Source organism: Vibrio hepatarius, from assembly GCF_043642085.1.
Lineage (GTDB): Bacteria > Pseudomonadota > Gammaproteobacteria > Enterobacterales > Vibrionaceae > Vibrio > Vibrio hepatarius_C.
Map to the genome: position 1 here is coordinate 57,672 of NZ_JBHZSA010000008.1, position 57,671 is coordinate 115,342.

Here is a 57,671-nt window from a genome sequence, read left to right on the forward strand (position 1 = left end):
GAGCTGGAAAGCAACCTTAAACTTATTCAAAAGCAAAATGATGAGTTACAACTGGCCAACAAGCTGAAAGATGAGTTCTTAGCGACCACCTCTCACGAGTTACGTACCCCTTTGCACGGTATGGTGGGTATCGCCGAAGCTTTGGCCTCTGGCGCAAATGGACCAATTACTTCAGAGCATAAATATCAGCTCGATATCATTATCAGCAGCGGACAGCGACTTGCAACCTTGGTTGATGACCTGCTTGATTACCACAAGATGCGCTATGGCAACTTAGACATTGAGACCAGTGCGGTTGATCTTGCTGGTTCAACCCGCCTTGTACTTGAGCTCTCTTCACACTTATTGGGCAATAAACCGATTCGCATCATTAACCAAGTGCCGAATGAGCCGGTTTGGGTTAGCGCAGATCCTCAGCGCCTAGAACAGGTGCTGTATAACCTAGTTGGCAATGCGATCAAGTATACCAGTGAAGGTAAGATCGTTATTTCAGCAAATGTGGTTGATGACAATATTCGTGTACAAGTGGTCGATACTGGTCAAGGTATCCCAGCCGACCAGCTTGAGCATATCTTTGAACCGCTAATTCAGGCAGGCAGTGACTCTAGCCGTTACCGCCAAGGTGCGGGCCTAGGTCTATCCATTAGTCGTCAGTTGATTGAGCTGATGAACGGCTCGTTGTATGTCAGCAGCCAACCGATGGTAGGAACAACCTTTAGCTTTACCCTACCAATCGCGTCACTTGAACAAATTGAAGTCGCCAACCAGTACGAAGCGCCGCACTTTAAAGCGCCAGAAACTGGCAATATTGAGTTAGCAGAGCCTGTGAGTCTTCCTGAAAACCCTGATGGCCCATTGCTACTCGTTGTGGATGATGAACCAGTTAACTTAAGAGTGTTAGACAGTTTCTTACGCCTTGAAGGCTATCGCGTTCGTACCGCAAAAGATGGTCATGAAGCACTTGCAGCAGTCGAAAAAGAGAAACCAGAGCTGTTACTGCTCGATATTATGATGCCAGGTATGAGCGGCTACCAAGTTTGTGAATCACTGCGTGAAACCTACGATCATGCTGCGCTCCCTATCATCATGCTGACAGCATTAAATCAAACCGATGATAGAGTTCGAGGTTTTAGCGTCGGTGCCAATGACTATTTGTCGAAGCCATTTAATAAGCAAGAGTTGGCGGCACGTATCGTTGCACACTTAACGGCAAGCAAAGCAGAGCAACGTCGATTAGAAAACCAAGCGCTACAATTGGAGCTAAAACAACGTGCGATGGTAGAAGCAAGTCTGTTAGAGACACAGGGGCGCCTACTTGAGCAGCTTGAAACCGCGCCTGAAGCGATTGTCTGTGTCCGTGATGACAACAAGATTCGCTTTGCTAATGAAGCAGCTTCGCGACTTTTCAAACGTTCAACGGAGCAACTGAAACGCTCTAATGCTGACGAATTGATTGCGCCTAAGTTCCTAAATGTCGTGCAGGAACATTACTGTGGCATTATTGATATCTACGTAGAAGATGTTAGACAACACCTCTCTGCCGATATTCTAAAACTGCCAGAAGGTGCAGGTTTGAAGTCAATGTACATCTTTAATGTTGGCGGCAGTATTAATGCATCTCGCATCAATAATTTAGAGACAGCGATTGAGGCGCTTTCTAGCTTTGCCTTTGAAGGCGACAAAGCTAAGCTGCAAGAGCTAAAAGAGCTAGGTGGCGAATTTACCCGCCTTGCAGACCGCGTTGCTAGTGATAGCAAGTCTAAGCAAGATATCATGCGCGAAGTGTTGGTTGATGCAATGACAAGTGCGATTTCATATTGGGAGTCCGTCACAGGGCAAACCAAGTTCGCTTTCGCCGAGCAGAGCGGGTTATGGCGTGTCTACCTTGACCGCAGTACCTTACAGACTCGTACACTGGATAAGTACCTACGTCCAGAGACCTTACCAAAAACACCTCGCTGGAGAACGGTATTAAGCTCACTGGATTACATCTTAGAGCACTGTAATGAGCAGAGCCCTGAACGTAGCCATATCGAAGCGCTACGCGATAAGCTGCAGCATTTACTCACCAGCTAAGAAAACCTCAATAATAAACAAAGCCTGCTATACGCAGGCTTTTTTATTGGCTAAAAATCGATGGTATAGCCTTCACTTGTAGTTAATACGCTGCGTAAAACAACACTATTTCACGTCAATGTATCGCTGCATAAAAGCGCTCACTGAGCATCTAAAATTGCCTAAAACCTCGCTCATTGGATAAAAAGAGTTCATATTGCGAAGGCAATCACAACAAGACGGCAGTTTTTATTTAGGCACGTAAATTAACACTAACCAACACCAGTGACCAAGATCTCAAGATTATCCACAGCACCAAAAATCCATACAAATAAAAACACAACAAGTAAGTGACCACTTACATTCAAAGTTCAAGGTAGGATGTTATGCGACTCAGTTCAAAGTGCAAATTGCGAACAAAAAAACAGCAAACGCAAACTTTTCAACGGAATTGACGATGACGAGTGAGGTTTTAACGGTTTTAACGGGAATAGCAATTGCGAAAATTAACGTTAAGGTGTTTTCTTACTGTGCCTAAGGCCTACAGGCCACTCTCGAACCTCGACCTCCTCCGGAAGATGTTCAGACAGAGAGGTAGGCCTTAGTGAGTGTTTATCAATTGATGACATTCCATCCATATAAGTGAAATGAAAGCAAATAGTAAGGAACAGCTATGCTTGCCAACATTAAAAAAACAGCACTAGCAACAGCAATTATTGCAACAGCAGCAACCGGATTCACATCTGTTGCAGCAGCCGCTGAGCGCAGTGAACTAACGATCCACCCTAAAGAGTTTACAACTTTTGTACGTAACTTTAACCCGTACCTAGGTGCTACTAACCTACACACTACAACTGACTTCTTATACGAGCCACTAGTAGTATTCAACGAAATGCAAGGTAACACTCCTGTATTCCGTCTAGCAGAGAACTACACAATTGCTGACGATCTAATGAGTGTTGTATTTGACTTACGTAAAGGTGTTAAGTGGTCTGACGGTGAAACATTCAACGCAGACGACGTAATTTTCTCTTTCAACCTAGTTAAAGAGAAGCCAGAGCTAGATCAAAGCGGCATCAACTCTTGGGTTTCTAGCGTTGAGAAATTGAACGACTACCAAGTTAAGTTCAACATCAAAGAAGCTAACTCAAACGCTCCTTACGAAATCGTGAAAGTGCCTGTAGTACCACAGCACGTATGGAGCAAGATTAAAGATCCTTCAACATTCACTAACGAAAACCCTGTAGGTTCTGGTCCATTTACTGAAATCGCAACGTTTACTCCACAGCTTTACATTCAGTGTGAAAACCCTAACTACTGGGATGCAGACAACCTAGACGTTGACTGTCTACGTGTTCCACAAATTGCGAACAACGACCAATTCCTTGGTAAAGTTGTAAACGGCGAAATGGACTGGACTTCATCATTCATTCCAGATATCGACCGTACTTACGCGGCTGCAAGTCCTAACCACCAATACTGGTACCCGCCAGCAGGTACACAGGCATTCGTAGTTAACTTCAAGCACCCTGATGCTGCGAAGAACGAAGCGCTAACTAACGTAGACTTCCGTCGCGCGTTCTCTATGGCTCTTGACCGTCAAACTATCATTGATATCGCATTCTACGGTGGCGGTACGGTAAATGACTTCGCATCTGGCCTAGGTTACGCGTTTAAGACTTGGTCTGATGAGGGAACTCATAAGAAATACCAAGGCTACAACACATACAACGTAGAAGGTGCTAAAGAGCTACTTAAGAAAGCAGGCTTTAAAGACGTAAACAAAGATGGTTTCGTTGACACTCCATCTGGTAAGTCTTTCGAGCTTCTAATTCAATCTCCTAACGGTTGGACAGACTTTAACAACACTGTTCAGCTAGCAGTTGAGCAATTAGCAGAAATTGGTATCAAAGCGAAAGCTCGTACTCCAGATTTCTCTGTGTACAACCAAGCTATGCTTGAAGCAACGTACGACGTAGCTTACACCAACTACTTCCACGGTGCGGATCCACACCTATACTGGAACAGTGCTTACAACTCAGAGCTACAGTCTGGTGACGGTATGCCTCGCTTTGCAATGCACTACTACAAGAACGACAAGCTAGATGGTCTTCTAAACAGCTTCTACAAAACAGCTGATAAGAACGAACAGCTAGACATCGCTCATGGTATCCAAAAAATCATCGCTGCAGACCAAGTAACGATTCCTGTTCTATCTGGTGCTTACATGTTCCAATACAACACAACTCGCTTTACTGGTTGGTGGAACGAAGAAAATCCAAAAGGCCGTCCAAACATTTGGGCTGGTATCCCAGAGCGTCTACTACACGTACTGGACCTAAAACCAGTTAAATAAGTAGTTGTTCTATCTTGTGGCGCACTTCCTGTGCGCCACTCAATCCCCCACTCTATGAGTTATTTACAATATGGCGCCTGTCGTCAGGGGATTATTCGCTCTAAATTTGAGTTTTCGCTAGGAGCGACCTGAAACCAGAAACAGGGAAAATCTGGGTGAGTAAGGTGTGAGTTATGGGTTATTTTTTAAGACGTTTGTCGTTTTACTTTGTCGCGTTATTAGTTGCTGCGACACTAAACTTTATTATTCCTCGTGCGATGCCGGGCGATCCGGTCACCATGATGTTTGCTAACGCTTCGGTACAGGTAACGCCGGAACGTATTGCCGCAATGAAAGAGCTACTAGGCTTTGTTGATGGCGGTCTATTTACACAATATGTTGCCTACATGAAAAACATTTTGAGCTGGGAGCTAGGTACTTCTATCCAGTTCTACCCGCTTTCAGTAAATAAACTACTAGGTGGCGCTTTTGGCTGGTCTCTATTCTTAGCTGGCTCTGCGGTAATTCTGTCTTTCTCGCTAGGTTCAATCCTAGGTATTTTTGCAGCATGGAAACGCGGCAGTAAATACGATGCATTCGTGACTCCAGGCATGCTGATTATCCAAGCCGTACCTCAGGTTGTAATCGCAATGATGGCGCTCTTTATCTTTGCTATCGGCTTAAAATGGTTCCCTACTGGTTATGCCTACACAGCAGGTGTAAGTCCCGATTGGACAAGCTGGGAGTTCTATAAAGACGTTGCTTATCACGCCGTATTGCCGCTTTTCTGTGCGTCTATTATCCAAATCGGCGGCTTCTTGGTAAACATGCGTAATAACATGATCAACCTACTGGCTGAAGACTACATCACCATGGCGAAAGGTAAGGGCCTAAGTGAAAACCGCGTTGTCTTCAACTACGCAGCTCGTAACGCATTACTACCAAGTGTTACCGCTCTATCTATGTCGTTAGGTATGGCAATCGGTGGTCAGCTAATTATCGAAATCATCTTCAACTACCCAGGTCTTGGTACTGTACTACTGAATGCAATCCACGCTCGTGACTACCAGGTTCTTCAGGGCCAGTTAATCATCATGACGCTATTCATGCTGTCGTTTAACCTTATCGCCGACATGCTTTACGTTGTTCTCGATCCTCGCCTTCGTAAGGGAGGGAAATAATTATGAAAGACCTATTCAAACTTATTCTTGGCAACGCATACGCATGTGCAGGCCTAGTGATTGTTTCACTGTTTATCTTTATGGCTCTTGCCGCGCCGCTTATCACTAAGCATGCTCCAGATAAACGTACGGGTAACCCACATGAATACCCAAGCTATATCGTAAAATCGGCTCAAGCTAACCCAGACGGTTGGATCGCTGAAAACCTAGCAACTGACCGCCGCACTATGATCATGTCAAAGAAAGCGGACCACGTTTTAGGTACAAGCCGTATGGGCCGTGACATTTGGTCACAGCTAGTACACGGTGCGCGTATCTCTCTAGGTGTCGGCTTTGGTGCAGGTCTAACTGTATGTTTCTTAGCAACAGTCATCGGTATTTCAGCGGGTTACTTCGGCGGTCGCGTCGATGACGTACTCACTGCTGCGATGAACATCATGCTGGTAATTCCGCAATATCCACTGCTGTTCGTTCTTGCTGCTTTCATCGGTGAAGCAGGCCCACTAACCATTGCCATCATCATTGGCTGTACCTCCTGGGCTTGGGGTGCGAGGGTAATACGCTCTCAGACTCTAGCGCTACGTGAGAAAGAGTTCGTAAAAGCCGCTGAAGTATTAGGCGAGTCTTCATTCCGAATCATCTTCGTTGAGATTCTACCGAACCTAATCCCAATCGTGGGCGCAAGCTTCATTGGTTCAGTAATGTACGCAATTGGTATGGAGTCTATTATTTCATTCCTAGGTCTAGGCGATCCAAGCACTATCAGTTGGGGCATCATGCTGTACAACGTACAAACATCATCTGCAATGCTGATTGGTGCATGGTGGGAAGTTGTTGCACCTTGTATTGCACTAACCATTCTAGTCACTGGCCTAGCACTCCTTAACTTCGCAGTTGATGAAATTGCTAACCCACAACTTCGCTCACACAAAGGTATGAAGCGTTGGAAGAAGCTAGCAGCACAAGACCAAAAAGAGCGTGAGCCAGAACTACCACCTCAAAATGCACTTTGGAGCGGAGATAAATAATCATGACAGCACCACTCATTTCTATCCGCAACTTATGCGTTGACTATATTACAGAAGCGGGCGACGTCCGTGCCTGTAATAATGTGAGCTTTGATATTGCACCAGGCGAAGTTTTCGGCCTAGCAGGCGAGTCAGGCTGTGGTAAATCTACCGTCGCATTCTCACTAATGCGCCTTCACAAGCCGCCAGCATTTATTACTGGTGGCGAGGTAATCTTCAACGGTGAAGATATTCTGAAATACAGCGATGATCGTATGCAGGCGTTCCGCTGGAGTGAGATGTCTATGGTGTTCCAAAGTGCGATGAACGCGCTGAATCCAGTACTGACAATGGAAGACCAATTCTGCGACGTAATCATGCGTCATACCAACATGACTCGCGAGCAAGCTCGTAAGCGCGCTGAAGGTCTATTGGAAATCGTTGATATTCACCCTAGCCGTCTGAATGACTACCCTCACCAGTTCTCTGGTGGTATGCGTCAACGTCTAGTGATTGCGATTGCACTCGCGCTAAACCCGAAAATGATCATCATGGATGAGCCAACTACCGCGCTAGATGTGGTTGTACAACGCGAAATCCTACAAAAGATTTATGCGCTAAAAGAAGAGTTTGGTTTCTCTATCCTATTCATTACTCACGACCTTTCATTGATGGTCGAATTCTCAGACCGCATCGGCATCATGTACTCCGGTGAACTGATTGAAGTCGCTCCATCGAAAGAGATCTTGGAAAGTCCTTTCCACCCATACACTAAAGGTTTGGGTAGTTCTTTCCCTCCATTAACAGGCCCTAAAACTAAGCTAACGGGTATTCCTGGCAACCCTCTAAACCTTTTAGAGGTACCTCAAGGCTGCCGTTTCCAAGCTCGCTGTGACCGCGTTCATGAAGCTTGTACTCGCATCCCAACCCAGCTAAGACAAATTGAGCCAAATCGTTTCTCAAACTGCCACCTATATGGTGAGCCAATCGCTCAAGCGAAGCTCTAGAAAGCGATTGAGAAATAATAATAAAGATTACTGGAGACAATCATGAGCAAAGAATTTGGTGAATTACTAGTCGAGGGAAAAAACCTAATTAAGGATTTTCCAATCAATAGTAATTCCTTACAACAACCTATGATGCGTGCAATTAATGACGTGTCTTTCAAAATGTATAAAAGCCGCGGCCTTGCTGTAGTAGGTGAATCAGGTTCAGGTAAATCGACCACCGCGAAGATGATTGCCAAAATGTACGCACCGACGTCTGGCGCAATCGAATACAAAGGGCGTGATATTCAAAAAATCACCTCGCGTTCTGATGTCATGAACTACCGTGAAGGTGTGCAGATGGTATGGCAGGACCCATTTGGTTCTCTTAACCCAACTCATAACATCTTTCACCATATTTTGCGTCCATTGCTGATCCACAAGAAAGTCGATCCACGCAATAAAAAAGAGCAGGAAGAGCGCGTTTACGATCTACTAGAACAAGTAGGTTTGATCCCGCCAAAAGAGACTGCGCAGAAGTTCCCTCACCAGCTATCTGGTGGTCAGCGTCAGCGTGTCAACCTTGCTCGCAACATCGCTGTTGGCGCAGAAGTGGTATTGGCCGATGAACCGACATCGATGCTTGATGTATCAATCCGTGCAGGTGTTTTAAACCTGATGGAAGAGATGAAGTTTGAAAAGCAGATGTCTCTACTTTACATCACGCACGATATCGCAACCGCACGTTACATCGCTGAAGATCTTTCGGTTATGTATGTGGGTCATATGGTGGAGTGGGGTGACACTGATGAGATCATTCATAACCCTCAACACCCGTACACCCAACTGCTGGTTTCCGCAGTACCGGATCCAAGCAAATCGATCCATGAAAAGCTGAAGGGCAACAAAGGGGAAATCCCTCTTTGGACTCCAGCTTCTGCAGGCTGTCCATTTGCTGGACGCTGCCAACATGCTTCAGACAAGTGTCGTGAACAATTACCAGCAGTCACTCAACTGTCTGATAACCACTTTGTCCGTTGTTACCTATACGAAAATTAATGACCTACGCCAAGAGCTCCGGCTCTTGGCGCTTCTACTAGACCTATAACATATTAATTTCGGAGATTTTGATGCTGCTACTTACTAACCATATTGGTTATGAAGCCCTTGGGCCTAAGCAGGCCGTTTTGATGACGCGTAAGCCACGACTTTCTTCTACCACTGCGCTGTTAGTCTGTGCTGATAGTCATCAAACTGTAGCGTCTTTTAGTATCAATAAGGGTACTAAGGTCGCCAACTGGCACCAAGGGAATTTTTTTCGCATCGAATTCTCCCACTTTGAACAAGTTGGACGTTACTACCTAAGAGTCGACAATTTACGCTCTGAAATCTTTCAGGTAGCTGAAGGCTTACTATTGAAAAATACCTTCTCTGACGTTCTACATTACTTTAAGTCTCAGCGCTGTGGTGGCCGTTTTGACCAACAAGACCGTCAAGCTCCACTGCTTGGCTCAGACAAAACCGCTGACGTACATGGCGGTTGGTATGATGCCTCAGGTGACGTGAGTAAATACCTAAGCCACCTTTCTTACGCGAACTACCTTAACCCGCAACAAATTCCAATGGTTGTATGGAATATGTTTAAAGGTGCCGAGCTCATTAGCGACAATGATAACGTCCCGCTATTTTCTAAAGTTCGCCTGACCGAAGAAGCACTCTTCGGTGCCGACTTCTTAGTCCGCATGCAAGATGAAGCAGGCTTCTTCTATATGACGGTATTCGACAAATGGTCGAAAGACATCAAGCAACGCGAAATCTGTGCCTATGCGACCCAAGAAGGCATTAAGTCGGAAGATTATCAAGCGGCATACCGACAAGGCGGTGGCGTTGCAATTGCAGCTTTAGCCGCTGCAGCACGCCAAGATGAACATGGTGAATACCAGTCTAGTGATTACTTAGATGCCGCAACTCGCGGTTACTGGCACTTAAAAGAGCACAACCATCAGTACTTAAACGACAGTGAAGAGAACATTATCGATGAGTACTGCGCTTTACTCGCTGCCATCGAATTATACAAAAGCACTAACAATGCTGAGTTTTTAACTGAATCTCGCCAATGGAGTGAAAAACTTCAGCAACGCCAACGTAGCGATGAGCAGTTTAACCATTTCTGGTCAGCCAATAGTGATGGCAGTCGTCCATACTATCACGCGGCTGAAGCTGGCTTACCTGTCATAGCCCTATGTGAATACCTCGCGATTGAATCTGATGAGGCGCTTTACGCTGCCGCTCTCAACACAGTCACTCAAGCGCTGCAATTTGAGCTGGCGATAACTTCCCACGTCGCTAACCCATTTGGTTACCCGCGCCAATATGTGAAAGCGGTTGATAGTGATAAGCGTGATGCCTTCTTCGTCGCACACAACAACGAAACTGGTTACTGGTGGCAAGGTGAAAATGCGCGTTTAGGGTCTTTGAGCAGCATGGTTTTCTTTGCCTTGCCATACCTAAAAGATCCGTCGCTGAAACAGCAACTGATGACTTTCTCGCAAGATTGCCTCAACTGGATCTTAGGCTTGAATCCTTACGACATGTGCATGCTTGATGGTCACGGTCATAACAACCCAGATTACTTACCTGATCTAGGCTTCTTTAATGCCAAAGGCGGGGTTTGTAACGGAATCACTGGTGGATTTGAGGATGAAGAAGATATCGCCTTTAACCCGCCTAAACAGAAAGATGACATGCTGCAGAACTGGCGCTGGGGCGAGCAATGGATCCCTCATGGTGCTTGGTATCTGCTGGCAATTCTTAACCACTCTACTTACTTCATTGCTCAAGGAGACAAGTCATGACGCTTTATTATGTAGGCATTGATGGCGGTGGCACTTCTTGTCGCGCACGTATTCGCACTGAAAATGGCGAGTTTATCGGTGAAGCTAAAAGTGGTAGCGCTAATATTTTATTAGGTGTCGATGTCGCTATGGCTTCAATTGTCGACGCTATTACTCAAGCGGCGAAACAGGGTGACCTAAGCGAGTCTGATTTTGGCTCCATGCACGTAGGCCTTGCTTTGGCAGGTGCAGAGCAAAAGTCGGCTTGGCAGCAATTTATGGCTCTGCCTCATCCATTTGCCTCTATGGTTCTTAATACCGACGCTTACGGTGCATGTGTTGGTGCACATAACGGTGACGATGGCGCGATCATGATTGCGGGCACTGGTTCGTGTGGTATTTACCTAGCCAGTGGCACTCAGCACGTTGTCGGCGGCCGAGAGTTCCCAATTTCCGATCAAGGTGGCGGCGCGGTGATGGGCCTTCACCTAATCCAGCAAGTTCTACTCGCACAAGACGATATCATTGAGAAAACACCTCTTTCTCAACATGTAATGGCTCACTTTAACCACGATGTCGACCAAATCGTAGCGTGGTCTAAGAGTGCTCTACCACGCGATTACGGTCAGTTTTCACCAGCGATCTTCCAACATGCCCATCAAGGTGATCCATTAGCGATCAAAATGCTGCAACAAACTGCTGCTGATATAGAAATGTTTCTTGTTGCACTAAACCACAAAGGAGCAACGCGTATCTGTTTGATGGGCAGTATCGCTGAACGAATCAAAGCGTGGTTATCTCCACCCGTACAAGCTTGGGTTGTTGAACCTCAGTTTGATGCGATTGAAGGCGCACTTATGTTTGCAGGCAAGCCTGAACATAACTTGTATTAAGGACGAGAACGATGAGCTACCGCGTTGAACTTGCAGTACTTTCCGAGCAAAAACAATTTTGCCGCTTCGGCCTGACTATTCATAACCTAAGTGACAAGGATTTAACCGACTGGCGCCTGCAATTCATCATTGATCGCTTTATTTTGCCTGACAGTTTTACTCACGGTGAAGTGGTGCAAATTGGTAGTTTCTGCACTGTGCAACCCGATGTTGATTGCCTAGCCGCAAACCAGCATTACTACTGCGAATTTAGCATTAATACCGCACCACTGCGTTTTTACACTGATGGCTTTAAAGATGCTCTGATTCTGGCTGACGGTGGCGAAAATAAATACCCTGTTACCCTAACCCCGATTGCTTTAGCCTCACCTTTCCGTGAACGCAGCGAACTCGCACAGGCTAAACCAAGTGAGTTAGCCTTGATTCCAAAGCCTAATCACATCGAAGTTCAAGATGGCCACTTTCCCCTTACTCACTCAAGCCAGATCACTCTGCAAACATCGCTAGCTGAAAAAGCAGCAACTTGGCTACAACAAGAGCTGACGCAACTTTATGGTTTTACAGCGCCTGCGATTGGTCAAAGTGATATTGTTTATCGCAACAACCCAACACTAGATGAAGGGGAATACCAATTAACGGTCAATAGCTCAGGGGCTCGACTAGAGTCAGGCTCTCGCTCAGGCTTTGTCCATGCAAGCGCGACTCTGATTCAATTAATTCAAGTCGATGAGCAGAACAACCTCTCTATCCCTTATCTTAAAATCGTCGACCGCCCGCGTTTTAAATACCGTGGCATGATGCTGGACTGTGCTCGTCACTTCCATTCACTTGAGATGGTTAAGCGACTGATCAACCAACTGGCTCACTACAAATTTAATACCTTTCACTGGCACCTTACTGATGATGAAGGTTGGCGCATTGAAATCAAATCACTACCAGAACTGACGTCTATCGGCGCTTACCGCGGTACTCAAACAGTACTCGAACCGCAATACAGTCATTTAGCGGATGTGTACGGAGGCTATTACAGCCAGGAAGAGATCAAAGAAGTGATCGCCTATGCGGAAGAGCGAGGCATTAACGTCATCCCAGAGATCGATATCCCCGGCCACTGCCGCGCAGCGATCAAATCACTACCTGAGCTACTCGCGGATCTAGAAGATCGCTCTCAATACCGCAGTATTCAGCACTACAACGACAATGTGCTCTCTCCAGCACTACCAGGTACTTACCTGTTCTTAGATAAAGTATTGGAAGAAGTGGCTGAATTATTCCCTTCTACTTGGATTCATATCGGCGCAGATGAAGTGCCTGATGGAGTTTGGCTAGAAAGCCCGGCCTGCCAAGCCTTGATGAAGCAAGAAGGCTACCAAAGTGCCAAAGAGCTTCAGGGCCACCTCCTTCGCTATGCAGAGAAAAAACTTCGTTCACTGGGCAAGCGTATGGTCGGCTGGGAAGAAGCGCAACATGGCGACAAGGTCAGTAAAGATACGGTGATTTATTCATGGCTTAGCGAAGAAGCGGCACTTAACTGTGCAAAACAAGGCTTTGATGTGATCTTGCAGCCAGGTCAGTCAACGTATCTAGATATGACTCAAGACTATAGTCCGGAAGAGCCTGGGGTCGATTGGGCCGCGGTGATTCCGTTAGAAAACGCATATCGCTATGAACCACTGGCTCAGGTTCCTGAACATGACCCAATTCGTAAACGTATTTTAGGCATTCAATGTGCCTTATGGAGTGAGATTGTCACTAACCAATCTCGCATGGATTACATGATTTTCCCAAGATTGACCGCCATGGCAGAAGCCTGTTGGACCGAAAAGCCAGCGCGGGATTGGGAAGATTATCTATCACGGTTGAAGAGTCATTTAGCTCTACTTGATAAACAAGAGATTGAATACCGCCAACCGTGGAAATAACAACTGAGCGAATGGTGTTCATTCGCAGTTTTCACTAGCTTAAAGTTTTGGCTACCCCACTGGTAGCTTGGTAAAAAGGAAATTAACATGAAATACGGCTATTTCGATAACGACAATCGCGAATACGTCATTACTCGCCCTGACGTCCCTGCGCCATGGACTAACTACTTAGGCACAGAAAAGTTCTGTACCGTTATCTCACACAACGCTGGGGGTTACTCTTTCTACAACTCTCCAGAGTATAACCGTGTTACTAAGTTCCGTCCGAACGCAACGTTTGACCGCCCTGGACACTATGTCTACCTACGTGATGATGAAACTGGTGATTACTGGTCAATCTCTTGGCAGCCAGTTGCAAAGAGCTTAGACGAGGCAAGCTACGAAGTTCGTCACGGTCTTTCTTACTCAAAATTCAAATGCGACTACAGTGGTATCTCGGCAACGAAAACACTGTTCGTGCCTAAAGGTGAAGACGCAGAAGTATGGGATGTAGTGATTAAGAACACGTCCGACAAGCCACGTACAATCAGTGCGTTCTCATTTGTAGAGTTCTCATTTAGCCACATTCAATCTGATAACCAAAACCATCAGATGTCTCTTTACTCTGCGGGGACTGAGTACCGTGAAGGCGTGATCGAATACGACCTTTACTACAACACCAATGACTTTGAAGGTTTCTACTACCTAGCTTCAACATTTAGCCCAGACTCATACGACGGCCAGCGCGATAGCTTCTTAGGTCTATACCGCGATGAAGCAAACCCGATCGCAGTAGAGCAAGGTAAGTGTTCAAACACAGCGCAAACTTGTTACAACCATTGTGGTTCACTACACAAGCAGTTCACTATCCAGCCAGGTGAAGAAGTACGCTTTGCTTACATTCTAGGTATCGGTAAAGGCAATGGTGAGCGCCTACGCGAGAAGTACCAAGATCTTGCTAATGTTGATGCTGCATTTGCTGGCATTAAGCAGCACTGGAACGAGCGTTGTGAGAAATTCCAAGTGAAATCTCCAAACGAAGGTCTAGATACCATGATCAATGCTTGGACTCTTTACCAAGCCGAAACTTGTGTCGTGTGGTCTCGTTTTGCATCATTCATCGAAGTCGGCGGTCGTACTGGTCTTGGCTACCGCGATACGGCGCAAGATGCAATCTCAGTGCCTCATGCGAACCCAGCAATGACTCGCAAGCGTATCGTTGACCTACTACGTGGCCAGGTGAAAGCGGGTTACGGTCTACACCTATTTGATCCAGACTGGTTCGATCCAGAGAAAGCGGATGTCGAACCCTCTAAATCTCCAACCGTTGTTCCTACGCCATCTGACGATGACAAGATCCACGGTATTGAAGACACCTGTTCTGATGACCATCTATGGTTAGTTCCAACGATCTGTAAGTACGTGATGGAAACAGGCGAACACAGCTTCTTTGATGAAGTCATTCCATACGCAGACGGCGGCGATGCCTCTGTCTATGAACATATGAAAGCAGCGCTAGATTTCTCAGCTGAGTACGTAGGCCAAACCGGTATCTGTAAAGGTCTTCGCGCAGACTGGAATGACTGTCTAAACCTAGGTGGTGGTGAATCATCAATGGTTTCATTCCTACATTTCTGGGCTCTACAAGAGTTTATCGACCTAGCTAAGTTCCTTGGTAAAGACCAAGATGTCGCTAAGTACACTGAAATGGCAGCGAACGTTCGTGAAGCGTGTGAAAGTCACCTTTGGGATGACGAAGGCGGCTGGTACATCCGTGGTCTGACTAAAGATGGCGATAAGATCGGTACTGCGCAGCAAGCGGAAGGTCGTGTACACCTAGAGTCAAACACTCTAGCAGTTCTTTCTGGTGCAGTTTCTCAAGAGCGTGGCGAGAAAGCGATGGATGCAGTAGACGAGAACCTATTCTCTGAATATGGCCTACACCTAAACTCTCCATCATTTGCAACACCAAACGATGATATTGGTTTTGTAACTCGCGTATACCAAGGCGTAAAAGAGAACGGCGCGATCTTCTCACACCCTAACCCATGGGCATGGGTTGCTGAGGCGAAGCTTGGTCGTGGTGACCGTGCAATGAAGTTCTACGATGCACTTAACCCATACAACCAAAATGACATCATCGAAAAACGTATCGCAGAACCATACTCATACGTTCAGTTCATCATGGGTCGCGATCACCAAGACCATGGTCGTGCAAACCACCCTTGGCTAACGGGTACATCTGGCTGGGCATACTTTGCGGTAACCAACTTTATTCTTGGTGTACGTACAGGCTTCGATGGTCTGACGATTGACCCATGTATCCCAACGGATTGGCCTGGTTTCGAGGTAACTCGTCAATGGCTAGGCGCGACTTACAACATCAAGGTTGAGAACCCAAGTTCAGTGAGCAAAGGCGTTAAATCAATCACTGTTAACGGTGAACTTATCACAGGTAATGCTGTTCCAGTTCAAGCTGATGGCAGTATCAACGACGTAGTTGTTGTATTAGGTTAATTGTCAGCAGAGCCTCTTCACAGAGGCTCTTTGTTTACTTAAAGGATTAAACCATGATTAAGTTCGGAACAGGTGGCTGGCGCGCATTTATCGGCGAAGAGTTTACCAAAGACAATGTCCAACTGGTTGCCCAAGCACTGGCTAACATCATTAACAACGAAAACGTGGCAGATAAAGGCTTCGTGGTCGGTTATGATCGCCGTTTTTTGTCAGATAAAGCTGGCCGCTGGTTTACAGAAGTTCTCGCGGCAAATGCCATCAAAGTCAGCTTTATTGATAAGTTCGTCCCAACCCCTATCGTGATGTTCAAAGCCAAAGAGATGGGCTGTGCCTACTCTGCCTGTATTACCGCTTCCCACAACCCGGCCGACTACAACGGTATTAAGGTTTTTATTGAAGGTGGCCGTGACGCAGATGAGATCATCACAGAAAAGATCGAAACTCAAATCGCTCAACTAACGCTAGCTAAAGTAAAATCGGTCGAATTTGAACAAGCGGTTGAAGATAAGCTGGTTGAAGTGATTAACCCAATGAACGAGTTTGTTGACTCGATCATTGACTTCATTGATATCGAATCAATCAAAAAGGCTAACTTGCGCGTCCTGATCGACCCAATGTTTGGTGTAGCGAAAAACGCACTACAGACAGTACTGATCAATGGTCGTTGTGATGTTGACGTGATCAACGACGGTAAGAACCCAGACTTTGGTGGCTTAATGCCATCCCCAAGCGCAGCAACACTGTACCGCTTAAAACACCTCGTCGCGGCTGAAGGCTACGATATTGGTATTGGTACTGATGGCGACGCTGACCGTCTAGGGATCATCGATGAAAAAGGTAACTTCATTCACCCAAATGAAGTGCTAATGCTACTTTACTACTACCTACTTGAGTACAAAGGCTGGAAAGGTTCTGTGGTACGTAATATTGCCACTACGCATATTCTCGACAAGATCGCTGAAGATCATGGCGAGAAATCTTTCGAGGTGCCGGTTGGCTTTAAACACATTAGCTCGCAGATGGAAGCAGACGATTCACTGATTGGTGGTGAGAGTTCTGGTGGCCTAACGATTCGCGGTCATATCAAAGGTAAAGATGGGGTGTTTGCTTCAAGCCTACTGGTAGAGATGCTATCTGTGACAGGTAAGAAGCTGTCTGAGCTGCTTGATGAGATCTACGGTAAATATGATTACGCCTATACCGCAGAAGGTGACTGTACCTTTAAACCTGCCCAGAAAGAAACGCTGTACAACCGTATCTATGTTGAAAAGCAATTACCTGAGTTTGAATATGAGATCGACAAGGTTAGCTACGACGACGGTGCCAAAGTGTACTTCAAAAACGGTGGCTGGGTGATCGCTCGTTTCTCTGGCACTGAGCCACTGCTGCGTATCTTTGCTGAAATGGCGGATAAAGAGACAGCAGAGACAGTTGTTCAGCAAGTGAAAGGCTTTTTACAGCTATAGTCTCACTAGACTTAATTTGGAACTAAAAAGCCCGGTATGGATTGCATACCGGGCTTTTTTATCTTTAGAAGGCTAGAACACCTTGAGTTTCTACCTTAACGGACACCTGCTGGCCAATCGTTAATGGTTCAGCCGAGCTTGCTAATAGACGACTGCCGCTGGCATCAATCACATAACGGCAATGATCGCCCATAAACTGCTGTTCGAGCACTGTCACTGTACTCTCTTCTGCCGCACTAATTTGCACGTGCTGTGGACGCAGTAATAACTCACACTGATCGCCAATTTGAATCTGCTGCTGAGCAGTTGCCTCAACCAAGCCCAGCTCAGTTTCAAACTCTGACTCTGATGAACGGATTGCACTTAAGTAGCTGCCGCCACCTAAGAAGTCAGCAACAAACTTACTTGATGGCTGGTAGTAAAGCTCACTTGCCGTACCATATTGCTCGATGACACCGTGGTTCATTACCGCCATTTTATCGGCAAACGCAAACGCTTCTTCACGGCTGTGAGTAACAAAAATAGCCGTCACCCCCTGCTTCTTAAAGATCTTGCGGATCTCACCAATCAGCTCATGACGCACTTGAGTATCAATGTTGGAAAATGGTTCATCCAGTAGCAGTAAGTCAGGCTTATACGCCAGTGAACGGGCAATCGCGACACGTTGCTGTTGGCCACCGGAAAGCTGGTGAGGGTAACGATCTGCATAACCGGATAGATGCACTAACTCTAGCATCTCGGCAACTTTGGCGTTTTTATCAGCCACAGAAACATCACGTAGACCGAAAGCGACGTTTTCCGCCACAGTCAGATGAGGGAATAGCGCATAATCTTGGAAGATCATACCGATATTACGTTGTTCCGGCGGTAACCAGTTCGCTCCATCATCGATCATCATGCAGTTCAAGCTCATAGTACCTGAGCTTAATGGCAATAAACCTGCGATGGCTTTAAGTAAGGTTGTCTTACCACAACCACTCGCACCAAGCAGACAAACAATCTCACCTTGAACCACTTCGAGTGACAAAGATTCTAAAACCGTTGTCTGCTCGTCGTATTTACACGTTAAGTTATTAATGGATAGTGCACAGCTCATTAGTGGGAATGCTCCAAAGAACGGTTAACAATGACTAACGGAACTAAACCAACTAACACAAGCAGAACCGCTGGCATCGCAGCCAGTTCCAGATGCTCATCAGAGGCAAAGTTATAAACGTACGTAGCCAAGGTTTCAAAGTTAAAAGGTCTTAGCAATAATGCCGCATTAAGCTCTTTCATTGACTCGATAAAAACAAGTAAGCCGGCGATCAAAGCACCACGACGAACCAATGGAAAGTGAATGCGCCATAACATGGAATTAGCGTTACAACCCATGGTGCGTGAAGCCATATCCAGTGAAGGAGAGACTTTACTCAAGCTACTTTCAATACTACCAATCGCTACCGCAGAAAAGCGCACTACCATGGCAAAAATCAGTGCGAACATTGAGCCGGAGAAAATCAGCCCCGGTCTTCCCCAGTCCATCCACTTGGCAATATCATTCACCAAATGGTCCATAAACAGCACTGGAACCATGACACCAATCGCTAGGACAGTTCCTGGAACAGCATAGCCCATCGATGAAATACGCATAAATGCCAAACTTCTGCGGCCCGGATTTACTCGCTGGCAGAAGTTCACGATTAGCGCAACGAAGACACCAATAATCGCCGCAGTAAACGAAACATATAAGCTATTCAGCGCATACTCACGAAACTCTGCAGTCCAACTTTGGGCAAAATACTTGTACGCATAGATAACGAGCTGGCCAAGCGGGAAAATAAAGGCGATACAAACTAAGCCCCAGCACCAAGAAACTGCGAACCACTTTCGCCACCCAACCAGCACATAACGAAAATCTTCACGGCTGCTGAATTGATTTTGGAATAGCTTCTGCTTGCGGCGGCTGTATCTCTCGGAGCTAAGCAGCAAAATAACCACCACCAGCATAATCGCAGAGATCTTAGCGGCAGCAGTCAAACTCGAATAGCCCAGCCAGGTATCATAAACAGCGGTGGTTAGCGTATTCACCGCAAAGTAACTGACCGTACCAAAGTCACCAATGGTTTCCATAGCAACCAGAGAAAGACCAACGGCAATCGAAGGACGAACTAAAGGCAGTGAGATGCGGCGAAAACTCTCCCACGGAGAGCATTTCAACAGACGAGCTGACTGCAGCAATGAGACGTTTTGCTCCATAAACGCAGCACGACATAGTAAATAGACGTACGGGTACAACACTAACGACAAGACGATGATCGCGCCGCTAATGGTACGAATATCTGGGAACCAATACTCACCAGGCCCCCACCCAGTCAAATCACGCAATAGGATTTGAATCGGTCCTGCAAAATCAAACCAGTCTGTGAAAATATAACCGACGATATAGCCAGGCATCGCCAGAGGAAGCACCAATGCCCATTGCAGTACTTTCTCACCGGGAATACGACACATCGCCATAATCCATGCCGAAGGAATACCGAGAATAAGAGAAAGCGCCATAGTGCCTAACACGAGGACAACCGTATTGTAGGCATAGGTGGGCATCACTGTGGACATCAAATGAGAGAAGAGCTCATTTGTTTCGCCAACAGCGGTGGTGAATATTGCTAAGATCGGCAAAACCAGTAGCACAGCTAAAGCTCCGCTACTGGTTTTCCATAAGTAATTCTTTTCTTTCATCGCCTAATTACAACGAGGCAGTATGAAATATAAATGCGTTTGCAAATACATCTCATATCCCTTTGATAGTCTAGGGGTATTTATACCGATATACGTAAGTGACTTCAAGGTACACTGAGCATTAGCGTGCAATGGAAGTGTTTCAGTATAAAACAAACAACCCCAAGTGCCTTAAATTTAGACAGCTTGAGGTTGTACTCTAATCGGTCAAAGACCCATTATTAAGACTATTATAGGTCGAATTTAACTTCGTCTAGAAGTTTAATTGCCGCTTCGTGGTGATCAGCAATCGCATCTAGAGAGATAGTGTCTGCTTTGAACTCACCCCAAGAAGCTACTAGCTCAGAAGGTTTAACGTCAGCTTTCACTGGGTATTCGTAGTTAACTTCTGCGTACATGCTTTGAGCTGTGCTGCCTGCTAGGAATTCCATTAGCTTAACTGCGTTCTCTTTGTTAGGAGAGTACTTAGCCATCGCCATACCAGAGATATTTACGTGAGTACCTGTTGTCTCTTGGTTAGGGAAGTTAATGTATACCGCGTCAGCCCAAGCTTTCTGCTCTTTATCGTTAACCATCTTACCTAGGTAGTAGCTGTTACCAAGAGAAACGTCACATAGACCTTCTTTGATCGCTTTAACCTGTGCACGGTCGTTACCTTGAGGTTTACGAGCTAGGTTTGCTTTCACGCCTTCTAGCCACTCTTTCGTTTCCGCTTCGCCTTTGTGAGCGATCATCGCAGAAACTAGAGATACGTTGTATGGGTGCTTACCGCTACGAGTACAGATCTTACCTTTGAACTCAGGCTTAGCTAGGTCTGCGTATGTGAAGTCTTCACCTAGACGACCAACACGGTCACGTGAAGAGTAAACGCTACGAGTACGAGTTGTTAGAGCGAACCATTCATTGTCAGTGTCTTGGTACTGAGCTGGGATGTTTTTCTCAAGAACGTCGCTTTCTACCGCTTGAACTAGGTCTTTCTTAGTTAGCTCAGATAGACGGCTGATGTCTACTGTTAGAATAACGTCAGCTGGGCTGTATTCGCCTTCTTGAGCTAGCTTCTCTGCTAGACCTTTTTTTGCAAACTTAACGTTTACTTTAATACCAGTTTCTTTAGTGAACTCGTTGAACATAGGCTCAACTAGGAAAGGTTGGCGGTAAGAGTATACGTTCACTTCTTCTGCAGCGATTGCCGCTGTTGGTGCAATTGTCGCACACGCTAATGCAGAAAGAGTTAGCAGTTTTTTCATTGGTTCAGTCCTTTAACATCGTAATGATAACGTTTATCAGTTGCGTTATTATATTCATCATAATTTAGAAAACAATGACTAGGAACAAAAAAACCTGCTCAGATGAGCAGGTTTTTGCCTTAGAAATATGTAACAGCTTGTAAATTATTTCACCGTTACAAACTCAGGATAAGCGCCAACACCACAATCATGCATATCCATACCTTCCATCTCTTCGTCTTCAGAAACTCGAATCCCTACAGTCGCCTTAAGGATAGCCCACACCACTAAGCTTGCACCAAATACCCAAGCAAAGATCACTGCCGCACCAAGTAGCTGAGCGCCAAATGTCGCATCTGCATTGCTTAGCGGCACAACCATTAGGCCGAAGAAACCACACACACCGTGAACTGAAATCGCACCGACTGGATCATCAATCTTAATCTTATCTAAGCCAATGATGCTAAATACCACTAGTGCACCAGCAACCGAACCAATGGCAACAGCATATAGCGGTGATGGTGATAGAGGGTCTGCAGTGATTGCAACAAGACCCGCTAACGCACCGTTTAGAATCATAGTTAAATCAGCTTTACCCCAAGTCGTTTTACATACCAGTAGCGCTGCAATTGCACCTGCTGCTGCTGCTGCGTTTGTGTTGAGGAAGATTTGACCAACTGCTGTTGCGTTCTCAAAGTCAGAAACCATTAGCTGAGAGCCGCCGTTAAAACCAAACCAACCGAACCACAAGATAAATGTACCTAGCGTAGCAAGTGGCATGTTTGAACCAGGAATTGGGTAAATTTCACCATTCTTACCATATTTACCTTTGCGAGCACCCAGCAGTAGGACACCTGCTAGCGCTGCCGCTGCACCAGCCATGTGAACGATACCTGAGCCAGCAAAATCACTGAAGCCTGCTTGTGATAGGAAACCACCACCCCAAGTCCAGTAACCTTCCATAGGGTAGATAAACGCCGTTAGAACGGCAGAGAAGATTAGGAACGACCAAAGCTTCATACGTTCAGCTACTGCGCCAGATACCACTGACATTGCTGTTGCCACGAATACCACTTGGAAGAAGAAGTCAGATTCAAGCGAGTGGTCTGCGCCCTCACCTTGAGTACCGATCAGTGCACCAAACGATGGTAGCCAACTGCTGTCACCGTTATCGACATACATGATGTTGTAGCCAACAATCAGGTACATAGTACAAGCAATCGCGTATAGGCAGATGTTTTTAGTCAAGATCTCGGTTGTATTTTTTGAGCGAACTAGGCCTGCTTCTAACATTGCAAAACCCGCGGCCATCCACATTACTAACGCACCTGAAATGAGAAAGAAAAAAGTGTCTAGTGCGTAACGTAACTCAGTTACTGTTGTTGATAATTCCATCTTATTGTCTCCAGTCCTTTGAATTCTTATAGCGCTTCAGCGTCCATTTCACCGGTACGAATACGTACTGCTTGGCTAAGGTCATAAACGAAGATTTTACCGTCACCAATTTTCCCGGTGTGCGCAGCTTTAGATACTGCTTCAATCACTCGATCAACATTTTCGGCTTGAGTGGCAATCTCTAGTTTTACTTTTGGTAAGAAGTCCACTTGATACTCGGCACCACGGTAAAGTTCTGTGTGCCCTTTCTGACGGCCAAAACCTTTTACCTCTGAGACCGTCATACCCTCGATCCCTACATCAGCCAAAGCTTCTCTCACATCATCTAATTTAAACGGTTTAATAATCGCATTAATAAGTTTCATCGCATCCTCTCTACAAGCTGTCATCCTTTTGTCTTATACAATCCAAGGTGCGTGCCAAGTTTCTATCTTATTGATTTAAATAAAGAACACATTTATAGAACAACATAAAAACAAAAAGGGCGCACCATATTGGTGCGCCCTTTTCACAACATTAAAGCAACATAACTAACGTTCACCAATTAAGTGCACTACTTAGTCGTTAGAAACGTTTTCCACTGTTCAATAAGATCTTCGAAATCGTCAATGCCGCAGCTCGCGGTACTTTCACTGTCGTAAAAGTCAAACTCACTGCCGGCATCCATCTCTTGACCGTGGCCCAGCACATTCTCTTGCACAATAATCTCGTCACCTTGAGCATTGAGTGAAATCTCAGCTCCGACAAGCGTGTGTTCTAATTGAGGTGCTTGGCGGACTTGCTCAAGCAGATTTTCTACTTGTTCGATTTTTTGCCAATCCTTGCCAATTTCTTCTTGTAGCCAGCGACCTACAATCTCGTGTCCCATGCTCGATTTAACATAGTATTCGCCCATTAATGTGTTTCTAATAAACTCGAATTCCATAGGCTCGCCCTGCTCAAATAATTTGCCGCGCAGTATATAGAGTTCAATTCGAAAGCACAAAAAAAGCGCCTACCAAAGTAGACGCTCTTAAATCTATACCTCAATCAAATATGACAAGGAATTATGCTGGCTCTTGGAAAATAACCGTATCCGCTTTCTCCGTGTACTGACCCATCTTATGGAAGTTCAGGTAACGGTAAGTATCCGCTGCCGTCGCATCAATCTTCTGCGCGTACTCTAAGTACTCTTCTTTAGTCGGGATACGACCTAAGATAGCACCCACTGCAGAAAGCTCTGCAGACGCTAGATAAACGTTGGCACCTGTACCTAGACGGTTCGGGAAGTTACGCGTTGATGTAGACATTACAGTCGCTTTGTCTGCTACGCGTGCTTGGTTACCCATACATAGAGAACAACCTGGAGTTTCAATACGAACCCCAGCACGGCCAAAGATACCGTAGTAACCTTCTTCCGTTAGCTGGTCTTTATCCATCTTAGTTGGTGGCGCAACCCATAGGCGAGTGCTTAGAGAGCCATTGAACTCTTCTAGCATCTTACCTGCTGCACGGAAGTGACCAATGTTGGTCATACAAGAACCGATGAACACTTCTTGAATCTCTGTACCTTGAACTTCAGACAGTAGACGCGCGTCATCAGGATCGTTTGGCGCACATAGTACTGGTTCAGTGATATCAGCAAGATCAATCTCAATGACATGCGCGTATTCTGCGTCGGCATCTGCAGAAAGAAGTTCAGGGGTTGCTAACCACTCTTCCATTGCCTTGATACGACGTTCAATCGTACGCACGTCACCGTAACCTTCTGCGATCATCCACTTAAGCATAGTGATGTTCGAGTTTAGGTACTCTTCGATAGACTCTTGAGATAGCTTAACGGTACAGCCCGCAGCAGAACGCTCTGCCGATGCATCTGACAGCTCAAACGCTTGCTCAACAGAAAGGTGCTCAACACCTTCAATCTCTAGGACACGGCCAGAGAATTCGTTGATCTTACCTGCTTTCTCTACAGTTAATAGACCTTGCTTGATGCCGTATAGTGGAATCGCATGTACTAGGTCACGTAGCGTGATACCAGGCTGCATTTCACCTTTAAAGCGAACCAAGATTGATTCTGGCATATCAAGCGGCATAACACCTGTCGCGGCAGCAAATGCCACCAGACCAGAACCAGCAGGGAACGAAATACCTAGTGGGAAACGAGTATGCGAGTCACCACCTGTACCTACTGTATCAGGCAGAAGCATACGGTTTAGCCATGAGTGAATAACACCATCGCCCGGACGCAATGAAACACCGCCACGGTTCATGATGAAATCAGGTAGTGTGTGGTGAGTATTAACGTCAACTGGCTTAGGATACGCAGAGGTATGACAGAAAGACTGCATTACTAGATCTGCTGAGAAACCTAGACACGCAAGGTCTTTTAGTTCATCACGCGTCATAGGACCGGTTGTATCCTGAGAACCTACCGTTGCCATCTTCGGCTCACAGTATTGACCTGCACGCACGCCTTCTACACCACATGCTTTACCAACCATCTTCTGAGCTAGTGTGTAGCCCTTATCGGAAGCTGATGGGTCAACAGGCTTAGCAAATAGATCGGTTTCTTCTAGACCAAGAGAGGTACGAGCACGGCTTGTTAGGCCACGACCGATGATCAGTGGGATACGACCACCAGCACGTACTTCATCAAGTAGTACTTTGCTCAATTCAAAGCTTGAGATCTCTGCGCTATCTTTACGTACCACACCTTCGTATGGGTAGATGTCAATTACATCGCCCATGTTCATGTCTTGTACATTCAATTCGATTGGTAGTGCACCCGAATCTTCCATTGTGTTGTAGAAGATTGGCGCAATCTTACCGCCTAGACACACACCACCAGTACGTTTGTTCGGTACGTATGGGATATCTTCACCCATAAACCACAATACTGAGTTTGTCGCAGATTTACGTGAAGAACCTGTACCAACGACATCACCTACGTAAGCAAGTGGGATACCGTCTTTTTGTAGTTCTTCGATTTGTTTGATTGGACCAACATTACCTGCATCATCAGGGTTAATGCCATCACGCTCCATCTTCAGCATCGCTTTCGCGTGCACTGGAATATCAGGACGAGACCAAGCATCTGGTGCTGGAGATAGGTCATCAGTGTTGGTTTCACCAGTGACTTTAAATACTTTAACCGTGATCTTTTCTGCAACTTTTTCTTTCGCAGTAAACCACTCAGCGTCAGCCCAAGATTGTAGGACTTGTTGTGCGTAGCTATTGCCTGCTTTCGCTTTCTCTTCTACGTCGTAGAAAGCATCAAACATCAGTAGCGTATGAGATAACGCTTTTACAGAAATAGGTGCAAGTAGTTCATCATCTAAGAACTCAACAAGCGGTGCGATATTGTAACCGCCTTGCATCGTACCTAGTAATTCAGCTGCTTTTTCACGGCTCACAAGCGGTGATTCCACTTCACCTTTTGCAACTGCCGTCAAGAAACCTGCTTTTACGTATGCAGCTTCATCAACACCAGGTGGGATTCGATTCTCTAGTAGGTCAAGAATAAATGCTTCTTCACCTTGAGGGGGATTTTTAAGAAGTTCAACTAGGCCAGCAACTTGCTCAGCATCTAGCGGTTTAGGAACAACTCCTTCGGCAGCACGCTCTGCGACGTGTTTACGGTAGGCTTCAAGCACGACTTTTTTCCTCTCATTGCGGTTCCTCCCTCTTATTACTATTTATTCAAAGAATAAGGGAGTGAACATCCTTGGAAACTTGGCTCTCCTTGCCATATTTTTCATTCAATGCTGACTGAGAAACAGTGCCAGAGAGGCCAAACTGTGGGCGGTAGGATAGCAAATTTAACCTTAAATTAAAATCTCATCATTTTGACCAACATAGCAACTTAAGACTAAAGTTCTATGATTTTCGTTACTAACTCAGCCCGATATCCCACTCAATGAGAATAGGATATTGCTGAACTATATACCTTAATGGCTACTTAAAGGTGGTGCCTATGATCAAATAAATGGAGTCATAGTTTTGTTCTGTTCGGCCATAACCAAACATAATCGGGCCAATCGGTGAGTCGACCCCTGCGAACACAGAGCCTGCTACGTACAAAGGTGCGTTATGCAAATCGACATCCTGACCAGACCAGACGCCACCATACTCTAATGAGGTTCCGACATAGAATGGTGAGGTGAACAAACCGAAGTCATTGTCAAACCAGCGATAGCGATAGATCAAACTACCGAACGCCTTATTTTCGCCAATTAGGCTATTACGCGGTATGCCCGATAGATTCAAAAAGCCACCAATCTCTTTCGGATCAATCGGCACTGATGAGTTCTTACTGGTCACAAAACCAAGCTCTGCGTTTGCGACCAAAGTATGGCGAGAAAAGGTGTGCGCTGCGATTAACTTAGCGCCAAATTCGTATGAAGTGTCCTCTTCTCTCTGCTCATCAACCAGCTTAGTTTCACCAATGCTCTTATCGTGTGACACCATGTAATCAAGATCTAAGTAGACCCCTTTGGTCGGCAAACTGTAGTTATCTAAGGTATCGATGCGGTAGCTAGCAAAAGCGCCGAGACGGGTAAATGAAACATCTCCGTAGAATGGTAAAGTCGACAGCTCTCCTTCTCCATCCACATAACGAGCACCAATCATAAATCGGCGCCATAAGGTATCTTGATAGCCTATTGCCCATTCAGCGGCCCACTCATGATAAGAGACAGGTAGATAATTTTCAGTGGCCTCTAGGGAAGTATCATCAAAGCCCGTCACAGGCGCATTGCGCTTCTCGTTGTTGTACGAAAGGCCCAGTGTGGTAAAGCTCTTTTGCGTGGATAGGAATGGCGAATAGAATTCAAATTCGATCCGTTTATCGGTACCGATTTCAAAGTTGGTTCTCAGCTCTGCGCCATGTTCGTTGAGGTTGGTAAAGTTAGCTGAGGTACCCAATGAGTATTGGCTATCGGTAGAAAAATCATCTTCTAAGAAAAAGCGGAAGTTAACGTAATTCGGGCCCCATGATTTCTCATTAACGTCGAAGATTAAGCTATCTTGCCCATCAACCTCATCATAGCGATAGGTCACCAGTTCAAAACGGTCTAAAGCATAAAGAGCTTGGACACTATCTTCCACTTGAGCAATTTTGTACTGCTCCCCCTCTTCTAAACCTAAGCGCTTCTCCAGCAGTTCATCAGAATAGTGGGTATGGTTATTTATCACGATGTTTTCAACCGTAATATTATCGCCATAACGTAGCGTGCGTCGCGCGTCTTGTTTCTGCTCAACATACTCTTGGTAGTCAGCAGTAGACAAACTCAGCTTGCTCAGTTCATCCTTGAACGACATCGCTTCTTGATAGCCCTTGTCGAACGCTTCTGGCATTCGATCAAACTCAGTGGTTTCCATCTTGCCCACTTTAGGGCGAAGGAAGTAGTCATCCTCAGTTAACGTCTCAGCCTGATGGTTAGTGGTACTGCGCACTAAGTAGTTTGAAAGCTGATCAGCGACACTAAATAAGTTGGTGAAGTCTTCTTCATTCTTATATTCGGTACTGATATCAACGGCGATCACGATGTCTGCGCCGAGCTCACGAGCAACATCAACCGGCATATTGTTGGTCACGCCACCGTCGACTAACAATTTGCCATCTAACTTATACGGAGGCAAAGCGCCTGGTACCGACATACTCGCCATCATCGCATCGACAAGATAACCATCACCAATAACTACTGGCTCTAAGTTAACAATATCAGTCGCAACAGAGCGGTAAGGAATCGCGAGTTGATCAAACGACTGGAAAGGAGGAAGGTTACCCGCAGTTTCACGTAACAGCTTGAGCATGCCCTGTCCCTGAACGATGCCCTTAGTACCACGAATTTCTCCCCAACGCAGGCCAAGATCGGTCGTGAGCTGATACCTATCTTCGTACTCTTTGTCTTGCACTTTGCGTTGACTGCGATCGACGCGATCTCGATAACCGCTATTCCAATCTACGGTATCAATATAGGCTTCGATCTCTTCGGCGCTCATCCCTGTCGCATACAAACCACCGACAAAAGACCCCATACTGGTACCAGTAATGTAGTCCACAGGAACTCTAAGCTCTTCAAGCGCTTTCAGCACGCCAATGTGTGCCGCACCTTTGGCTCCACCACCAGCTAGTACTAAAGCAACTTTTGGTCGTGACGCTTCCTTTTGTGTCGATTGCGCCATCACACCAAATGTCATCATGCTGAAAATGCTTATGATGAGGTAAGTCATCTTTCTCACAGTGCGAGTTCCTTTCTAAATTCGTTCCTACGTTTATACTGGGTGCGTAAATTGGCGTAAAGGCCTAATTCTTTTAATTATTCATCAAATTGATCGCTACCAGCTAAATAGCTTTTTGATCCACTGCTTCGGTTGGTTATCACACTGACTTTTAAACGCTCCTTGGGCGTCCCAAATTGGTAACTTAAACTCGTTACTGCAATCGAGAGCCAAGTTGCCTTGTGCGGTTTTTTCAAAACCATACGTTGAGATCCCTTGCGGCCAAGGTAATGCGAGCTTTTGTGGAATACGATGCTTTAGGTACTCAGCGTAGACACGCAGTGCACCACTCGACCCCGTTAACTTGGTCGACTTATTATCATCACGTCCTAACCAAATGGTGGTCACCTCGCGGCCATCCACACCGACAAACCAGCTATCTTTGGTGTCATTACTGGTACCGGTTTTGCCCGCTAACGCCGCCCAAGAGAATTGACTGTTGAGGTATCGTCCGGTGCCTTCTAACACACCGCGCTTCATCGCATAAGTAGTTAGCCATGCTGCTTGTTGGTCGACGGTTTGAGAAACTCGTGGCAGTGATTGGAACAGTACGTTGCCATCGAGATCAATCACTGAACGTAGCGCGGATAACTTCGCTTGTTTGCCAGAGTTAGTTAGCGTTTGGTACATCTGCGCGACTTGGAATGGCGTTAGGGTAAATGAGCCCAAGAACATTGACGGCACAGGGCGTATTTCACTCTTATCAACGCCAAGCTTCTCTAAGGTTTTCACCACACTTGGTATACCGACTTGCATGCCTAACTCGACCGTTGGCACGTTAAGTGATTTGGCCAATGCCGTGTAGAGCGGCACATCGCCACGGAACTTGCGGTCATAGTTTCTTGGCGACCAAACATTACCTTTACTGCCCTTTAAGCTAATCGGCTTGTCATGCAAGGTCGTTGCTAAGTTATATTTCTCTGGTTGCTCTAACGCGGCAAGATAAACGGCTGGTTTCGCTAACGAACCAATTTGGCGGCTGGCATTCAGTGCACGGTTAAAACCATCATAACCAGTGCGCTTGCCACCCACCATAGCACGAATTTCACCCGTATGGCGGTCAACTGCTACCGCCGCACCCTCCAATGATTTGCCCGCTACACCCGCTAACTGAGGGATCTTGCGTGCGATCGCTTGCTCAAGTTTTTGCTGTGAAACCGGATCAAGTGAGGTGAATACTCGTAGGCCGACATCCGACTGGAACGCTTCGCCGACTTTTTCTTTCAGCTCAATCTTGAGCTGTTGGAAGTAAGCAGGCTGTCGGCTGGCAATACGTGGATTGTCTTGAATATCCAGCGGTCGACTCGCCGCCATATCAAATTGATTCGCAGTTAAGATATCTTGCTGCATCATCAAACGCAGGACTAAATCACGACGCTTTTTGGCACGCTCAGGAAAACGAATCGGGTTGTAATAAGATGGGCCTTTTACCATACCCACCAGCAAAGCGAGTTGATCGATGCGCAGCTCTTGAATCGGCTGACCAAAGTAAAGGCGAGAGGCAAGACCAAAACCATGCACCGCTTCACCGCCACTTTGGCCTAAATAAACTTCGTTTAAGTACGCTTCTAAGATTCGATCTTTGCTGTAACGGTAGTCGAGGATCAATGCGATATAAGCTTCACGCACTTTTCGCCACAAGGTCCGGTCACTGGAAAGAAAGATGTTTTTGGCTAACTGCTGAGTCAAGGTACTGCCACCTTGAACCGTGCGGCCCGCTTTGACGTTTGCCACCAAAGCACGAGCGATCGCCAACGGTGACACACCATCATGCTGATAGAAATCGCGATCCTCGGTAACCAACAATGCATCAACCATCACTTCAGGGAATTGGTCACGACGTAAGAACAGACGTTGTTGATCGTTATTCTTTTCCAACATCCCCAACATTTTTGGTTCAATACGCAAGTAACCCATATCCCCTTTTTTCTCTAGAGATTGAATGCGGGTTAGGCTGTTAGCATCGAAATGCAACATCACATGACGATCAGGCTCAGGGCCATCGCTAAACTCAAACGGTCGACGAATCAGCTCAATTTTGGTTGATGATGAGGAGTATTCACCAGGGTAACGCGGCTGGCGCACTTTACGGTAGTTCAGCACATCCAACTCGTTACGCACTTCTTGGATGGTAATCGAATCACCAGGCGCGAGATTCAAGATGCGCGCATACACTACTGTAGGCAAATCAAACAACTGCCCCTCAAAGCGCTGTTTGACCACGCTATCAAGGTAAATACCAACGAACAGCAACACAGCAAACACAACGACACCAAGCTTCCAGCCGATGCCCCATAGCATTTTCAGCCAATGGCGATTGCCTGAATTTTTCGTTTTACGCTTGGTCGGTTTGCGACTCGATTTACGAGCTGGCTTGTTGGCGGTTTTGGTTGTTTTGCTTTTTGCGCTCGCCGTCGTGTTCTTCTTGGTCATGAATTTAACTGTCGTTTGGTTTTAGTTGTCGCCACATGTGTTGCTGGATTATCCGGCCAAACATGTTTTGGATAGCGCCCTTTCATCTCTTTTTGTACTTCTTTGTAAGCGCCCGCCCAAAAGCTTGCTAGGTCTCGAGTTACCTGTAACGGCCTTTGAGCCGGAGAGAGTAACTCCAATACCAGTCGTTTTCTTCCTTGAGCGATTTCTGGTGACGCTTGTTCACCAAATACTTCTTGCATGCGCACCGATAATACGGGCTCTTGCCCTTGTTGGTAACGGATTTTCTTTTTGCTTCCAGTCGGCACTTGGTAATGAGTTGGCAACCACTGCTCAATATCTTGGTTCAATGGCCAGCCTAAATAGGCTAATAGCGCCGCTTCAAGATCGACTTTTGCCAATGCTTTGACTGAGTTAATACCATTCAAGTAAGGCGCTAACCACGCATCTAAATTGGCCAGCAAACTGGCTTCATCAAGCTCTGGCCATGACTGCTCCGGTAACCATTCCTGTCCGCAGCGCAGTCGCTCTAATAACTCTTGGCTCGCTGGGGTCCAATTTAATACCGATAGCCCCTTGCGCTGAATAAAAGTAAGTAAAGCTTCGGTCATTTTTTCGCTAGACGGCTCTGGCAGCACTTTGCTGTCGATAACAAGCCGACCTAATTTTGTCTGTCGCTCTGCAACCAAGCGCCCCTTCTGTTCATCCCAATCAACGCTATCAATAGCAGTAAATAAATCGGGGCACTGCGATTGCAACTGAACAATATCCAACTCAAGTGCAGAGTAGACCATCGATGAATCAGACTGGCTACGCATCAGATCGATAACAACCAAATAATCACTTGCCGCTAGACGTTCGGTGTCTTGCAGCTGCGCACCGTGGCCATTGGCAAGCACAAATCGACCCAATTGATTGCGGCGCGCCTGCGCAACTCGGTCCGGAAATGCCATCGCCAGTAAGCAAGCAACCTGAGATTCATTAATCTGGGAGAGCTCAAAACGATGCTTCATCTTGGCCGCTAGCGTTTTCGCTCGCTGCGTCACCAGCTTTTGCTTACTGTGCTTAGCGAGCTTTAAACGGTGAACGCTATGCATAAAGTCGAGCGTGTTTCTCTCTGGCTCTTCGAGTAAAGCGCTGATCGCCAACGCGGTATTCAACTCACTGCCCGCATTCGCCAGCATCGCGCTAGTTCTCGGCTCTAATCCGAGCTCACCCGCTAATACGCCCGACTCGGTGAGTTGGCCTTTACCATCGATTAAACCAAGTTGCAGCAATAGCGATTTGGCTTGATTGACCGCCGCTGCTGGCGGAATATCTAACCAGCACAAGTCATCTGGTTTTTGTGCGCCCCATTGCGCTAGCTCTAGCACTAAATTCGATAAGTCACTGTGAACAATTTCTGCTTGAGGGACATAAGGCTGTTGATTGAGCTGACCTTCACTGTAGAGACGCACGCAAATCCCAGTTTCAATACGTCCCGCTCGGCCTGCCCGTTGCTCAGCAGAAGATTGAGCTATTCGTACTTGCTCTAAACGCGTGACACCACTTTTCAGATCAAACTTAGCGACACGCTCTAAACCTGAATCGACCACCAAACGGATACCTTCAATCGTCAATGACGTTTCCGCAATATTGGTTGCCAAAACGACTTTACGTAGTCCACTACTGGCAGGTTGAATCGCTGCTTGCTGCTGAGCAAAGTCTAATTGTCCATACAAAGGGCACACTTGAATATCAGCGGGGAGGGTTTGCAATCTCTCCTCAACCCGTTTGATGGCTGCCACGCCGGGTAAAAACGCCAACAAAGATCCATTTTCGCTATTCATCAGGCTCGAGATCTGTTTCGCCATCAGATCTTCTAAGCGCTCATTGGCTTTGGCATTGATATAACGATACTCCACCGGATAACTGCGCCCGTGCGACTCAATAAATACCGCCTCAGGAAGCAACTTAGCTAGCGCATGCTGATCGAGTGTTGCCGACATCACCACCAATTTAAGATCGTCACGCAGCGCCTCTTGAATCTCTAGACAAAAAGCTAACGCGGTATCGGCGTGAATGCTGCGCTCATGGAACTCATCAAAGATAACCAAATCAACACCTGACAGTTCAGGATCCGATTGGATCATGCGAGTCAGAACCCCTTCGGTCACCACTTCAAGCTGAGTGCGCGCACTGGTTTTGTTCTCGCCACGGACACGATAACCAATACGCTCACCGACACTTTCACCCAGTTGGCTAGCAAGGTAGCGGGCAATATTTCTCGCCGCTAAACGCCTTGGTTCAAGCATAATGATTTTGCCATCCACCACGTTTTCTAGAAGCAATTGCAAAGGAAAGTAGGTCGATTTACCTGCACCAGGTGCCGCTTTTAGAATCAGTTGAGAGCTTTCGCGTACACCAGAGAGCAGCTCTGGCATCACGCCTTGAATAGGCAATTGTGACAATGGGGAAACCTTGTGGTGTAATGAGTGGAACTATTGTACATAAAAACAGTGCCAAATGAAGTTTGAACCGCCATTAGAATCGGCAACCTTAATTAAACGCTACAAACGTTTTCTGACTGACATCACCTTACCCGATGGCAGTGAGCGTACTATCCATTGCGCTAACACTGGTGCCATGACAGGTTGTGCGACTCAAGGTAACAAAGTGTGGTATTCCACCTCTGATAACCCGAAGAGAAAGTACCCAAATAGCTGGGAACTGACTGAAACCGCCTTAGGTCACCGCATCTGTATTAACACTGCCAGAGCGAACCAATTGGCCGTTGAAGCTATCGAGTCTGGTGTCATTAAAGAGCTACAAGGATACGACCTACTTCAAACTGAAGTGAAATATGGCAAAGAAAATAGCCGGATTGATATCTTGCTCAATTCAGAAAATGCACCAAAATGCTATATAGAGGTCAAAAGCGTCACCTTATTGGATGAGGAAAAGCCGGGGCAAGGGTATTTCCCAGATGCGGTCACAACTCGTGGTCAGAAACATCTGAGAGAACTCACAGAAATGGCGCAAAATGGAAGCAGAGCGGTACTTTTGTTTACTGTTTTACATTCAGGCATTGAAAAAGTTTCTCCTGCAACCCATATAGACGCCAAATATTCACAATTACTTAAATACGCACAAGAGCAAGGAGTGGAAGTACTGTGCTACAAAGCGCAACTTTCCAACAGTGAGATAAAATTAGTCGAAGCGCTTAATTTCAGTCATTAACGACTAAAAGTGATGACGCCTTCACATTGACAATAACTTTACTCACCAGTATTTGCCTCTGATGACTCTTTTTGCTATAGATACCCGCCTTAAATTAACTGCGAGCGCAGTTGACTAGGTGTTAGTAGGAGATGCTGCATGCCAGAATCAAAGAAAAAAGCGCTAGGCATCCTAGCCATTGCAGGGGTTGAGCCATACCAAGAGAAAGCAGGTGAAGAATACATGTCACCTGAGCAAATGGCTCATTTTACAAAAATTTTATCAGCTTGGCGCAACCAGCTCATGGAAGAAGTTGATCGCACTGTGCACCACATGCAGGACGAAGCAGCAAACTTTCCAGATCCCGTTGACCGTGCTTCTCAAGAAGAAGAGTTTAGCTTAGAGCTACGTAACCGTGACCGTGAACGTCGCCTAATCAAGAAGATTGAAAAGACGCTAAATAAAATCGAAGAAGACGATTTTGGCTTCTGTGAATCTTGTGGCATCGAGATTGGTATCCGCCGTCTTGAAGCTCGCCCAACTGCAGACCTTTGTATTGACTGTAAAACACTTGCAGAAATCAAAGAGAAGCAGATGCAAGGCTAATGATTGCTTTGTCTGACTATTGAAGGGAGCCTTGGCTCCCTTTTTGGTTTATTAAGAACAGAAACCATCTATGAGTTATATTGGCCGTTTCGCCCCCTCACCTTCTGGTCCATTACACTTTGGCTCACTGATTGCTGCTCTTGGCAGTTACTTCCAAGCTAAGTCACAACAAGGCCAGTGGTTAGTTCGTATTGAAGATCTTGATCCGCCTAGAGAAATGCCAGGCGCGAGTTCACTGATTCTCGAAACCCTTGAAGCATATAAACTCCACTGGGATGGCGAAGTGGTTTACCAAAGCCAGCGCCACGGACTGTATCAAGAGCAAATCAATCGTTGGCTTCAATCTGGTCAAGCGTATTACTGCCAATGTACTCGTAAACAAATCAAAGCCTCAGGTGGGTTTTATACCGGTACTTGTCGCGATTTAGCCCTGCAAAATCATCAGCAATGTGCGATTCGACTACGTATGACTCATCCGATCTATCAATTTGAAGATCAACGTCATGGCACTTTGAGCATCCCTACTGCGTTGGCAGATGAAGATTTTATTATAAAACGCCGAGACGGGTTATTTGCTTACAACCTTGCCGTAGTATTAGATGACATCGAACAAGGCGTCACCGAGGTGGTGAGAGGCGCAGACCTAATCGAACCGACTGGACGACAGATTAGTCTCTATCAAATGCTTGATGCAGAGCCTGTCAGTTACTTGCACCTGCCATTAGCGCTGGATGAAAGTGGACATAAATTGTCCAAACAAAATCATGCAAAAGCGATTGATAATAGCAATCCTAAGCCAGCACTATTGGATGCAATGAGTTTCTTAGGCTTTGATATTGATAAAGAAATTCAATCTGCTAGCGTGGAAGAGATCATTGAGTGGGGCGTACAAAATTGGCGCGTTGAACAGTTGCCAAAAGCGACTGAAATCACACCAATATTCTCAAACCGCTCTCTGTAAGCTATTATTAGCCGCAAATTCGCCCCTGATGGGCCCAAAATATTAAACTCAAGCAAGGTTGGCTTGACCAATTATTGCCAGATGCACATGAACAAAAACGATTATACACCTAGCGAAACAGAAACATTCTCTGAGCTCGCTTTAAATATTATTACTCGCCAAGAACATAACATCTCGCGCAAACATATCAGTGATAATGCATTGAAGGTGTTATACCGTCTGAATGGTGCTGGCTTTGATGCGTACCTAGTCGGTGGTGGCGTTCGCGACTTATTACTGGGACAACAGCCTAAAGATTTTGATATTGCGACGAATGCAACGCCAGAGCAGATCCGACAACTGTTTAAGAACTGTCGTCTTATTGGCCGTCGCTTCCGTCTTGCACACATTATGTTTGGTCGCGACATCATTGAAGTTGCGACTTTCCGTGGCCACCACCAAGAGCCAAGCAAAAACGTTTCTCAGCAGTCAAAAGAAGGCATGCTATTACGTGACAACGTTTATGGCACTATCGATGAAGATGCTGAGCGTCGTGATTTCACCGTCAATGCGATGTACTACAACATCGGCGATTACTCTATTCACGACTACGCTGGCGGCCACGAAGATCTTGAAGATAAGCTGATCCGTTTACTCGGCGATCCTGAGACACGCTACCGCGAAGATCCGGTGCGTATGCTGCGCGCGATCCGCTTTGCGGTGAAGCTCGATTTTGATATCGAAGAAGATACCGCTGCGCCAATCGAAGAAATGGCGACGTTACTGCAAGATATTCCTGCCGCTCGTCTCTACGAAGAATCACTGAAGATGCTGCAGTCTGGTCATGGTCTAGAGACGTACCACTTAATGCGTGAGTACAACCTGTTCCAGCAGCTATTCCCAACGATTGCCGAGTTCTTTACTGAAGAGTATGACTCACCGACTGAACAAATGTTGGACCTAGTGCTTGATTCTACCGACCAACGTATAGAAGAAGGTAAACGCATCAATCCAGCATTTATGTTCGCTGCCATGCTGTGGTACCCACTGCAAGAGAAAGCGAAGCAGTTAATGGAGAAACGCAAACTTTCCTCTTACGATGCGATCATGGAAGCGAGTAACTTCATCCTTGATGATCAAGTACGTACCATTGCTATTCCTCGTCGCCATACTGCGACCATCCGTGAGATCTGGCAGCTACAACTGCGTATGCCTCGCCGCAATGGTAAGCGCGCCTTCCGCCTGATGGAGCTCAACAAGTTCCGTGCTGGTTTCGACTTCTTGGAAATGCGTGGTGAAATCGAGCAAGGTGAAGTCAAAGAACTCGCTAAATGGTGGGAAACTTTCCAAAATGCTGGCCGCAACATGCGTCAAGCGATGGCTGCAGACTTAGACGCAACCAGCGATGGTCTACCACGCCAGCGTCGCCGCAAAAATTACCGCAAGAAAAAGCCTAAGGCATCCTCATGATCACAGTATTTATCGCTGTTGGCAGTAATCTTGGTGATCCTGTATCTCAAGCTAACGTAGCTATTGATGCCTTAAAACAATTGCCTAAAACGCAATTTGTCCAAACTTCGTCGCTCTACAGCAGCACACCGATGGGGCCTCAGAATCAACCTGACTACATCAATGCGGTTGTCGAGCTGACAACAGAATTAACGCCGCTTGAACTACTCGATTGCACTCAAACGATTGAGTTGGAGCAAGGGCGCGTCCGTAAAGAAGAACGCTGGGGCCCAAGAACCTTAGATCTCGATATTCTGCTTTATGGCAATGAGGTGATGGATTCCGAGCGTTTGACCGTTCCACATTATGGAATGAAAGAGCGTGAGTTTGTGCTCTACCCGCTCGCAGAAATCGCACCAAATTTAACCCTCCCATGTGGGACTAGACTGGATGACTTACTCAAAGTCGTTGCCCAAAACGGTCTGCGTATTTGGCAATCATAGCCAAATTCTGTAAGGAAAAATCATGAAAAAAATTTCCATCAATGATCTGATGAAGTGGAAACAAGAAGGCCGTAAATTCGCGACTTCTACCGCTTACGATGCAAGCTTTGCCCAGCTATTCGAAAGTCAAGAGATGCCAGTACTGCTTGTCGGTGACTCTTTAGGTATGGTTCTTCAAGGCGAATCTTCTACTTTACCTGTCACTGTAGAAGATATTGCTTACCACACGCGCTGTGTACGCGCTGGTAGCCCGAACTGCCTATTAATGGCCGATATGCCATTCATGAGCTATGCAACGCCTGAGCAAGCGTGTGAGAGCGCTGCTGCGCTAATGCGTGCTGGAGCAAACATGGTTAAGATCGAAGGCGGTGATTGGTTAGTTGATACCGTTAAGGCTCTTACAGAACGTGCAGTACCGGTTTGTGCGCACCTAGGCCTAACGCCTCAATCAGTGAACATCTTTGGCGGCTTCAAAGTTCAAGGCCGCGAGCAAGATAAAGCAGACCGCATGGTACGCGATGCACTCGCACTTCAAGAAGCTGGTGCACAAATCATCTTGCTTGAGTGTGTGCCTAAAGAGCTCGCCGCGCGAATTACTGAAGTTTGTGACGTACCTGTCATTGGTATCGGCGCAGGTAACGTAACTGACGGCCAGATCTTAGTTATGCACGATATGTTTGGAATTGCAGCGAACTACATGCCAAAATTCTCGAAAAACTTCCTAGCTGAAACTGGAGATATGCGTAAAGCGGTCGCCAAATACAAGGAAGATGTAGAAAGTGGTGCCTTCCCTAGCGAAGCACACACCATCGCGTAAGGATTTAGCCATGCAAACTTTTGCTGAAATTGCCGCTCTTCGTGAGCAAATCAAACAGTACAAACGTGATGGCCGCAAAGTGGCATTTGTCCCAACCATGGGCAACTTGCACGAAGGTCACCTGACTTTAGTACGCAAAGCACGTGAACATGCCGATATCGTTGTTGTCAGCATTTTTGTTAACCCAATGCAGTTTGACCGTGCTGATGATTTAAATAATTACCCGCGCACGTTAGAAGACGACCTAAGCAAATTAACCGCTGAAGGTGTTGAGTTAGTGTTCACCCCGACACCTGAGATTATCTACCCGTATGGTGTAGAAACTCAGAGCTCAGTGGAAGTTCCAGGACTTTCTAACATCCTCGAAGGTGCCTCTCGTCCAGGCCACTTCCGTGGTGTTGCCACTGTGGTGACGAAACTATTCAATATCGTCCAGCCTGACGTCGCTTGCTTTGGCGAGAAAGACTTCCAGCAACTTGCGGTGATTCGTAAGATGACTGAAGACTTGGCAATGGATATCGAAATCATCGGCGTCGCAACTGTACGTGAGATGGATGGCCTAGCAATGAGCTCTCGCAATGGCTTGTTGACGATTGATGAACGTCAACGCGCTCCAGTACTTGCGCGTACGATGCGTTGGATCAGCAGTGCTATGCGTGGTGGTCGTGACGATTACGCTTCTGTGATTGAAGATGCAAGCGATCAACTGCGCGCAGCAGGCCTGCATCCTGATGAGATCTTTATTCGTGATACTCGCACACTGCAAGCAGTCACCGAAGAGACGACTCAAGCGGTTATTCTCATGTCCGCATTCCTTGGCAAAGCACGCTTGATCGATAACCAAGTGGTTGAGATGGTTGTCGAGTCGAAGGAAGAAGAAGCGCCTGAAGCACCTTCAGAAAGCGCTGAATAGAGTTCAGTGAAAAAAATTAAGGGTTGATGTGAAAGCATCAACCCTTTTTTGTGACTGTCACCAACGAATGAGTTAGAAAACTCTTCTAACAAGTCGAAAACGTAAAGAGATTCCCTACTCTCTCCTTCGTCGCTCTATGGAATGACCGTAGGCTATTAACTGCGTAAGCCTATTCCGCGTGTCACTAGGTAATGCGCCACTGCGTAAAGTGCCACAACAAACACACCTAGCACGCTAAACGAAGTCACAATACCCACATCTGACACGCCTAAGAAGCCATAGCGGAACGCATTAACCATATAAACGATCGGGTTGATCTTCGACACGCCTTGCCAGAATTCAGGCAGCAAACTGATCGAGTAGAACACGCCGCCAAGGTAGGTCAGAGGTGTCAAAACAAACGTTGGAATGATCGAAATATCATCAAACGTCTTTGCGTATACTGCGTTGATCAAACCACCAAGTGAAAATACTACCGAGGTCATAAACACCGTTGCGATAATAATGCCCCAATGATCGACTTGTAGATCGACAAAGAACAGCGATACAAACGTGACGATCGTACCGACCAATAGACCACGCACAACGCCGCCCATTACAAAGCCTAAAATGATTACATAGTTAGGTACTGGCGCGACAAGTAGCTCCTCAATATTCTTTTGGAACTTGGCGCTGAAGAATGATGAGGCGACATTAGAGTAGGAGTTAGTAATCACCGACATCATGATCAAACCCGGTACTATGTACTCCATGTAGCTAAATCCGTTCATCTCGCCAATGCGCGAACCTATCAAGCTACCAAAAATAATGAAATACAGCGTCATAGTGATCGCTGGCGGCACCAAAGTCTGAACCCAAATACGGGTAAAACGGTTCACTTCTTTAGTCAACAAGCTGCAAAACGCAGTCCAATACAAACGATACATATTATTGGCTCCCCTCTCGTACAATACTGACGAACAACTCTTCAAGACGATTGGCTTTATTGCGCATCGACAACACTTTAATGCCCTGTTCTGACAATTGAGCGAAGATACCGTTCAGACCTTGGCTTTTTTCAATCTCAAGCTCTAAAGAACCATTGCTAAAGGTTTGGCTGTTTACACCATCCAATTTCGGTTCAGCACTTCCCTCTTCAAGATCAAGAATAAAAGTCTCAACATGAAGTTTGCCAAGCAAGGCTTTCATGGTGGTATTCTCAATCAACTCACCCTTATTGATGATGCCGATATTGCGACACAGCATTTCCGCTTCTTCAAGGTAGTGGGTAGTCAGAATAATGGTAATGCCTTGCTCAGAGTTGATTTCTTTGAGGAACTCCCACATCGAGCGGCGCAGTTCAATATCAACTCCAGCGGTTGGTTCATCAAGAATCAGTAACTGAGGTTCATGCATCAAGGCACGGGCAATCATCAGACGTCGCTTCATACCACCTGATAAGTTACGTGCACGTTCGCTGCGTTTTTCCCACAAATCGAGCTTAGTTAGGTATTTTTCCGCGCGTTCTTTGGCCAGAGACTTTGATACACCGTAATAACCCGCTTGCTGCAGCACGATCTGTTCAACCGTCTCAAACTGGTTAAAGTTGAATTCCTGCGGTACCAAACCTAGATTTTGCTTTGCAAGTTCTAGGTCTTTATCAATATCAAAGCCGAACACCTTCACCTTGCCAGCGGTCTTATTCACCAGAGATGAAATAACACCAATCGTTGTCGATTTACCCGCACCGTTAGGCCCAAGTAACGCGTAGAAGTCGCCTTTTTCTACATTAAGGCTGATACCTTTTAGCGCTTCAAAACCTCCTGCATAGGTCTTACGAAGCTGCTCAATTTCGAGTGCATACATAGAATAATATTGCCATTGCTTGTCCAGTCGTAAATAAGTTTATCGTTGAATAACGATGATTACAATTAGACCTTTCGAATAATTTAGAAATATTGTAATTATTGGACGTCACAAACAAAAAAACGCCGCGGATTATCTCGGCGGCGTTTGTTTTGTAAAACAGTTATTTAGTTAAACAACTGCCGTCTGGTGTTCGTCTGTCTCAACATGCTTGATTGCCGCTTTCAGCGCTTCATAACGGAACTTAAATGTATTCTCGTCTGGCACTAAGTCGATAACGTGGAACTTCTCCAATTGCTGACGCGTTTTGTCATTTGGGCACAGCAAGTAAGCCTGACAGTCAGCGTCTAGCGCATCTTTGATCGCATTCTCTAGCGCGAGACCCACCGTCACATCAATCATTGGTACATCAGTCAAATCAAGAATCATCACTTCATAATCGGAAATACTGGTGTGCTGACGAGATATCGCCTTAGATACGCTGAAAATCATCGGGCCTGACAAGTAAAAAAACAGTACTTTGCCATTGGCCATATCAAGCAAACCACGTTCACTGTCACTTAGTGGCACATCATCTTCATCGGCATCACTGATCGCTTTCACTTGACGTGCCTGCTCACGGCTCAAGCGCTCGATAATAATAATGTTAGAGATAAAGACGCCAAGACCAACCGCGACAATCAAATCAACAAACACGGTCAGTAGCATCACGCCATACATGACCGCCATACCCGCAAAGCTAACTCTATGCGCGCGCTGAATAAAACTCCAATCAAGGATGTTAAAGCCAACATACACTGCAATACCAGCGAGTACCGCCATTGGAATCGGTTCAGTCAATCCACCGGCAACCAACACCACCAACGCTAGCATCAGTGCACGAACCACACCTGACAGCGGGGAACGCGCACCAACCTGAATATTGGTTACCGTGCCCATGGTTGCACCGGCGCCAGGCAGCGCACCGAACAAGCCTGAAATCATATTAGCGAGACCTTGGCCACGCAGCTCTTTATCTGAATCGTGCTCTTTACGTGTTAACGAGTCACCGATTACCGCCGTCAAAAGCGTATCAATACAACCCAGCGTACCCAGTACCAACGCATCAATCACCATCTCAGTGAACATCGAAGCATCAATATGCGGCACGACTAAAGACGGTAAACCCGCTGGGATCTCACCGATTCGGCGTATCGCGTCAGTATCAAAAAAGATAACGGAAAGTAGCGTTACCGCTACCAGTGCCACCAGTTGAGCCGGTACATACTTTCGATAGCGTCTAGGGAAAAAGAACAAGATACCAAGGGTTAGCAAACCTAAAAATAGCTCGCTGAACTTCATATTCGCAACGGTATCAGGCAGTGCTGAAAGGGTCCCCATCACTCCACCGGCTGGAGCGGCGTGACCCAATAGTGGTGAGAGCTGGAGAATGATAAGAATAACGCCAATACCCGACATAAAGCCCGATATCACGCTATATGGCATCAAAGTAACGTATTTTCCTAACTTCAACGTACCAAGAAGTATCTGGAAAGCGCCGGCCATCATAACCACAGTAAAGGTCATTGCCATGCCTGTTTCAGGGTATTTGGCCATCATGCTGGTTAATACCGCGGTCATGATCACCGTCATCGGGCCGGTCGGTTCCGAGATTAAGGTGTTTGAGCCACCAAACAGTGAAGCAAATAAGCCCACCATAATGGCGCCCCATAGACCCGCTTCTGCGCCCGCGCCGGAGGCAACACCAAAGGCAAGCGCTAAAGGTAAAGAGATAATAGCGGTGGTCACGCCACCAAACAGATCTCCTTTGAGATTCATGTCTTCAAAACGACTAGCGAACACAATGCTACTCCCTGCTAACTGTGTGCACCTTAAACGCAAATCATGCGTTCAATCACCCAGCTTCACACTGAGTGAGGTGCAATAACGACATCTTACTTTTAGGCTAGGCTGCTATACACTAGAGGTAAGCGAAAATAACCCTAAACTTTGTAGCTAAATTTTGCAGAAAATGTAATCAAAACGCTGCGAAATGTAGCTAATTTCATCATATTAACAAATGTTACTTCAGAGAGATAAGTGTTAATCACATCTCATCACTCATACGTTATAACTGTTAGTTAGGATGAGAGCTAAGTTTATGATTTTTGGCGCTCAAACACGTCAGATGAGTGCCTTTTCGGGCAATATTATTAGGAACGAAATTGTAACATTGTGTATAGTGATGCAAGAATTTTTTAAGGATTGCCAACGAGATGCCGGAAATTAAACAGCTATTTGAAAACAACTCAAAGTGGTCTGAATCGATTAAAGCAGAACGCCCTGAGTACTTTGCTAAGCTTGAGGAGGGTCAGAGCCCTGGCTTTCTATGGATTGGTTGTTCAGACAGCCGAGTACCCGCAGAGCGTCTAACTGGCCTTTATTCTGGTGAACTGTTTGTACACCGTAATGTCGCTAACCAAGTTATCCATACCGATTTGAATTGCCTATCGGTAGTGCAATACGCGGTCGATGTATTGAAGGTTAAACACGTCATCGTATGTGGTCACTACGGCTGTGGCGGTGTAAAAGCGGCGATTGATAATCCGCAGCTTGGTCTGATCAACAACTGGCTGCTACATATCCGCGATCTCTACTTCAAACACCGTAATTACTTAGAAGCGATGCCAGAGGATGATCGTGCTGACAAGCTGGGTGAAATTAACGTTGCCGAGCAAGTCTATAACCTTGCTAATTCAACCATCATGCAAAACGCATGGGAGCGAGGTCAAGACATCGAGATCCACGGTGTTGTCTATGGTATCGGTGATGGTAAGTTGGAGTACTTAGGTGTTCGCTCTAACTCTCGAGACAGCGTTGATACCTCTTACCAAGTCGCGATGGAGTCTATTCTCAACCCTGAGCATAAGCTTCTTTGTCGCTAAGCTCGCGTCGCTAAAGCTAGCCAAACAAAAACGCCCGCTAAGTTAGCGGGCGTTTGTTTATTCTTGCACTAGAGTAGGATTACTCTTGAGGTACAACCTTACCGATAAATGGTAGGTGGCGGTATTTCTGAGCGTAATCGATACCAACACCAACTACGAACTCATCTGGAATCTCGAAACCAATCCATTTCACGTCAACATTCACTTCACGACGAGAAGGCTTATCCAACAGCGTACAAATCTCGATAGATTTAGGCTCACGTAGCGACAGGATTTCTTTTACCTTGTTCAGTGTGTTGCCCGTATCAATGATGTCTTCAACAAGTAGGACATCTTTACCTTTAATATCGTCATCTAGATCTTTAAGGATGCGAACATCACGAGAGCTTTCCATTGTGTTGCCGTAGCTCGATGCCGTCATGAAATCAACACAGTGAGTAATATCGATTGCACGTGCCAAATCAGCCATAAATACAAATGATCCGCGTAGTAAGCCAACCATGACCAGATCTTCGCTACCTTTATAGTGCTCAGTAATCTGTTTACCTAGCTCTTGTACTCGTTTGCTGACCTCTTGCTCAGAAATCATGACTTCTACTGTATGCTTCATACCAATCTCGTTTTTCGCGTTAGTCGTGTTGAGCGTAATTATAGCCGCTCAAATACGGTCTGATTTTGCAGGCGGGTAGTTTAACACCAGCTAGCCACGAGGAAAAACGTTTGCCTCAAATTAACCGAATTGTTTGGAATATGGCATCTTGATCGTTAGCACGATATTAACAAAGACGCCTATAAAATAGCCTGAAATCGTTGACCTTGCCTATATGCACCATTACACTCATAAAGCGTCATAGCAAAATTAATAAAATACTAAATAGGGCGAAAAGCCCAATAACTATAAACAACTCTTTTGGCAAGGAAATAACTATGGACTCTATAGAGAAACGACCGCGTACGCGTCTATCTCCACAAAAACGAAAGCAACAGCTAATGGAAATCTCACTGGAAGTGTTTGCTCGTCGTGGCATTGGCCGCGGTGGTCACGCTGACATTGCAGAGATTGCTCAAGTATCCGTTGCAACGGTGTTTAACTACTTCCCTACTCGCGAAGATCTTGTCGATGACGTACTTAACTACGTCGTTCGCCAATTCTCGAACTTCCTTTCGGACAATATCGACTTAGACCTTCACGCGAAAGAAAATCTCACTAACATCACAACCGCGATGGTTGAACTGGTTGTTGAAGACTGCCATTGGCTTAAAGTGTGGTTTGAGTGGAGTGCATCAACCCGCGATGAAGTATGGCCTTTATTTGTCACCACTAACCGCACCAATCAGCTCTTGGTACAAAATATGTTTATCAAAGCAATTGAGCGTGGCGAAGTATGTGATAGCCATGATCCATCCGATCTTGCAACACTATTCCATGGCATCTGCTACTCGCTGTTCGTACAAGCGAACCGTGTCCGAGATGAGCAAGCTGTGATTCGCCTGACCCAAAGCTACTTAGATATGTTGTGTATCTACAAAGGCGCTGAGTAAATCAGGCAAAATTAACAACCAAAAGCCGACGTTACTACGTCGGCTTTTTTTGTTAGCTGGTACAAATGACTCTACAGTTCAGTCACAGATCCTACTAACAACAAAAAAGCCGCTGAATAATCAGCGGCTTTTACTATTCAGTCTTTAAGACTTTTGCTCTTCAAGAGGAATTACTTCTTCTTTTTCACAGCTTTCTTGTTCGGAAGGTCAGTGATTGAGCCTTCAAATACTTCAGCAGCTAGACCCACTGACTCATGTAGAGTTGGGTGAGCGTGGATAGTTAGCGCGATATCTTCAGCGTCACAACCCATCTCGATTGCTAGACCGATTTCACCTAGCAGTTCGCCACCGTTAGTACCAACGATTGCACCACCAATTACGCGGTGAGTATCTTTGTCGAAGATCATCTTCGTCATACCATCAGCACAGTCAGATGCAATTGCACGACCTGAAGCAGCCCATGGGAAAGTCGCAACTTCGTAGTTGATGCCTTCAGCTTTCGCTTCTTTCTCAGTCTTACCAACCCATGCCACTTCTGGCTCAGTGTAGGCAATTGAAGGAATTACTTTAGGGTCGAAGTAGTGCTTCTTACCAGAGATAACTTCCGCTGCAACGTGGCCTTCATGCACACCTTTGTGAGCAAGCATTGGTTGACCAACTACGTCACCGATCGCGTGGATGTGAGGAACGTTTGTACGCATCTGCTTATCAACGTTGATGAAGCCACGCTCATCAACTTCGATACCCGCTTTTTCAGCGTCGATAAGTGCACCGTTTGGTACACGACCGATAGCAACAAGAACAGCATCGTAGCGCTCAGCTTCAGCTGGTGCTTTCTTGCCTTCCATTGAAACGTAGATACCGTCTTCTTTCGCTTCAACTGCTGTAACTTTCGTCTCAAGCATTAACTTGAATTTGTCTTTAATACGCTTTGTGAAGACTTTAACGATGTCTTTATCCGCCGCAGGAATAACCTGGTCGAACATTTCAACAACTTCAACTTTAGAACCTAGAGAGTGGTAAACCGTACCCATTTCTAGACCGATGATACCACCACCCATGATAAGCAGTTTTTCTGGTACTTCTTTCAGTTCTAGCGCATCAGTTGAATCCCAAATACGTGGGTCTTCATGTGGGATGAACGGCAGTTTGATTGGGCGAGAACCCGCAGCAACGATAGCGTTGTCGAAGTTAACAACTGTCGGCTCACCTTCGCCTTCTACAAGGATAGAGTTAGGGCCAGTGAATTTACCGTAACCGTTAACAACAGTAACGTTACGCATCTTAGCCATACCACCAAGACCGCCAGTCAGTTGGTTTACAACTTTCTCTTTCCAGATACGGATCTTGTTGATGTCAGTTTGTGGTTCGCCAAACACGACTCCGTGGTCAGCCATAGCTTTTGCTTCTTCGATTACTTTAGAAACGTGAAGAAGTGCTTTTGATGGAATACAACCAACGTTTAGACATACACCACCAAGAGTGCTGTAACGTTCAACTAGTACTGTTTCTAGACCTAAGTCTGCACAACGGAATGCAGCTGAGTAACCAGCAGGACCAGAACCAAGTACAACAACTTGGGCTTTAATTTCTTTGCTCATTGTGACCTCTTGTAGTCATTATCCCTAACAGGCTGAGTAGATGTTCTTAAATTATTAGGCTTTCAAACGGTCAACATTTTACAGAGTTGTTAACAGTGTGAAAGTAGCTTTAAGTTAGCCTGTGAGCTAGACAACAATTCACCTTTCAGTTTCTGAAAGAGGATTGAAAATGCTGTCTAAAATTGTTCTTTGTATAAAGAATTAAGGTGACTCGAAAGTCACCTTAATTGCTACTTTCTAAATTACAGTACTAAACGACGAATGTCAGATAGTGCGCCATTTAGGAAAGTGATAAAGCGTGCACCTTCAGCACCATCGATCACACGGTGGTCGTATGATAGAGACAGTGGAAGTTGTAGGCGTGGTTCGAATTCTTTACCGTTCCACACTGGCTTCATTTCAGACTTAGATACACCTAGGATACCTACTTCTGGAGCGTTTACGATTGGCGTAAATGCTGTACCGCCGATACCACCAAGGCTAGAGATTGTGAAACAACCGCCTTGCATATCGCCAGCTGTTAGCTTACCAGCACGTGCTTTCTTAGAAATCGCCATTAGCTCTTCAGATAGCTCGTAAATGCCTTTCTTGTTCACATCTTTGAATACAGGAACAACTAGACCATTTGGTGTATCAACAGCGATACCCACGTTTACATACTTCTTAAGAATGATGCTTTCGCCATCTTCAGAAAGAGAAGAGTTAAACGCTGGGAATGCTTCTAGCGCTTTAGCAACAGCTTTCATGATGAACACAAGTGGAGTGATCTTCATGCCAGTGTCTTTCTTCGCTTCGATTGCGTTCTGTTCTTTACGGAATGCTTCTAGCTCAGTGATGTCTGCGTTATCCCACTGTGTAACGTGAGGGATCATTACCCAGTTACGGTGTAGGTTAGCACCTGAGATCTTCTTGATCTTAGAAAGTTTCTGAACTTCAGTTTCGCCGAACTTGCTGAAGTCAACTTTTGGCCATGGTAGTAGACCAAGAGCAGAACCGTCGCCGCCTTTGCCAGATGCTGCTGCACCAGACTCTAGACGCTTAAGTGCGTCTTTAACGTAAGACTGAACGTCTTCTTTAAGGATACGGCTCTTACGACCAGTACCTTTAACCTTAGAAAGGTTAACGCCAAACTCACGAGCAAGACGACGAACAACTGGAGACGCGTGCGCGTAATCGTTATTTTCTTCGAAACCAGAGCCTTGGAAATCGCCAGTCGCTGCTGGAGCTGCTGCCGCTGGAGCTTCAGCTTTAGGAGCTGGTGCCGCCGCGGGAGCTGCTGCTTGTGCAGGTGCTGCAACAGGTGCCGGAGCTGCACCTGCTACCTCAAATACCATGATTAGAGAACCAGTCGTTACTTTGTCGCCTTCAGCAATCTTGATCTCTTTCACTGTACCTGCGAATGGAGCTGGTACTTCCATTGAAGCTTTGTCGCCTTCAACAGTGATTAGAGATTGCTCTTCTTCCACTGTATCGCCAACTTTAACCATGATCTCAGTAACTTCTACTTCGTCACCGCCGATATCTGGAACATTTACTTCTTTGTCAGCTGCTGCCGCTGGAGCCGCCGCAGGTGCTGCTGGAGCTTCTACTGCTGCAGGAGCCGCTGCTGCGCCTGAACCTGCAACTTCGAATACCATGATTAGAGAACCAGTTGTTACTTTATCGCCAGCCGCAACTTTGATCTCTTTTAGCGTACCAGCGAATGGTGCTGGAACTTCCATAGACGCTTTATCGCCTTCAACAGTAAGAAGAGACTGTTCTTCTTCAATGCTGTCACCGATTGCAACCATGATTTCAGTAACTTCTACTTCGTCGCCACCGATATCTGGAACGTGAACTTCTTTAAGCTCTGCCGCTGCTGCTGGAGCTGGAGCCGCTGCTGGAGCCGCTTCTGCCGCAGGAGCAGATGCAGCGTCAGCTGCACCTTCGGCTTCGAAAATCATGATTAGAGAACCAGTAGAAACTGAATCGCCTTCAGCTACTTTGATTTCTTTAACAATACCTGCTTGAGACGCTGGAACTTCCATAGAAGCTTTGTCGCCTTCAACAGTGATCAGAGACTGCTCTTCTTCAACCTTGTCGCCAACGCTTACAAGAATCTCAGTAACTTCAACCTCATCCGCACCGATGTCAGGTACATTAATTTCGATTGCCATTGCTTATTTACCTTCTAGTTAAGCGCTGTATTAAGCGTATTGTGGGTTTGTTTTTTCTGTGTCGATATCGAACTTAGCAATTGCCTCAGCAACTACAGACTTCTCAATATCACCACGTTTAACTAGCTCAGTCAGTGCTGCAACTACTACATAACCTGCATTCACTTCGAAGTGACGACGTAGGTTTGCACGGCTGTCTGAACGACCGAAGCCGTCAGTACCGAGTACTTTATAAGACTCAGTAGGCATGTAAGCACGTACTTGCTCAGCGTAGTTCTTCATGTAGTCGGTCGCCGCGATTGCTGGCTCTTTACCTAGTACAGTTGTGATGTAAGGTACTTTCGCTTCTGCTTCTGGGTGAAGCATGTTGTAACGCTCTGCGTCTTGACCGTCACGAGTAAGCTCGTTGAACGATGTTACAGAGAATACGTCAGATGCGATGCCGTACTCTTCGCTTAGGATAGTCGCTGCTTTACGTACTTCGTTCATGATAGTACCAGAGCTCATTAGCTGAACTTTGCCCTTAGCACCTTCGTGAGACTCAAGCTTGTAGATACCCTTACGGATGCCTTCTTCAGCGCCTTCTGGCATTGCTGGCATTGCGTAGTTTTCATTCATTACTGTTAGGTAGTAGTAAATGTTTTCTTGCTCAGGACCGTACATACGACGGATACCGTCTTGCATGATTACTGCTAGCTCGTAAGCGAATGTTGGGTCGTAAGAGATACAGTTAGGGATAGTGTTCGCTTGAATGTGCGAGTGACCATCTTCGTGCTGTAGACCTTCACCGTTAAGTGTTGTACGACCTGCAGTAGCGCCTAGTAGGAAGCCGCGAGCTTGTTGGTCACCTGCTAGCCATGCCATGTCACCAATACGTTGGAAACCGAACATTGAGTAGTAGATGTAGAACGGAATCATAGGCAGATCGTTTGTGCTGTAAGAAGTAGCAGCAGCAACCCAAGATGCCATTGAACCTAGTTCGTTGATACCTTCTTGAAGAACTTGGCCAGATGTTGCTTCTTTGTAGTAAGAAACGATACCTTTATCTTCAGGTGTGTATTCTTGACCGTCTGGGTTGTAGATACCCACTTGACGGAATAGACCTTCCATACCGAACGTACGAGCTTCATCACAGATGATAGGAACAATGTTCTTACCGATGTTCTTGTCTTTCAGTAGGATATTTAGCGTACGTACGTAAGCCATAGTCGTTGAGATATCACGCTTCTGCTCACCTAGAAGTGGAGCAAATGCATCTAGCTCTGGTACTTTAAATTCTTGAGTGAATTTAGGTAGACGAGCTGGAGTGTAACCTTTTAGCGCGTTACGACGTGCGTGTAGGTATTCGTACTCAGCAGAGCCTTCTTCTAGTTTCAGGTACGGAAGCTCAGCCACTTTCTCATCAGAAAGAATGTCTTGTAGGCCTAGACGATCACGTAGGTATTGAACGTGAGTCATGTCCATCTTCTTAACACCGTGTGCGATGTTCTTACCTTCAGCCGCTTCACCCATGCCGTAACCTTTAACAGTCTTAGCTAGGATTACTGTTGGCTTACCACCAGTCTCTTTTGCATTGTTGAATGCAGCGAACAGTTTAGAAGAATCATGACCACCACGCTTCAGTTCGAAGATTTGGTCATCAGTCATGTCTGCAACGAGTGCAGCTGTCTCTGGGTACTTACCAAAGAAGTGCTCACGTACGTATGCGCCATCTTTAGATTTGAATGTTTGGTAGTCGCCATCGATCGTTTCGTTCATAAGCTGTAGTAGCTTACCAGTCGTATCTTTAGCTAGTAGAGCATCCCAGTTGTTACCCCAGATAACTTTAACTACGTTCCAACCTGCACCTTTGAACAGACCTTCAAGTTCTTGAATGATCTTACCGTTACCCATTACAGGGCCATCTAGACGCTGAAGGTTACAGTTGATTAGGAAACATAGGTTGTCTAGCTTCTCACGCGCAGCGAAAGAGATAGCACCACGTGATTCTGGCTCATCCATCTCACCGTCGCCTAGGAAAGCGTATACACGTTGAGCTGAAGTATCTTTCAGGCCACGACCATTTAGATACTTAAGGAAGCGTGCTTGGTAGATCGCAGAGATTGGGCCAAGACCCATAGATACTGTCGGGAACTGCCAGAACTCAGGCATTAGTTTAGGGTGCGGGTATGATGGGATACCTTTACCGTCTACTTCTTGACGGAAGTTATCTAGCTGCTCTTCAGTTAGACGACCTTCAACGAATGCACGTGAGTAGATACCTGGTGAGATGTGACCTTGGTAATAAACTAGATCGCCACCGTCCGTCTCATTTGGAGCGCGGAAGAAGTGGTTGAAACATACTTCATAGAATGCAGCCGCTGACTGGTAAGAAGCCATGTGACCACCTAGGTCTAGGTCTTTCTTAGATGCACGCAATACGATCATGATTGCGTTCCAGCGAATGATTGAGCGAATACGACGTTCAAGAGTCACATCACCAGGGTATGCTGGCTCTTGTGCTGCTGGAATCGTGTTGATGTAGTTAGTGTTGATACCAGTTGGCATATCAACGCCGTCTAGACGTGCTTTTTCTAGAACGGTTTCTAGTAGAAACTGTGCACGTTCTACACCTTCTTCACGTACTACTGACTCTAGGGCTTCTAGCCAATCTTGAGTTTCCAGTGCGTCTACGTCATGCTTCATGTCAGACATGGCGATCTATCCTTCTGTTGGTTGGATCTAGTTATTTACGCAACGACCTTAAGAGTCGTTACCTTGTTGAATTCGACGCAAAGAACGCTCTCTGCGCGACTCTTCACGAGTCAAATCCAACAATGTTTCTTCGATATAAGCTAAGTGTGAGTGACACATTTCACGCGCCTGTTCAGGCTGACCAGAAACAATCGCATCCACAATATTAGCTCGATGTTTACTTACTTTTTCGACCACTTCATCGCGGCGATGTAAGAGCTTTAAATTCTGTAAGACATTTTGCTCAAGCAAAGGCGCTAGGCTACGAACAATATGTAGAAGCACCACGTTGTGAGCTGCTTCGGTTAAAGCAATCAGAAACTGCATAACTGCAGCCGCTTCTGCTTCGACATTCTTCTTAGTCTGCTCTTCGCTGATATTCTTCAGGCAAGCCTGAATACGCTCAAAGTCTTCGTCGGTACCACGAACCGCTGCAAAATAAGCGGAAATACCTTCCATCGCATGACGCGTTTCTAGTAAATCCAGCTGTGTCTCAGAGTGGCTAGACAATAAATTTAGCAGAGGATCTGAAAAGCTGGTCCAGATGTTCTCGCTAACGAATGTGCCACCACCCTGACGACGAGTAAGAAGACGTTTAGCTTCAAGGCGTTGAATTGCCTCACGGATTGATGGACGGGACACATCGAACTGCTTTGCCAGCTCACGCTCTGGCGGCAACTGCTGCCCCGGAGACAATGTTCCTTCCACAATCAGCCTTTCTAATTCTTGTTCAATAACATCAGAAAGTTTTGGCTGACGAATCCTTTGATAAGCCATAGTTATTGTTCTTCTACTCTTTGCAGGTAATTGGTAATACCAATTTTAAGTTGGCAGGAAAATTAACATAATTAAAACGCAAGTTCCAGTCAAAAATTGACCCAAATCATAGAACGAGTGACGTATAAACACTTTGATAACAATAGTCGATTAAAACAGCAATCAAATTGGTCTGACCAATTACAAAATATAAACAGATGGGGAAAAATCGTGCCAGCCATCACAGTTTGATTGGTAAGTTTTAAATAAATATGAAAGGTTATTAGGGAATGAGAAGAAAAGTTCGAGGGGATAGATGATTTACAAGAGTAAAACTTTGAAACAACTGTCATCCTCAAGAGTGAGGCACGAACTTAAAGCGAGTAGGACACCTTTTGAGATTCCCTACTCGCTCCTTCGTCACTCTATGGAAGGACTACTTATGTATCAAGTCATAATAAAGTGACTAATTTTAGGCACGAGGCATTTGTATCGACTAGCTAGCCTCAATATGATCAATCATCAATTGCAGTGACTGATTACCACGGAACTCGTTGATATCCAGCTTATAAGCGAGTCGAACGGTTTTCGCTGACGCATCTGGCCAGCGGCGTAGATCTACATTAAACGCAATACCATCAATCATGATATTGGTCGGGTGACCTTTATGCAGCGGCTCAAGCATCAGCTTTAAATGTTTTTCACCGACCAGCTTCTGATGCAATACTTTAAATTCACCATCAAACATCGGCTCAGGGAAAGCTTGTCCCCAAGGCCCACCAGCCCGTAGCATTTCAGCGGTATGCATCGAGAACTCTTCTGGCGTTAGCTCACCATCGGATAAAATCACACCTTTCAGTGCCGCTTCATCTAAGTCCTGTTTTACCGCCTCATCAAACAGCTTAGAAAAACGCTCAAAGTTGCTTTCCATGATCGTCAAACCCGCTGCCATCGCGTGGCCACCAAACTTAACAATCAAACCTGGGTTTTGGGTATCAATGCGATCCAGTACATCGCGCATGTGCAGGCCAGGAATAGAGCGACATGAGCCCTTGATACTACCTTCTCCGCCATCGGCAAATGCGATCACTGGACGATGAAATTTCTCTTTAATACGCGAAGCTAAAATGCCGATAACGCCTTGGTGCCAATCACGCTGAAACATAACCAAACCATGAGGCATGTTCTCACCAAATTGAAGACGCTCACAAATGGCCATCGCTTCTTGCTTCATGCCCTCTTCAATTTCTTTACGAGTTTGGTTAAGGCCATCTAACTCACTGGCCATACGGCGCGCAGCATGAATGTTATTACTCAACAGCAACTCAACACCAAATGACATGTCATCCAGTCGACCTGCAGCATTGATGCGCGGTCCTAGCGCAAAACCAAAGTCAGAAGCGACTAGCCTTTTCGCGTCACGTTTCGCCACTTCAATCAGCGCTTGAATACCCGGGCGCGCTTTACCTGCTCGAATACGTTGCAGCCCTTGATGAACCAAAATACGATTATTTTCATCAAGCGGTACCACGTCTGCAACGGTGCCCAATGCAACTAGATCAATCAGCTCCATCAGCTTAGGTTCAGCCATACCTTGCTGAGTAAACCATCCAGTTTTGCGCATATGAACACACAGCGCCATCATTAGATAGAAAGCGACACCGACTCCCGCCAGTGCTTTTGATGGAAACGCGCATTCTTGTAGGTTTGGGTTAACCATGGCATCGACGTTGGGTAGCTCATGTCCTGGCAAGTGGTGATCAGTTACCAGTACTTGTAATCCCTTCTCTTTGGCGTAGCGAACACCATCTATTGAAGAGACACCATTATCCACCGTCATAATAACTTGCGCGCCAAGTTCAATCGCTTGGTCGACAACCTCAGGACTTAACCCATAGCCATCTTCAAATCGATTTGGCACCAGATAATCAACATTACTCGACCCTAACATGCGCAGGGCTAGTACCGACAGCGCCGAGCTCGTGGCTCCATCTGCATCAAAGTCTCCAACCACAATAATACGCTTGTTGTCTTTGATAGCATTGAAGAGCAGCTCAACAGCCAGCTCGATACCATGGAGCTTTTGGTAAGAGTGCAGTGAACGTGCGGTGGTTTCTAACTGCTCAAGACTATGGATACCACGCGAGATGTAAATGCGCTTAAGCAAAGCAGGTATCGTATCTGGAAGTAAGTTTAGATCGATCTCGGGTCTACGTTGGATTTCTATCATAAAAAATATTAGAGCCTCGTGAAGAGGCTCTTTTGCTGATTATTTAATTTGCTCTAGGCGCTTAATAAGTTGCGCTGGCGGTAAATAACCACCAACCATTTCGCCATTCGGTAGGAAGATAGCAGGCGTACCGCTAATACCTAGCTCACGACCTAGCGTGTAATGCTGCTTGATCATCTCTTGGTACTTAGCAAAGTCTTTGCCTTGCTCTGGGATCTCACGCTTTACCTTACCGTTGTGCATCGCGGTATGCGGATCTTCTGCACCCCAAATTGCAGCCATCTGGTCTGCAACGTCACCCGTCGCACCTTGGCGTGGGTAAGCCATGTAACGAACAGTGATACCTAAATCGTTATAGCCTTTCATTTGACTATGCAGACGAACACAGTAACCACAAGTAATATCGGTAAAGACAGTCACAACGTACTTTTCGTCGTCTGCTTTAAACTCGATCATGCTGTCTTTAAACGCTTCAATTTTGGCGGCATTGATTGGTGCTTGGCGTTTCGCCAATACGTCTTCATATTGTCCGTTTTCATCTAACTTATACAGAGTACCTGCTAAGAAGTAATCTCCGTTTGGAGAGGCAAACAAGATGCCGCCGCTGGTCTGAACTTCTACCAATCCATCAATATCAGCAGGGACAACTTCTTTCACTTCAAGACCGAGTTTTGAAAATTGCTCTTCTAGCTGGCCTTTATCAAATTTTACTTCGTTTGCTGACACGCTCTGCGCCGCCAACAATAATGGCAACGTAAGTAGAGTCATTCGGCGTAATACGCTCATTCAATTCACCTTAAATCAATTTAAGCTTAACTTTGTCCGTTAGGCTCTCGGATGATGTTCACTATGTAGCTGTTTTAATCTCTCTGTCGCTACATGAGTATAAATTTGTGTGGTAGACAAGTCACTATGACCTAACAACATTTGCACAACACGTAAATCTGCACCGTAGTTGAGTAAATGGGTCGCAAACGCATGGCGTAACACGTGTGGTGATAACTGTTCAGTATCAATCCCCGCAATTACCGCGTAATGCTTAATACGATGCCAAAAGGTCTGTCTGGTCATTTGTCGTGCTCGTTTACTCGGAAAAACCACGTCAGATGTAGTTTCCCCAAGTAACTCAGACCGCCCTTGTTGCAAAAAAGTTTCAATCCAATCGACAGCATTTTCGCCCATTGGAACCAAGCGCTCTTTACCACCTTTACCCGTTACCCGTACAACCCCTTGACGCAAGCTGACATTTTCCATCGTCAAGCTAACAAGCTCGGTCACACGTAGACCAGTGGCGTACAGCAGTTCCAACATCGCTTTGTCGCGCAGTTCCATCGCATCATTAGGATCGGGCGCATCAAGCAGCGCATCAACTTGCTCTTCACTAAGATCTTTAGGCAATCTTTTAGGCAGTTTCGGACTGACCAGTAACGCACTCGGATCATCGCCACGTACCTTCTCACGGTGAAGGTATTGAAACAGACGACGAATGGCTGAGAGCATTCTTGCACGAGAGGTTTGCTTATAGCCCTCATCCACCAGCCAGGCTTGGTACTCTTGCAATCCCGATAGACTGATAAAATCCAACTTATAGTTATTTATCGACATCCAGCGTAGCAGTTTGACTAAGTCGGTACGATAGGAAGCGAGCGTATTTTCGGATAATCCGCGCTCCATCCACATCGCATCAAGAAACTGTTCCACAATGCCTTGATCGGGTGACATTTGTTCTGACACAGCACACCTCTAATTTTCGTTATGCGCTCAAATGTAAGTGCCCGACACAAATAAAGCTATAAAAAATCACACCAGAGACCGATATTCGCTGCAAAGCTCGCCAATTTGTGGTTAGAATTCACCATCAGTTTTTCACAATAATAAAGAATACTATGAAAATCGCTCTATTTTACGGCTCTACCACATGCTACACAGAAATGGCGGCAGAGAAGATCCGCGATATCATTGGTGCAGATATTGTTGATATTCATAATGTTAAAGAATCTCCTCTTTCTTTAATGGCGGAGTATGATTTTCTAATCTTAGGTATCTCGACGTGGGACTTTGGTGAAATCCAAGAAGACTGGAACGAATTATGGGATCAAATCGAGGGCGTAGCGCTCGCTGGCAAAACCGTCGCTCTGTTCGGCTTAGGCGATCAAGAAGGTTATGGCGAATGGTATCTCGATGCGATGGGGCTCCTGCACGACGAGATTAAAAAGACCGGTGCCAATATCGTCGGTTACTGGC

The 57,671-nt window shown here is 46.0% G+C and carries 42 protein-coding genes (2 of these 42 cut by a window edge); 21 read left to right on the plus strand and 21 right to left on the minus strand.

Annotated elements, in window-relative coordinates; genetic code table 11:
* The 11 genes from ACHUFZ_RS15505 to ACHUFZ_RS15555 all read left to right on the plus strand — a co-directional run.
* Positions 1-2,076 carry the 3' portion of a response regulator gene (locus ACHUFZ_RS15505; protein ID WP_394127853.1) on the plus strand. It extends 1,311 nt beyond the left edge of the window, so 2,076 of the gene's 3,387 nt are visible here — the last part of the coding sequence; the start codon falls outside the window, past its left edge; its stop codon occupies positions 2,074-2,076.
* Positions 2,077-2,728: 652 nt separating this feature from the next.
* Positions 2,729-4,411: an ABC transporter substrate-binding protein gene (locus ACHUFZ_RS15510; protein ID WP_394127854.1), complete on the plus strand. Its 1,683-nt coding sequence runs from the start codon at positions 2,729-2,731 to the stop codon at positions 4,409-4,411.
* Between the two features lie 173 nt (positions 4,412-4,584).
* Positions 4,585-5,571, plus strand: a complete 987-nt coding sequence (locus tag ACHUFZ_RS15515; RefSeq protein ID WP_394127855.1) for an ABC transporter permease — start codon at positions 4,585-4,587, stop codon at positions 5,569-5,571.
* 2 nt (positions 5,572-5,573) lie between these two features.
* Positions 5,574-6,599 (plus strand): ABC transporter permease, encoded by a 1,026-nt coding sequence (locus ACHUFZ_RS15520; protein ID WP_394127856.1) that lies wholly within the window; start codon positions 5,574-5,576, stop codon positions 6,597-6,599.
* A gap of 2 nt (positions 6,600-6,601) precedes the next feature.
* Complete coding sequence (locus ACHUFZ_RS15525) at positions 6,602-7,585, plus strand: ABC transporter ATP-binding protein (RefSeq protein WP_134836027.1); 984 nt, start codon at positions 6,602-6,604, stop codon at positions 7,583-7,585.
* 42 nt (positions 7,586-7,627) lie between these two features.
* Positions 7,628-8,623, plus strand: coding sequence for an ABC transporter ATP-binding protein (locus ACHUFZ_RS15530; protein ID WP_134836028.1), 996 nt, complete (start codon positions 7,628-7,630; stop codon positions 8,621-8,623).
* A gap of 71 nt (positions 8,624-8,694) precedes the next feature.
* Positions 8,695-10,419, plus strand: a complete 1,725-nt coding sequence (locus ACHUFZ_RS15535; RefSeq protein ID WP_394127857.1) for a glycoside hydrolase family 9 protein — start codon at positions 8,695-8,697, stop codon at positions 10,417-10,419.
* Positions 10,416-11,291, plus strand: a complete 876-nt coding sequence (locus ACHUFZ_RS15540; protein WP_394127858.1) for a glucosamine kinase nucleotide-binding domain-containing protein — start codon at positions 10,416-10,418, stop codon at positions 11,289-11,291. The genes ACHUFZ_RS15535 and ACHUFZ_RS15540 overlap by 4 nt, the downstream gene beginning before the upstream one ends.
* Before the next feature lie 11 nt (positions 11,292-11,302).
* A complete protein-coding gene (locus ACHUFZ_RS15545; RefSeq protein ID WP_394127859.1) occupies positions 11,303-13,213 on the plus strand; it encodes a beta-N-acetylhexosaminidase in 1,911 nt (636 codons plus the stop codon).
* A gap of 87 nt (positions 13,214-13,300) precedes the next feature.
* Positions 13,301-15,709: a glycoside hydrolase family 94 protein gene (locus ACHUFZ_RS15550; RefSeq protein ID WP_394127860.1), complete on the plus strand. Its 2,409-nt coding sequence runs from the start codon at positions 13,301-13,303 to the stop codon at positions 15,707-15,709.
* Between the two features lie 53 nt (positions 15,710-15,762).
* On the plus strand, positions 15,763-17,175 hold the full coding sequence (locus tag ACHUFZ_RS15555) for a phosphoglucomutase/phosphomannomutase family protein (protein WP_394127861.1): 1,413 nt from the start codon (positions 15,763-15,765) through the stop codon (positions 17,173-17,175).
* Between the two features lie 64 nt (positions 17,176-17,239).
* Here the strand turns inward: ACHUFZ_RS15555 and ACHUFZ_RS15560 are convergent, their stop codons facing one another.
* The 10 genes from ACHUFZ_RS15560 to hrpB all read right to left on the minus strand — a co-directional run bounded on the left by ACHUFZ_RS15560 (position 17,240) and on the right by hrpB (position 33,664).
* Positions 17,240-18,271 (minus strand): ABC transporter ATP-binding protein, encoded by a 1,032-nt coding sequence (locus tag ACHUFZ_RS15560; protein ID WP_394127862.1) that lies wholly within the window; start codon positions 18,269-18,271, stop codon positions 17,240-17,242.
* Complete coding sequence (locus ACHUFZ_RS15565; protein WP_394127863.1) at positions 18,271-19,896, minus strand: ABC transporter permease; 1,626 nt, start codon at positions 19,894-19,896, stop codon at positions 18,271-18,273. Before ACHUFZ_RS15565 ends, ACHUFZ_RS15560 begins: the two co-directional genes overlap by 1 nt.
* A 230-nt stretch (positions 19,897-20,126) precedes the next feature.
* On the minus strand, positions 20,127-21,143 hold the full coding sequence (locus tag ACHUFZ_RS15570; protein WP_394127864.1) for a Fe(3+) ABC transporter substrate-binding protein: 1,017 nt from the start codon (positions 21,141-21,143) through the stop codon (positions 20,127-20,129).
* A 144-nt stretch (positions 21,144-21,287) separates the two neighbouring features.
* Positions 21,288-22,517: an ammonium transporter gene (locus ACHUFZ_RS15575; protein ID WP_394127865.1), complete on the minus strand. Its 1,230-nt coding sequence runs from the start codon at positions 22,515-22,517 to the stop codon at positions 21,288-21,290.
* A gap of 26 nt (positions 22,518-22,543) precedes the next feature.
* A complete protein-coding gene (glnK, locus tag ACHUFZ_RS15580) occupies positions 22,544-22,882 on the minus strand; it encodes a P-II family nitrogen regulator (RefSeq protein WP_004742633.1) in 339 nt (112 codons plus the stop codon).
* A gap of 188 nt (positions 22,883-23,070) precedes the next feature.
* Complete coding sequence (locus ACHUFZ_RS15585; RefSeq protein WP_394127866.1) at positions 23,071-23,442, minus strand: YacL family protein; 372 nt, start codon at positions 23,440-23,442, stop codon at positions 23,071-23,073.
* 121 nt (positions 23,443-23,563) lie between these two features.
* Positions 23,564-26,152: a bifunctional aconitate hydratase 2/2-methylisocitrate dehydratase gene (gene acnB, locus ACHUFZ_RS15590; protein WP_394127867.1), complete on the minus strand. Its 2,589-nt coding sequence runs from the start codon at positions 26,150-26,152 to the stop codon at positions 23,564-23,566.
* A gap of 301 nt (positions 26,153-26,453) precedes the next feature.
* Positions 26,454-28,703, minus strand: a complete 2,250-nt coding sequence (locus ACHUFZ_RS15595; RefSeq protein ID WP_394127948.1) for a patatin-like phospholipase family protein — start codon at positions 28,701-28,703, stop codon at positions 26,454-26,456.
* Positions 28,704-28,838: 135 nt separating this feature from the next.
* A complete protein-coding gene (gene mrcB / locus ACHUFZ_RS15600; RefSeq protein ID WP_394127868.1) occupies positions 28,839-31,214 on the minus strand; it encodes a penicillin-binding protein 1B in 2,376 nt (791 codons plus the stop codon).
* Positions 31,211-33,664, minus strand: coding sequence for an ATP-dependent helicase HrpB (gene hrpB / locus ACHUFZ_RS15605; protein ID WP_394127869.1), 2,454 nt, complete (start codon positions 33,662-33,664; stop codon positions 31,211-31,213). Before hrpB ends, mrcB begins: the two co-directional genes overlap by 4 nt.
* A gap of 55 nt (positions 33,665-33,719) precedes the next feature.
* Between hrpB and sfsA the strand changes: the two genes are divergently transcribed.
* The 7 genes from sfsA to panC all read left to right on the plus strand — a co-directional run bounded on the left by sfsA (position 33,720) and on the right by panC (position 39,640).
* Positions 33,720-34,433: a DNA/RNA nuclease SfsA gene (gene sfsA / locus ACHUFZ_RS15610; RefSeq protein ID WP_394127870.1), complete on the plus strand. Its 714-nt coding sequence runs from the start codon at positions 33,720-33,722 to the stop codon at positions 34,431-34,433.
* A 138-nt stretch (positions 34,434-34,571) separates the two neighbouring features.
* Positions 34,572-35,018 carry an RNA polymerase-binding protein DksA gene (gene dksA, locus ACHUFZ_RS15615; protein ID WP_053441150.1) on the plus strand — a complete coding sequence of 149 codons (447 nt, stop codon included), beginning with the start codon at positions 34,572-34,574 and terminating at the stop codon, positions 35,016-35,018.
* A 70-nt stretch (positions 35,019-35,088) separates the two neighbouring features.
* Complete coding sequence (gene gluQRS / locus ACHUFZ_RS15620; RefSeq protein ID WP_394127871.1) at positions 35,089-35,979, plus strand: tRNA glutamyl-Q(34) synthetase GluQRS; 891 nt, start codon at positions 35,089-35,091, stop codon at positions 35,977-35,979.
* Between the two features lie 81 nt (positions 35,980-36,060).
* Complete coding sequence (gene pcnB / locus ACHUFZ_RS15625) at positions 36,061-37,428, plus strand: polynucleotide adenylyltransferase PcnB (protein WP_394127872.1); 1,368 nt, start codon at positions 36,061-36,063, stop codon at positions 37,426-37,428.
* Entirely contained in the window at positions 37,425-37,910 is a 486-nt protein-coding gene (gene folK / locus ACHUFZ_RS15630) for a 2-amino-4-hydroxy-6-hydroxymethyldihydropteridine diphosphokinase (protein WP_394127873.1), read from the plus strand. The genes pcnB and folK overlap by 4 nt, the downstream gene beginning before the upstream one ends.
* A gap of 22 nt (positions 37,911-37,932) precedes the next feature.
* On the plus strand, positions 37,933-38,727 hold the full coding sequence (gene panB / locus ACHUFZ_RS15635; RefSeq protein ID WP_134836045.1) for a 3-methyl-2-oxobutanoate hydroxymethyltransferase: 795 nt from the start codon (positions 37,933-37,935) through the stop codon (positions 38,725-38,727).
* Positions 38,728-38,737: 10 nt separating this feature from the next.
* Positions 38,738-39,640 (plus strand): pantoate--beta-alanine ligase, encoded by a 903-nt coding sequence (gene panC / locus ACHUFZ_RS15640; protein WP_394127874.1) that lies wholly within the window; start codon positions 38,738-38,740, stop codon positions 39,638-39,640.
* Positions 39,641-39,795: 155 nt separating this feature from the next.
* On the opposite strand, the gene ACHUFZ_RS15645 is transcribed toward panC, so the two are convergent.
* The 3 genes from ACHUFZ_RS15645 to ACHUFZ_RS15655 form a co-directional block, all read right to left on the minus strand.
* Positions 39,796-40,566, minus strand: coding sequence for an ABC transporter permease (locus ACHUFZ_RS15645; protein WP_134836047.1), 771 nt, complete (start codon positions 40,564-40,566; stop codon positions 39,796-39,798).
* A 1-nt stretch (position 40,567) separates the two neighbouring features.
* Complete coding sequence (locus ACHUFZ_RS15650; protein ID WP_394127875.1) at positions 40,568-41,485, minus strand: ABC transporter ATP-binding protein; 918 nt, start codon at positions 41,483-41,485, stop codon at positions 40,568-40,570.
* Between the two features lie 171 nt (positions 41,486-41,656).
* The gene (locus ACHUFZ_RS15655) at positions 41,657-43,327 is read right to left on the minus strand and encodes a SulP family inorganic anion transporter (RefSeq protein WP_394127876.1); all 1,671 of its coding nucleotides are present in this window, start codon (positions 43,325-43,327) and stop codon (positions 41,657-41,659) included.
* A 413-nt stretch (positions 43,328-43,740) separates the two neighbouring features.
* Here ACHUFZ_RS15655 and can point away from each other — a divergent pair, with 413 nt between their 5' ends.
* Entirely contained in the window at positions 43,741-44,409 is a 669-nt protein-coding gene (gene can / locus ACHUFZ_RS15660; protein WP_134836050.1) for a carbonate dehydratase, read from the plus strand.
* 79 nt (positions 44,410-44,488) lie between these two features.
* Here can and hpt read toward each other — a convergent pair whose 3' ends face one another.
* Entirely contained in the window at positions 44,489-45,019 is a 531-nt protein-coding gene (hpt, locus tag ACHUFZ_RS15665) for a hypoxanthine phosphoribosyltransferase (protein WP_134836051.1), read from the minus strand.
* 317 nt (positions 45,020-45,336) lie between these two features.
* Between hpt and ACHUFZ_RS15670 the strand changes: the two genes are divergently transcribed.
* Positions 45,337-45,951 (plus strand): LuxR/HapR/OpaR family quorum-sensing transcriptional regulator, encoded by a 615-nt coding sequence (locus tag ACHUFZ_RS15670; protein WP_394127877.1) that lies wholly within the window; start codon positions 45,337-45,339, stop codon positions 45,949-45,951.
* 170 nt (positions 45,952-46,121) lie between these two features.
* On the opposite strand, the gene lpdA is transcribed toward ACHUFZ_RS15670, so the two are convergent.
* The 7 genes from lpdA to xerD all read right to left on the minus strand — a co-directional run bounded on the left by lpdA (position 46,122) and on the right by xerD (position 57,149).
* On the minus strand, positions 46,122-47,552 hold the full coding sequence (gene lpdA / locus ACHUFZ_RS15675) for a dihydrolipoyl dehydrogenase (protein WP_134836053.1): 1,431 nt from the start codon (positions 47,550-47,552) through the stop codon (positions 46,122-46,124).
* A gap of 242 nt (positions 47,553-47,794) precedes the next feature.
* On the minus strand, positions 47,795-49,708 hold the full coding sequence (aceF, locus tag ACHUFZ_RS15680; RefSeq protein ID WP_394127878.1) for a pyruvate dehydrogenase complex dihydrolipoyllysine-residue acetyltransferase: 1,914 nt from the start codon (positions 49,706-49,708) through the stop codon (positions 47,795-47,797).
* Between the two features lie 30 nt (positions 49,709-49,738).
* Positions 49,739-52,402 (minus strand): pyruvate dehydrogenase (acetyl-transferring), homodimeric type, encoded by a 2,664-nt coding sequence (aceE, locus tag ACHUFZ_RS15685; protein WP_394127879.1) that lies wholly within the window; start codon positions 52,400-52,402, stop codon positions 49,739-49,741.
* A gap of 48 nt (positions 52,403-52,450) precedes the next feature.
* Positions 52,451-53,218 carry a pyruvate dehydrogenase complex transcriptional repressor PdhR gene (pdhR, locus tag ACHUFZ_RS15690; protein WP_394127880.1) on the minus strand — a complete coding sequence of 256 codons (768 nt, stop codon included), beginning with the start codon at positions 53,216-53,218 and terminating at the stop codon, positions 52,451-52,453.
* Positions 53,219-53,693: 475 nt separating this feature from the next.
* Positions 53,694-55,427 (minus strand): single-stranded-DNA-specific exonuclease RecJ, encoded by a 1,734-nt coding sequence (recJ, locus tag ACHUFZ_RS15695; protein WP_394127881.1) that lies wholly within the window; start codon positions 55,425-55,427, stop codon positions 53,694-53,696.
* Between the two features lie 39 nt (positions 55,428-55,466).
* Positions 55,467-56,213 carry a thioredoxin fold domain-containing protein gene (locus tag ACHUFZ_RS15700; RefSeq protein WP_394127882.1) on the minus strand — a complete coding sequence of 249 codons (747 nt, stop codon included), beginning with the start codon at positions 56,211-56,213 and terminating at the stop codon, positions 55,467-55,469.
* A gap of 39 nt (positions 56,214-56,252) precedes the next feature.
* A complete protein-coding gene (gene xerD, locus ACHUFZ_RS15705) occupies positions 56,253-57,149 on the minus strand; it encodes a site-specific tyrosine recombinase XerD (protein ID WP_394127949.1) in 897 nt (298 codons plus the stop codon).
* 164 nt (positions 57,150-57,313) lie between these two features.
* Here xerD and fldB point away from each other — a divergent pair, with 164 nt between their 5' ends.
* Positions 57,314-57,671, plus strand: partial view of a flavodoxin FldB gene (gene fldB / locus ACHUFZ_RS15710; protein WP_394127883.1) — the 5' portion only. 164 nt of this gene lie beyond the right edge of the window; only the first 358 of its 522 coding nucleotides appear in the window; its start codon is at positions 57,314-57,316; its stop codon lies beyond the right edge, outside the window.

Coding starts and splice junctions, on each gene's coding strand:
- ACHUFZ_RS15510 (WP_394127854.1), top strand. CDS start 2,729: ATGCTTGCCAACATTAAAAAAACAGCACTAGCAACAGCAATTATTGCA.
- ACHUFZ_RS15515 (WP_394127855.1), top strand. CDS start 4,585: ATGGGTTATTTTTTAAGACGTTTGTCGTTTTACTTTGTCGCGTTATTA.
- ACHUFZ_RS15520 (WP_394127856.1), top strand. CDS start 5,574: ATGAAAGACCTATTCAAACTTATTCTTGGCAACGCATACGCATGTGCA.
- ACHUFZ_RS15525 (WP_134836027.1), top strand. CDS start 6,602: ATGACAGCACCACTCATTTCTATCCGCAACTTATGCGTTGACTATATT.
- ACHUFZ_RS15530 (WP_134836028.1), top strand. CDS start 7,628: ATGAGCAAAGAATTTGGTGAATTACTAGTCGAGGGAAAAAACCTAATT.
- ACHUFZ_RS15535 (WP_394127857.1), top strand. CDS start 8,695: ATGCTGCTACTTACTAACCATATTGGTTATGAAGCCCTTGGGCCTAAG.
- ACHUFZ_RS15540 (WP_394127858.1), top strand. CDS start 10,416: ATGACGCTTTATTATGTAGGCATTGATGGCGGTGGCACTTCTTGTCGC.
- ACHUFZ_RS15545 (WP_394127859.1), top strand. CDS start 11,303: ATGAGCTACCGCGTTGAACTTGCAGTACTTTCCGAGCAAAAACAATTT.
- ACHUFZ_RS15550 (WP_394127860.1), top strand. CDS start 13,301: ATGAAATACGGCTATTTCGATAACGACAATCGCGAATACGTCATTACT.
- ACHUFZ_RS15555 (WP_394127861.1), top strand. CDS start 15,763: ATGATTAAGTTCGGAACAGGTGGCTGGCGCGCATTTATCGGCGAAGAG.
- ACHUFZ_RS15560 (WP_394127862.1), bottom strand. CDS start 18,271: ATGAGCTGTGCACTATCCATTAATAACTTAACGTGTAAATACGACGAG.
- ACHUFZ_RS15565 (WP_394127863.1), bottom strand. CDS start 19,896: ATGAAAGAAAAGAATTACTTATGGAAAACCAGTAGCGGAGCTTTAGCT.
- ACHUFZ_RS15570 (WP_394127864.1), bottom strand. CDS start 21,143: ATGAAAAAACTGCTAACTCTTTCTGCATTAGCGTGTGCGACAATTGCA.
- ACHUFZ_RS15575 (WP_394127865.1), bottom strand. CDS start 22,517: ATGGAATTATCAACAACAGTAACTGAGTTACGTTACGCACTAGACACT.
- glnK (WP_004742633.1), bottom strand. CDS start 22,882: ATGAAACTTATTAATGCGATTATTAAACCGTTTAAATTAGATGATGTG.
- ACHUFZ_RS15585 (WP_394127866.1), bottom strand. CDS start 23,442: ATGGAATTCGAGTTTATTAGAAACACATTAATGGGCGAATACTATGTT.
- ACHUFZ_RS15595 (WP_394127948.1), bottom strand. CDS start 28,703: ATGATGACATTTGGTGTGATGGCGCAATCGACACAAAAGGAAGCGTCA.
- mrcB (WP_394127868.1), bottom strand. CDS start 31,214: ATGACCAAGAAGAACACGACGGCGAGCGCAAAAAGCAAAACAACCAAA.
- sfsA (WP_394127870.1), top strand. CDS start 33,720: ATGAAGTTTGAACCGCCATTAGAATCGGCAACCTTAATTAAACGCTAC.
- dksA (WP_053441150.1), top strand. CDS start 34,572: ATGCCAGAATCAAAGAAAAAAGCGCTAGGCATCCTAGCCATTGCAGGG.
- gluQRS (WP_394127871.1), top strand. CDS start 35,089: ATGAGTTATATTGGCCGTTTCGCCCCCTCACCTTCTGGTCCATTACAC.
- pcnB (WP_394127872.1), top strand. CDS start 36,061: ATGCACATGAACAAAAACGATTATACACCTAGCGAAACAGAAACATTC.
- folK (WP_394127873.1), top strand. CDS start 37,425: ATGATCACAGTATTTATCGCTGTTGGCAGTAATCTTGGTGATCCTGTA.
- panB (WP_134836045.1), top strand. CDS start 37,933: ATGAAAAAAATTTCCATCAATGATCTGATGAAGTGGAAACAAGAAGGC.
- panC (WP_394127874.1), top strand. CDS start 38,738: ATGCAAACTTTTGCTGAAATTGCCGCTCTTCGTGAGCAAATCAAACAG.
- ACHUFZ_RS15645 (WP_134836047.1), bottom strand. CDS start 40,566: ATGTATCGTTTGTATTGGACTGCGTTTTGCAGCTTGTTGACTAAAGAA.
- ACHUFZ_RS15650 (WP_394127875.1), bottom strand. CDS start 41,485: ATGTATGCACTCGAAATTGAGCAGCTTCGTAAGACCTATGCAGGAGGT.
- can (WP_134836050.1), top strand. CDS start 43,741: ATGCCGGAAATTAAACAGCTATTTGAAAACAACTCAAAGTGGTCTGAA.
- hpt (WP_134836051.1), bottom strand. CDS start 45,019: ATGAAGCATACAGTAGAAGTCATGATTTCTGAGCAAGAGGTCAGCAAA.
- ACHUFZ_RS15670 (WP_394127877.1), top strand. CDS start 45,337: ATGGACTCTATAGAGAAACGACCGCGTACGCGTCTATCTCCACAAAAA.
- lpdA (WP_134836053.1), bottom strand. CDS start 47,552: ATGAGCAAAGAAATTAAAGCCCAAGTTGTTGTACTTGGTTCTGGTCCT.
- aceF (WP_394127878.1), bottom strand. CDS start 49,708: ATGGCAATCGAAATTAATGTACCTGACATCGGTGCGGATGAGGTTGAA.
- aceE (WP_394127879.1), bottom strand. CDS start 52,402: ATGTCTGACATGAAGCATGACGTAGACGCACTGGAAACTCAAGATTGG.
- pdhR (WP_394127880.1), bottom strand. CDS start 53,218: ATGGCTTATCAAAGGATTCGTCAGCCAAAACTTTCTGATGTTATTGAA.
- recJ (WP_394127881.1), bottom strand. CDS start 55,427: ATGATAGAAATCCAACGTAGACCCGAGATCGATCTAAACTTACTTCCA.
- ACHUFZ_RS15700 (WP_394127882.1), bottom strand. CDS start 56,213: ATGAGCGTATTACGCCGAATGACTCTACTTACGTTGCCATTATTGTTG.
- xerD (WP_394127949.1), bottom strand. CDS start 57,149: ATGTCACCCGATCAAGGCATTGTGGAACAGTTTCTTGATGCGATGTGG.